At 68.0% G+C, this 56,007-nt stretch carries 52 protein-coding genes, 9 tRNA genes, 2 pseudogenes and 1 riboswitch (2 of these 64 cut by a window edge); of the genes and pseudogenes, 30 read left to right on the top strand and 33 right to left on the bottom strand.

Annotated features, from left to right (window positions below; genetic code table 11):
* Both OC550_RS05970 and OC550_RS05965 read left to right on the top strand, forming a co-directional pair.
* Positions 1–810 carry the 3' portion of a ketopantoate reductase family protein gene (locus OC550_RS05970; RefSeq protein ID WP_262104357.1) on the top strand. 114 nt of this gene lie to the left of the window's left edge, so 810 of the gene's 924 nt are visible here — the last part of the coding sequence; the start codon falls outside the window, past its left edge; the stop codon is at positions 808–810.
* Positions 811–989: 179 nt separating this feature from the next.
* A complete protein-coding gene (locus tag OC550_RS05965) occupies positions 990–1,442 on the top strand; it encodes a DUF4189 domain-containing protein (RefSeq protein WP_262104356.1) in 453 nt (150 codons plus the stop codon).
* Between the two features lie 92 nt (positions 1,443–1,534).
* On the opposite strand, the gene OC550_RS05960 is transcribed toward OC550_RS05965, so the two are convergent.
* A complete protein-coding gene (locus tag OC550_RS05960; RefSeq protein ID WP_262104355.1) occupies positions 1,535–1,891 on the bottom strand; it encodes a hypothetical protein in 357 nt (118 codons plus the stop codon).
* A gap of 563 nt (positions 1,892–2,454) precedes the next feature.
* Between OC550_RS05960 and OC550_RS05955 the strand changes: the two genes are divergently transcribed.
* Positions 2,455–4,710 (top strand): chloride channel protein, encoded by a 2,256-nt coding sequence (locus tag OC550_RS05955; protein ID WP_262104354.1) that lies wholly within the window; start codon positions 2,455–2,457, stop codon positions 4,708–4,710.
* A gap of 32 nt (positions 4,711–4,742) precedes the next feature.
* The gene (locus OC550_RS05950) at positions 4,743–6,122 is read left to right on the top strand and encodes a glutamate decarboxylase (RefSeq protein ID WP_262104353.1); all 1,380 of its coding nucleotides are present in this window, start codon (positions 4,743–4,745) and stop codon (positions 6,120–6,122) included.
* A gap of 99 nt (positions 6,123–6,221) precedes the next feature.
* Here the strand turns inward: OC550_RS05950 and OC550_RS05945 are convergent.
* Positions 6,222–6,303, bottom strand: a tRNA-Leu gene (locus tag OC550_RS05945).
* Positions 6,304–6,465: 162 nt separating this feature from the next.
* Here OC550_RS05945 and OC550_RS05940 point away from each other — a divergent pair.
* Positions 6,466–7,059 carry an ANTAR domain-containing response regulator gene (locus OC550_RS05940; RefSeq protein WP_262104352.1) on the top strand — a complete coding sequence of 198 codons (594 nt, stop codon included), beginning with the start codon at positions 6,466–6,468 and terminating at the stop codon, positions 7,057–7,059.
* Between the two features lie 107 nt (positions 7,060–7,166).
* Here the strand turns inward: OC550_RS05940 and pyk are convergent, their stop codons facing one another.
* The 11 genes from pyk to hisI all read right to left on the bottom strand — a co-directional run bounded on the left by pyk (position 7,167) and on the right by hisI (position 22,283).
* Positions 7,167–8,693: a pyruvate kinase gene (gene pyk / locus OC550_RS05935; protein WP_262104351.1), complete on the bottom strand. Its 1,527-nt coding sequence runs from the start codon at positions 8,691–8,693 to the stop codon at positions 7,167–7,169.
* Between the two features lie 15 nt (positions 8,694–8,708).
* Positions 8,709–10,178: a glutamate synthase subunit beta gene (locus OC550_RS05930; RefSeq protein ID WP_262104350.1), complete on the bottom strand. Its 1,470-nt coding sequence runs from the start codon at positions 10,176–10,178 to the stop codon at positions 8,709–8,711.
* Positions 10,171–14,799, bottom strand: coding sequence for a glutamate synthase large subunit (gene gltB / locus OC550_RS05925; protein WP_262104349.1), 4,629 nt, complete (start codon positions 14,797–14,799; stop codon positions 10,171–10,173). Before gltB ends, OC550_RS05930 begins: the two co-directional genes overlap by 8 nt.
* Before the next feature lie 280 nt (positions 14,800–15,079).
* A complete protein-coding gene (gene lgt / locus OC550_RS05920; RefSeq protein WP_262104348.1) occupies positions 15,080–16,207 on the bottom strand; it encodes a prolipoprotein diacylglyceryl transferase in 1,128 nt (375 codons plus the stop codon).
* 36 nt (positions 16,208–16,243) lie between these two features.
* Complete coding sequence (gene trpA, locus OC550_RS05915) at positions 16,244–17,044, bottom strand: tryptophan synthase subunit alpha (protein ID WP_262104347.1); 801 nt, start codon at positions 17,042–17,044, stop codon at positions 16,244–16,246.
* Positions 17,041–18,366 carry a tryptophan synthase subunit beta gene (gene trpB, locus OC550_RS05910; RefSeq protein WP_262104346.1) on the bottom strand — a complete coding sequence of 442 codons (1,326 nt, stop codon included), beginning with the start codon at positions 18,364–18,366 and terminating at the stop codon, positions 17,041–17,043. The genes trpA and trpB overlap by 4 nt, the downstream gene beginning before the upstream one ends.
* Before the next feature lie 89 nt (positions 18,367–18,455).
* On the bottom strand, positions 18,456–19,280 hold the full coding sequence (gene trpC, locus OC550_RS05905; RefSeq protein WP_262104345.1) for an indole-3-glycerol phosphate synthase TrpC: 825 nt from the start codon (positions 19,278–19,280) through the stop codon (positions 18,456–18,458).
* Positions 19,281–19,282: 2 nt separating this feature from the next.
* Positions 19,283–19,564, bottom strand: a complete 282-nt coding sequence (locus OC550_RS05900) for an HGxxPAAW family protein (RefSeq protein ID WP_262104344.1) — start codon at positions 19,562–19,564, stop codon at positions 19,283–19,285.
* 99 nt (positions 19,565–19,663) lie between these two features.
* Complete coding sequence (locus OC550_RS05895; RefSeq protein WP_262104343.1) at positions 19,664–20,281, bottom strand: Trp biosynthesis-associated membrane protein; 618 nt, start codon at positions 20,279–20,281, stop codon at positions 19,664–19,666.
* Positions 20,278–21,849, bottom strand: coding sequence for an anthranilate synthase component I (locus OC550_RS05890; RefSeq protein ID WP_262104342.1), 1,572 nt, complete (start codon positions 21,847–21,849; stop codon positions 20,278–20,280). The genes OC550_RS05895 and OC550_RS05890 overlap by 4 nt, the downstream gene beginning before the upstream one ends.
* Positions 21,849–22,283 (bottom strand): phosphoribosyl-AMP cyclohydrolase, encoded by a 435-nt coding sequence (gene hisI, locus OC550_RS05885; protein WP_262104341.1) that lies wholly within the window; start codon positions 22,281–22,283, stop codon positions 21,849–21,851. The genes OC550_RS05890 and hisI overlap by 1 nt, the downstream gene beginning before the upstream one ends.
* Before the next feature lie 110 nt (positions 22,284–22,393).
* Here hisI and OC550_RS05880 point away from each other — a divergent pair, with 110 nt between their 5' ends.
* Positions 22,394–23,038 carry a TIGR03085 family metal-binding protein gene (locus tag OC550_RS05880; protein WP_262104340.1) on the top strand — a complete coding sequence of 215 codons (645 nt, stop codon included), beginning with the start codon at positions 22,394–22,396 and terminating at the stop codon, positions 23,036–23,038.
* Between the two features lie 48 nt (positions 23,039–23,086).
* Here OC550_RS05880 and hisF read toward each other — a convergent pair whose 3' ends face one another.
* The 15 genes from hisF to OC550_RS05805 all read right to left on the bottom strand — a co-directional run bounded on the left by hisF (position 23,087) and on the right by OC550_RS05805 (position 34,724).
* A complete protein-coding gene (gene hisF, locus OC550_RS05875; RefSeq protein ID WP_262104339.1) occupies positions 23,087–23,857 on the bottom strand; it encodes an imidazole glycerol phosphate synthase subunit HisF in 771 nt (256 codons plus the stop codon).
* A gap of 14 nt (positions 23,858–23,871) precedes the next feature.
* On the bottom strand, positions 23,872–24,717 hold the full coding sequence (hisG, locus tag OC550_RS05870; RefSeq protein WP_262104338.1) for an ATP phosphoribosyltransferase: 846 nt from the start codon (positions 24,715–24,717) through the stop codon (positions 23,872–23,874).
* Between the two features lie 99 nt (positions 24,718–24,816).
* Positions 24,817–25,080 carry a phosphoribosyl-ATP diphosphatase gene (locus OC550_RS05865; protein WP_262104337.1) on the bottom strand — a complete coding sequence of 88 codons (264 nt, stop codon included), beginning with the start codon at positions 25,078–25,080 and terminating at the stop codon, positions 24,817–24,819.
* Between the two features lie 98 nt (positions 25,081–25,178).
* Entirely contained in the window at positions 25,179–25,664 is a 486-nt protein-coding gene (gene ribH / locus OC550_RS05860; RefSeq protein ID WP_262104336.1) for a 6,7-dimethyl-8-ribityllumazine synthase, read from the bottom strand.
* 75 nt (positions 25,665–25,739) lie between these two features.
* Complete coding sequence (ribA, locus tag OC550_RS05855; protein ID WP_262104335.1) at positions 25,740–26,408, bottom strand: GTP cyclohydrolase II; 669 nt, start codon at positions 26,406–26,408, stop codon at positions 25,740–25,742.
* Complete coding sequence (gene ribB, locus OC550_RS05850; RefSeq protein WP_262104334.1) at positions 26,405–27,067, bottom strand: 3,4-dihydroxy-2-butanone-4-phosphate synthase; 663 nt, start codon at positions 27,065–27,067, stop codon at positions 26,405–26,407. Before ribB ends, ribA begins: the two co-directional genes overlap by 4 nt.
* Positions 27,064–27,720: a riboflavin synthase gene (locus OC550_RS05845; protein ID WP_262104333.1), complete on the bottom strand. Its 657-nt coding sequence runs from the start codon at positions 27,718–27,720 to the stop codon at positions 27,064–27,066. The genes ribB and OC550_RS05845 overlap by 4 nt, the downstream gene beginning before the upstream one ends.
* Entirely contained in the window at positions 27,720–28,802 is a 1,083-nt protein-coding gene (gene ribD / locus OC550_RS05840) for a bifunctional diaminohydroxyphosphoribosylaminopyrimidine deaminase/5-amino-6-(5-phosphoribosylamino)uracil reductase RibD (RefSeq protein WP_262104332.1), read from the bottom strand. Before ribD ends, OC550_RS05845 begins: the two co-directional genes overlap by 1 nt.
* The gene (gene pnuC, locus OC550_RS05835; protein WP_262104331.1) at positions 28,802–29,509 is read right to left on the bottom strand and encodes a nicotinamide riboside transporter PnuC; all 708 of its coding nucleotides are present in this window, start codon (positions 29,507–29,509) and stop codon (positions 28,802–28,804) included. Before pnuC ends, ribD begins: the two co-directional genes overlap by 1 nt.
* Positions 29,510–29,621: 112 nt before the next feature.
* Positions 29,622–29,768: riboswitch (FMN riboswitch) on the bottom strand.
* Positions 29,769–29,852: 84 nt separating this feature from the next.
* A complete protein-coding gene (gene rpe, locus OC550_RS05830) occupies positions 29,853–30,524 on the bottom strand; it encodes a ribulose-phosphate 3-epimerase (RefSeq protein WP_262104330.1) in 672 nt (223 codons plus the stop codon).
* A 9-nt stretch (positions 30,525–30,533) separates the two neighbouring features.
* On the bottom strand, positions 30,534–32,078 hold the full coding sequence (locus OC550_RS05825; RefSeq protein ID WP_262104329.1) for an RsmB/NOP family class I SAM-dependent RNA methyltransferase: 1,545 nt from the start codon (positions 32,076–32,078) through the stop codon (positions 30,534–30,536).
* Positions 32,075–33,025: a methionyl-tRNA formyltransferase gene (gene fmt / locus OC550_RS05820; protein WP_262104328.1), complete on the bottom strand. Its 951-nt coding sequence runs from the start codon at positions 33,023–33,025 to the stop codon at positions 32,075–32,077. Before fmt ends, OC550_RS05825 begins: the two co-directional genes overlap by 4 nt.
* Positions 33,022–33,597: a peptide deformylase gene (def, locus tag OC550_RS05815; protein ID WP_262104327.1), complete on the bottom strand. Its 576-nt coding sequence runs from the start codon at positions 33,595–33,597 to the stop codon at positions 33,022–33,024. The genes fmt and def overlap by 4 nt, the downstream gene beginning before the upstream one ends.
* A gap of 55 nt (positions 33,598–33,652) precedes the next feature.
* The gene (locus tag OC550_RS05810) at positions 33,653–34,525 is read right to left on the bottom strand and encodes a cytochrome (RefSeq protein WP_262104326.1); all 873 of its coding nucleotides are present in this window, start codon (positions 34,523–34,525) and stop codon (positions 33,653–33,655) included.
* Positions 34,526–34,649: 124 nt separating this feature from the next.
* Positions 34,650–34,724, bottom strand: a tRNA-Val gene (locus OC550_RS05805).
* A gap of 228 nt (positions 34,725–34,952) precedes the next feature.
* Between OC550_RS05805 and OC550_RS05800 the strand changes: the two genes are divergently transcribed.
* The 9 genes and pseudogenes from OC550_RS05800 (at position 34,953) to OC550_RS05760 (ending at position 36,451) form a co-directional block, all read left to right on the top strand.
* Positions 34,953–35,026 (top strand) — tRNA-Gly (locus tag OC550_RS05800).
* Between the two features lie 54 nt (positions 35,027–35,080).
* Positions 35,081–35,151: transfer RNA gene (locus OC550_RS05795), tRNA-Cys, on the top strand.
* 33 nt (positions 35,152–35,184) lie between these two features.
* Positions 35,185–35,256, top strand: a tRNA-Val gene (locus OC550_RS05790).
* 31 nt (positions 35,257–35,287) lie between these two features.
* Positions 35,288–35,364: transfer RNA gene (locus OC550_RS05785), tRNA-Gly, on the top strand.
* Positions 35,365–35,410: 46 nt separating this feature from the next.
* A tRNA-Val gene (locus OC550_RS05780) sits at positions 35,411–35,482 on the top strand.
* A 31-nt stretch (positions 35,483–35,513) separates the two neighbouring features.
* Positions 35,514–35,590, top strand: a tRNA-Gly gene (locus tag OC550_RS05775).
* 47 nt (positions 35,591–35,637) lie between these two features.
* A tRNA-Val gene (locus tag OC550_RS05770) sits at positions 35,638–35,712 on the top strand.
* 158 nt (positions 35,713–35,870) lie between these two features.
* Positions 35,871–36,104 (top strand): annotated as a pseudogene (locus OC550_RS05765) (DUF664 domain-containing protein); the annotation flags it as partial.
* Between the two features lie 98 nt (positions 36,105–36,202).
* A complete protein-coding gene (locus tag OC550_RS05760; protein ID WP_262104325.1) occupies positions 36,203–36,451 on the top strand; it encodes an antitoxin in 249 nt (82 codons plus the stop codon).
* 69 nt (positions 36,452–36,520) lie between these two features.
* Here OC550_RS05760 and zapE read toward each other — a convergent pair whose 3' ends face one another.
* Entirely contained in the window at positions 36,521–37,558 is a 1,038-nt protein-coding gene (zapE, locus tag OC550_RS05755) for a cell division protein ZapE (protein WP_262104324.1), read from the bottom strand.
* 195 nt (positions 37,559–37,753) lie between these two features.
* On the opposite strand from zapE, the gene OC550_RS05750 reads away from it, so the two are divergent.
* Genes OC550_RS05750 through ybaK form a run of 3 tightly spaced genes read left to right on the top strand, consistent with a single transcriptional unit; the run spans position 37,754 to position 39,637 of the window.
* On the top strand, positions 37,754–38,659 hold the full coding sequence (locus tag OC550_RS05750; protein WP_262104323.1) for a sulfurtransferase: 906 nt from the start codon (positions 37,754–37,756) through the stop codon (positions 38,657–38,659).
* Positions 38,660–38,680: 21 nt separating this feature from the next.
* Positions 38,681–39,130 (top strand): SufE family protein, encoded by a 450-nt coding sequence (locus OC550_RS05745; RefSeq protein WP_262104322.1) that lies wholly within the window; start codon positions 38,681–38,683, stop codon positions 39,128–39,130.
* 15 nt (positions 39,131–39,145) lie between these two features.
* On the top strand, positions 39,146–39,637 hold the full coding sequence (gene ybaK / locus OC550_RS05740) for a Cys-tRNA(Pro) deacylase (RefSeq protein WP_262104321.1): 492 nt from the start codon (positions 39,146–39,148) through the stop codon (positions 39,635–39,637).
* Here ybaK and OC550_RS05735 read toward each other — a convergent pair.
* Positions 39,634–40,917, bottom strand: a complete 1,284-nt coding sequence (locus OC550_RS05735) for a S9 family peptidase (protein WP_262104320.1) — start codon at positions 40,915–40,917, stop codon at positions 39,634–39,636. The two genes, ybaK and OC550_RS05735, sit on opposite strands and share 4 nt — an antisense overlap.
* Positions 40,918–41,042: 125 nt before the next feature.
* Here OC550_RS05735 and OC550_RS05730 point away from each other — a divergent pair, with 125 nt between their 5' ends.
* The 10 genes and pseudogenes from OC550_RS05730 (at position 41,043) to OC550_RS05685 (ending at position 51,459) form a co-directional block, all read left to right on the top strand.
* On the top strand, positions 41,043–41,531 hold the full coding sequence (locus OC550_RS05730; RefSeq protein WP_262104319.1) for a hypothetical protein: 489 nt from the start codon (positions 41,043–41,045) through the stop codon (positions 41,529–41,531).
* Between the two features lie 13 nt (positions 41,532–41,544).
* Positions 41,545–41,982, top strand: a complete 438-nt coding sequence (gene msrB, locus OC550_RS05725; protein ID WP_262104318.1) for a peptide-methionine (R)-S-oxide reductase MsrB — start codon at positions 41,545–41,547, stop codon at positions 41,980–41,982.
* 198 nt (positions 41,983–42,180) lie between these two features.
* Positions 42,181–43,560, top strand: coding sequence for a DUF6421 family protein (locus tag OC550_RS05720; protein ID WP_262104317.1), 1,380 nt, complete (start codon positions 42,181–42,183; stop codon positions 43,558–43,560).
* Entirely contained in the window at positions 43,557–44,324 is a 768-nt protein-coding gene (locus tag OC550_RS05715) for an SDR family NAD(P)-dependent oxidoreductase (protein WP_262104316.1), read from the top strand. Before OC550_RS05720 ends, OC550_RS05715 begins: the two co-directional genes overlap by 4 nt.
* A gap of 42 nt (positions 44,325–44,366) precedes the next feature.
* Complete coding sequence (locus tag OC550_RS05710) at positions 44,367–45,449, top strand: low specificity L-threonine aldolase (protein WP_262104315.1); 1,083 nt, start codon at positions 44,367–44,369, stop codon at positions 45,447–45,449.
* Between the two features lie 103 nt (positions 45,450–45,552).
* Entirely contained in the window at positions 45,553–46,149 is a 597-nt protein-coding gene (locus OC550_RS05705; protein ID WP_262106267.1) for a DUF3000 domain-containing protein, read from the top strand.
* 71 nt (positions 46,150–46,220) lie between these two features.
* A complete protein-coding gene (locus OC550_RS05700; protein WP_262106266.1) occupies positions 46,221–47,501 on the top strand; it encodes an HRDC domain-containing protein in 1,281 nt (426 codons plus the stop codon).
* 53 nt (positions 47,502–47,554) lie between these two features.
* Positions 47,555–48,778, top strand: a pseudogene (locus tag OC550_RS05695) (acetyl-CoA C-acyltransferase); the annotation flags it as partial.
* Between the two features lie 66 nt (positions 48,779–48,844).
* On the top strand, positions 48,845–50,968 hold the full coding sequence (locus OC550_RS05690; RefSeq protein ID WP_262106265.1) for a 3-hydroxyacyl-CoA dehydrogenase NAD-binding domain-containing protein: 2,124 nt from the start codon (positions 48,845–48,847) through the stop codon (positions 50,966–50,968).
* A gap of 59 nt (positions 50,969–51,027) precedes the next feature.
* Positions 51,028–51,459, top strand: a complete 432-nt coding sequence (locus OC550_RS05685) for a ubiquinol-cytochrome c reductase iron-sulfur subunit (RefSeq protein WP_262104314.1) — start codon at positions 51,028–51,030, stop codon at positions 51,457–51,459.
* A gap of 51 nt (positions 51,460–51,510) precedes the next feature.
* On the opposite strand, the gene OC550_RS05680 is transcribed toward OC550_RS05685, so the two are convergent.
* Positions 51,511–52,695 (bottom strand): MFS transporter, encoded by a 1,185-nt coding sequence (locus tag OC550_RS05680; RefSeq protein ID WP_262104313.1) that lies wholly within the window; start codon positions 52,693–52,695, stop codon positions 51,511–51,513.
* 22 nt (positions 52,696–52,717) lie between these two features.
* Complete coding sequence (locus tag OC550_RS05675) at positions 52,718–54,412, bottom strand: amidohydrolase (protein ID WP_262104312.1); 1,695 nt, start codon at positions 54,410–54,412, stop codon at positions 52,718–52,720.
* Positions 54,413–54,605: 193 nt separating this feature from the next.
* On the opposite strand from OC550_RS05675, the gene OC550_RS05670 reads away from it, so the two are divergent.
* Entirely contained in the window at positions 54,606–55,073 is a 468-nt protein-coding gene (locus OC550_RS05670; protein ID WP_262104311.1) for an ATPase, read from the top strand.
* A gap of 2 nt (positions 55,074–55,075) precedes the next feature.
* Positions 55,076–55,396 carry a helix-turn-helix transcriptional regulator gene (locus OC550_RS05665; RefSeq protein WP_262104310.1) on the top strand — a complete coding sequence of 107 codons (321 nt, stop codon included), beginning with the start codon at positions 55,076–55,078 and terminating at the stop codon, positions 55,394–55,396.
* Between the two features lie 60 nt (positions 55,397–55,456).
* Here OC550_RS05665 and OC550_RS05660 read toward each other — a convergent pair whose 3' ends face one another.
* Positions 55,457–56,007, bottom strand: partial view of an ABC transporter ATP-binding protein gene (locus tag OC550_RS05660; RefSeq protein WP_262104309.1) — the 3' portion only. 1,102 nt of this gene lie beyond the right edge of the window; 551 of the gene's 1,653 nt are visible here — the last part of the coding sequence; its start codon lies beyond the right edge, outside the window — the gene reads right to left on this strand; the stop codon is at positions 55,457–55,459.

Here is a 56,007-nt window from a genome sequence, read left to right as displayed (position 1 = left end):
CGGAACGGCCTGCGGGTTTATGGCCCGGGCTTTGACGAGACGGTGCCGATTCGAACCATTACGGCGTCCGGGATCCGGCACCCGTACGACCTGGTCCTCCTGATGACGAAGGCCTGGTCCCTGGAAGCCGCTGTCCGGGACATAGCTCCGGCTGTCGGCCCGGACACAACGCTCCTTCCCCTGCTCAACGGCTTCGCCCACCTGCACCAACTCAACGCCCGCTTTGGTGCGGAGACGGTCCTGGGCGGAATTGTCCGCGTTGTTTGTACCGTGACGCCTGACGGTGCGGTCTTCCAAATGAAGCCGCACGCTTCGATGACCTTCGGCACGCAGGACGGCCGACCAACCGGACGGTTGCAGGAGATCGGCCGGGAACTGGTGGCGCCGGGGTTCGGCAGTGTCATCTCATCCGACGTCCTCGCGTCCATGTGGCACAAGTGGGCCTTCATCACTGCCGGCGGTGTCATCACGTGCCTCATGCGCGGTTCCATCGGCCACGTCATGGCGGTCGCATCCGGGAAGGAGTTCATTCTGGATGTCATCGAGGAAACCGAGAGAGTGGCCGCAGCCGCCGGCTACCCCGTGCCGCCTGAGGCACACGCAGCGAGCCTTGAGATGTTCACCGAGCAGGGGTCGGTGTTCACATCGTCCTTGTACCGGGACGTCCTGGCAGGAAACCGGCACGAAGGCGAACACCTGCTCGGCGAGTACTCGGCTATCGCTGAACGCCTGCAGGTCGACGTACCCCTCACCCGCCTTGCGCTGACCCAGCTGCGCGTACATGACCAGGTCAGGATATCTGCAGGTTGAGCTGAGCCGCGCCCGTGTTCCTAGGGACGTCATCCTCCCGATTGATGCTGAAGCCCACTCTGGGGATGGACGCCCGAGGGCCGGGAGCCAACCGACACTAAGTGATGTCGGCAACATCGGTCGACGCAGACCGACTCCCCCGAAGCAGACGAGTCCCATCAACCGTAAGGAGCACTTCCATGAACACAACCGCCGGGCGCCGTCGCCCTCTGGCAATGATTTCAGTCCTGCTGGCCGCCCTCTTCGCCGCAACGGGTCTCACAGCCTTGGCTTCGCCGGCCGACGCAGCCCAGGCCGCGGCTCCCCAAGCCGCCGACCGCTACTTGGCTATTGCGTTCTCCCCTTCCACCCTGGGATGGTACGCAGTCTGGCGCTCCAACGGCGATCAGGCCTACAACGACAGCCTGGACCTTTGCAACCTCTACCAATCTGCCAGTACATATGACTGTGTCCAAGCCGGTGTTGCGAAGAACCAGTACCTAGCCCTCGCACTCTCCACGAAGAACGGGCCCTGGGGTTCCTGGGCGGCCACGACCGCGACCACCGCAGGCAAGAACGCACTGGCCTGGTGCAAGTACTACGGCGGCGGGAACGACTGCACGGTCGAGTTCAACGACAGCGCCAACTCCTAGCTCCGAGGACTGCGGTCCTCCTACAAAATCCGAAGGCAGATGGCTGCCGGCACTATATGCCGGCAGCCATCTGCTGTTCGCAGCTTCCTGTGCTAGCCGGGGAACTCCTGGTCCATGTACGAGCGCGCGGCCCTCCTGACCTCCTCGAACCGGCCCTCACGGATCGCGGTGACCGGAGATTCATCCTGCAGCATGGGATTCGCGCCGACAAACCATGCCCTGGCAGTATCGGGATTTTCGGCCTGAGCCAGCAGGTTCCACTGCTCGAGGGCGCACCGGAGACGCTCGGCCTCGTTCTCGTCAGGCTCCGGGCCGTCCTCCATCACCCAGTCGTCGGCGCTGAGCCGTACCCGGTTTCCCGTCAGCGCGGCGACCAGCGTCGGCCCCAGCGAATCAGCCAGCTCGCGGACAACGTCAAGCATTCCCGGATCTACCGGCTTACCGTTCATCTACCGGCTCCTCTTCTCGTTTGCTCCTGGAGTCCACTCTAAGCCGCTGGTCCGGCTGCCGGCCGCACACAACATGGCCTGACTACGATTTCCTCCTGTGCCGCCGGCGCACAATGCAAAGGTGCAGGAAATCCTTGGCAGCCCGACGACCGGTACCACCGCCGCGTCGGTGTCGCCCATGCCGGAGCCGTTGATCCGAAGGCGGCTACACGCTCTTCGGTTATCGATGGCATATCGCTCGGCCCCGCCGACCTGGATCGGCAGGGCCGGGTTTCCGATCAACGCCCGCGAAGGTCGTCGGTGTTCTTAAGTTCCCCTTCACCCTCATTGGGTGAAGACTGCCCCCACTGGAAGCGTTAGCTTGGACAACACGTTATTGACGCGCCCTCTATTGCTTGTGAGACCTCGCTAAAGCTCCCGCCGCCCAGCGGAAGGAGAAGGGATGCTCAGCTGTTACGACGGTCATACCGGGCCCATTCCCCCGGCCATCCCGGCGCCTCCGTTTCCTGAGCCGTCTTTCGGGCGGACGAGGGCTGAGTCCTCGCGGGATCGGGAAGCTATCGGTGGCATCGGGAAGCTATCGGTGCCATGGAGCCGGAGGACAACGTGATGTTCTGCCGGGAGATCATCGGCGACTCACGGTGTGGCCGGCCGGGCAAGCCGGCGTGTCCTGGAGGAGAGACATTCGGGGTGACCCTAGTCATCACAAGGGCGCCAGTCATCACAAGCGCGCCGGGTTGCCGGGGATGAGCGAGCCTGCCGCGTCGGCGCCCAGTGTCGATCCGGTCGCCGTGATTCGTTCCAAGACATACATCGCTGCGCTCGTGCTGGCAGCGGTCCTGGGCGTTCCCATCTCGATCATCGCCTACGGATTTCTCGCGTTGGTCGCGGCGGTCCAGCGGTTCGTCTTCATCGGGCTGCCGAATCAAGTCCTCGCCGGTCCTGCTCCTGCGTGGTGGCCGGTTCCGTGGCTGGTGCTGTGCGGGCTGTTGACGGCGTTGACCATCCGGTATCTGCCGGGAACCGGGGGCCACTCGCCCGCTTTCGGATTCAAGGCGGGCGGCGGTGCGCCCAGCGGCCGGAATCTCGTGGGCATCGTCCTCGCGGCGCTGACCACGCTCAGCCTGGGTGCGGTGCTCGGGCCCGAGGGGCCGCTGATCGCGGTCGGTGGCGGTCTCGGGGCGTTGACGGTGCACCTGGTGAAGAAGGACGCTCCGCCGATGGCGTCGACGATCATGGCGTCGGCCGGCAGCTTCGCAGCGGTCAGTACCCTGCTCGGGTCTCCCGTGCTGGGCGCATTCCTGATCATGGAGGCCGCCGGAATCGGGGGAATGACACTGAGCCTGGTGGCCCTGCCCGGACTGCTCGCTTCCGGCGTCGGGGCCCTGGTGTTCGTCGGCATGGACGACTGGACCGGGCTGGGCAGCTTCTCGCTGGCGCTGCCCGTGGTGCCGCCGACGGTGCCGCCGACGCTAGCGTCGTTGGGCTGGGCGGTGGTCATGGGCGCGATAGGCGCGCTGTTGGGATGGCTGATCCGCGGGGTCTCGCTGTCGCTTCGTCCGGTCGTGCATCTGAACCGGGTGCTGGTGACGTCTGTGCTGGGCCTGCTGATCGGTGTTACCGCGATGACGTACCAATTGATCTCCGGGCGAAGCTTCACACAGGTGTTGTTCTCCGGGCAGGACGCACTTCCGGAGCTAGTCGAACACGCCGCGGACTACTCGCTTGCCGTGCTGGTCCTGCTGATCGCCTGTAAGACCTTGGTCTACGGGCTCTCGCTGAGCGCATTTCGCGGAGGGCCGGTGTTCCCTTCGATGTTCATCGGCGCGGCGCTCGGTATTGCTGCCAGCGGGTTGCCCGGAATGGATCCCGCGGCAGGAATCGGCATGGGCATGGGAGCCATGTGCGCAGCCATGCTGCGGCTGCCGTTGACGTCGACGCTGCTGGCCACGCTGCTGATGGGAGTGGACGGTGTGGCCGTAACACCCCAGGTGGTGGTGGCTGTGGCGGTGGCCTTCGTGATCACCAGCGTGCTCCCGGCCCCGGACCCGAGGGCATCGGTGGCTCCTGACGACGTCGGCGGCGTCCTGCATCGGGCTCCCTCGAGAGCCGACCATGCAACCGGAACCTCGAGCGCGGACCCTTCGACCGTACGGGACCGGTGGATCGCCTGGTTGTTCATCATTGGCTCGAGCTTGTTCGCCTTGGGGGCGGTGCCGTTATACGCCGAGGCCGTGGGACTGCGCTTGTGTGCAGTCACATTCTTCGTCGGTTCGCTGTGCTTTACCAGTGCAGCGTTTCTGCAGTACCGCGAAGCCGTTGACTCGCTCCCGGCCGCCGGTTCCACTCGGCGCCATTCGGTTTGGGTCTGGGCGCCGCGGAATCTACCTTGGCTCGCCGGCGCCATTCAGCTTGCCGGCACGCTCTGGTTCAACTGGAGCACGGGAAACGCCATGGCGATCAACCTCAGCGCTGAACTAGCCGACCAGCGGGTGTGGCGACCTGACGCCTTGGGTTCAGTCGCCTTCCTCCTTGCCAGCGGTCTGGCGTTGCGGGATGCCAGTCGCGGCACCATTGCGGGCCGACCCAGGCCTAGGACATGGAAGATCGGCGTGATCAATATGGCCGGCTCAGTTGCGTTCGGCATCTCCGCTGTCGCGGCCTTCGTCATACCGTCAAGCGGCGATGTCTGGAACGCCGAGCTGGCCAATCTCGGCACATTCGCCGGAGCGCTGTGCTTCCTCAGCGGCGCCATTCTCATGCTGAGTCCGGAATCCGCCGACGCCTCGGTTCCTCTGGACCGGGGAACTCATCCGTAACGCCCTTTTCAACTGTGTATGAAGGAGAAATGATGTCAGCAAAATTCCAGCCGACAGACGCCGACGCGGCGCTGTTCGGCAACCGATTCGTCACCGAAGAGGTACCGACCCGCGAGTTCCCGGATACCGGCATTCCGGCTCTGGACGCTTTCCGGCTGGTGGCGGAGGACCTGGCGCTGGAGGGTGATCCGGCCCGGAACCTGGCGACCTTCGTGACGACGTGGATGGAGCCGCAGGCGCAGCAGATCATCGCCGCGAACCTGCACCGCAACTTCATCGATCACGCCGAATATCCGCGCACGGCCGAGATCGAGCAGCGCTGCATCCGGATGCTCGCCGACCTCTTCCACGCGCCCGGCGAGACGACCGGAGCCCGAACCCAGGGATCGTCCGAGGCCATCATGCTCGGCGGTCTGTCCCTAAAGTGGAACTGGCGCAAGCGCCGGGAGGCCGCCGGAGCGCCGACGTCGACTCCGAATCTGGTATTTGGCGGCGACGTGCATGTGGTCTGGGAGAAGTTCTGCCGCTACTTCGACGTCGAGCCGCGGATCGTGCCGCTGCAGCCGGGGAAGTACACGGTCGGCCCGGACGACGTTCACCCCCACATCGACGAGAACACCATCGGCGTCGCAGCCGTGCTCGGTACGACGTTCACCGGACACAAGGACGACATCGTCGGCATCAACGACCTGCTGCTGCGGATCAAGCATGAGCGGGGCCTTGATGTGCCGCTGCACGTGGACGGGGCCAGCGGGGGATTCGTTTGGCCCTTCCTCTACCCGGACTCCAAGTGGGACTTCCGGCTCGAACAGGTCCGCTCAATCAATGTCTCCGGGCACAAGTTCGGACTGGTCTATCCCGGCATCGGTTGGCTGATCTTCCGCGAGAAGGCCGACCTGGCCAAGGACCTCGTCTTCGAGGAGAACTACCTCGGCAAGACCGACTCGACCTTCACCCTGAACTTCTCCACCGGCTCGTCGATGGTTCTCGCCCAGTACTACAACTTCGTGCGCTACGGCCGCGCCGGATACACCTACATCATGCACAACATGCAGGCCAACGCCCGCGTCCTCGCCGAGAAACTGGACGCCATGGGCCGGTTCGAGATCATCGGCGCCGCCGAGGAGCAGCTCCCGCTGGTCGCGTTCCGGCTCGCCGAGGACACCGGGTACGACGAGTTCGACATTGCCTGGCAACTGGCGGCCGAACGCGGCTGGATGGTCCCGGCCTACACCATGCCGCCAAACGCCCACGACGTCACGATCATGCGGGCCCTGGTCAAGCAAACCCTGAGCCGCGAACACGTCGACACCCTCGCCCGAGACATCGAAGAGGCGTGCTCCACGCTGGAGAAGAAGGGCGGCGCACACGCAGCCGAACGAAACAAGATCATCACCGGACCCGGCCATTGACCCAGCGCGCCGTGCGGGCCCGGGGACACTCTCCAAACGACGCCGCACAAAGTACACGCACACAAGGAGGAAAATTCCCCTGACTTGGGGAAAACACTGTGCCCGAGGTGGGACTCGAACCCACACACCTTTCGGCGCCGCATTTTGAGTGCGGTGCGTCTGCCAATTCCGCCACTCGGGCCCGGCCGTTGAGGCCGATGATCGCAGAAGCAAGCCTCCGGATCGATGTTTCACGCATGTGAATACTGTCATGCATCGCAGTGCGCGAATCTACTCTACATGCCGATAGGCTGTTTTCGTGAACCGCCACAGCGGGTCACCCGTACGTCGTCAAGGAGCACCTGTGTCCGAGCAAACTGAGACCACCCCCGCACGCCGCGTCGTCGTCGCCGAGGACGAAACGCTGATCCGTCTGGATATTGTCGAGATCCTTCGCGGCGAGGGATACGACGTCGTCGCTGAGGCGGACAACGGCGAGAAGGCGGTCGAGCTGGCCACCGAGCTGAAGCCGGACCTGGTGCTGATGGACGTCAAGATGCCCGTCATGGACGGCATCACCGCCGCCGAGCAGATCGTGAAGGCCCGGATCGCTCCGGTCGTCCTGCTGACGGCCTTCAGCCAGAAGGAGCTGGTGGAGCGGGCGCGCGACGCCGGCGCCATGGCCTACGTGGTCAAGCCGTTCACGCCGGCCGACCTGGTTCCGGCGATCGAGATTGCGCTCTCGCGCCACCAGGAGATCAAGGCGCTGGAGTCCGAGGTCAGCGACCTGCAGGAACAGTTCGCCACCCGCAAGCTGGTGGAACGCGCGAAGAGCCTGCTGATCACCAAGATGGGCCTGACGGAGCCGGAGGCTTTCCGCTGGATCCAGAAGACCTCCATGGACCGCCGCCTGAGCATGCGCGAGGTAGCCGACACCATCATCAACCAGGTCAACTAGCGGCCGGTTGACTAAGTAGCAGCGAAAGCGGGGCCGGTCCAAAGGGACCGGCCCCGCTTCGTCGTATTAGCCGGCTGGCATGTCAGCCAGAACCGGCCTGCGCCGGATCAGCTGGTCGGCCAGGGCCCGACTCGTTCGCGCCGGGACGCCTGCTGGCTGTCCAACTGCTCGCCGGCGTCGGCCAGGTCGCCGACACGGTGGACCTTGAGCGAGTTGGTGGAGCCGGCCTTCCCGGGGGGCGAGCCGGCGGCGATGACCACCAGATCATCGATGTCCACCAGGCCCTTCTCGAACAGTACCCGGTCCACCTGCGCCGTCATCTTGTCCGTGTGTTCGACGAAGTCCACGAGCAGCGGCTGGATGCCCCAGATCAACGACATGACGTTCAGCGTGGCCTGGTCCGGCGTGAAGGCGAAGATCGGCCGTCCCGGGCGAAGCCGCGAGAGCCGGCGGGCGGAATCGCCGGACTGCGTGAAGGTGCAGATGTACTTCGCGTCCAGCTGGTTGGCAATCTCGACGGCGGCGCGGGTGATCGCTCCGCCGCGCGTGCGGGGGCGGCTGCCCAGCGGCGGCACCCGGTCCAGGCCGTGCTGCTCGGTGGATTCGATGATCCGGGCCATGGTCTTGACGGTTTCCAGCGGGTAGGCACCCACGCTCGTCTCTCCGGAAAGCATTACCGCGTCCGCCCCGTCCAGCACCGCGTTGGCACAGTCCGAGGCCTCGGCACGGGTGGGCCGGGGGTTGTCGATCATCGATTCGAGCACCTGGGTGGCCACGATGACCGGCTTCGCCCAGCGGCGGGCCAACTCGATGGCGTGCTTCTGCACCACCGGCACGTCTTCCAAGGGAAGTTCGACGCCGAGATCGCCTCGCGCGACCATGATCGCGTCGAACGCGTCGATGATCTCCTCCAGCGCATCTACCGCCTGCGGCTTCTCGATTTTCGCGATCACCGGAGCCCGGCGGCCCTCTTCGTCCATGATTTCGTGCACCCGCCGCACATCGGCGGCATTGCGGACGAAGGACAGCGCAACCATGTCCACGCCAGCGCGGATGGCCCAGCGCAGGTCGTCTTCATCCTTATCACTCAGCGCCGGCACGTTGACGGCGACGCCGGGCAGGTTGATGCCCTTGTTGTTGGAGACCGCGCCGGCCACGGTCACCTCGGTGACCACGTTCTCGTCGTCGACCTCCACGGCCCGCAGCGCGACCTTGCCGTCGTCGATCAGCAGCGGATCGCCGACGTTCACGTCCTGCGGGAGGCCCTTGAACGTGGTCGAGCAGATTTCCGCCGTGCCGTCGATGTCCCGGGTGGTAATGGTGAACCTGTCCCCCACGGCCAGCTCGTGCGGGCCGTCGGCGAAGCGGCCGAGCCGGATCTTCGGCCCCTGGAGATCCGCGAAGATCCCCACGGGCTTGCCCAGCTCGGCCGCCGCGCGGCGAACGTTCTCGTACGTGGCCTGGTGCACGTCATGGTCGCCATGGCTCATATTCATGCGCGCAACATCCACACCGGCCTTCAGGACGGCAAGGGTGCTCTCATAGCTGGCGATGGCTGGACCGAAGGTGGCAACGATTTTCGCTCGTCTCATAGTCCTTAGCCTAGCCATCTCCGGACGCTCTGCGGGCCACATGAGCCGCAGGACACGTCAGGGCTGCGGAAGGGCGACAATCGCCCGGTCGGTCGGGGCCACCGGGGACGGCAGCCGGGTCTTGCCCATCAGCCACTTGTCGACGGCCGCAGCACACGCCCGGCCCTCAGCGATCGCCCACACGATGAGCGACTGGCCGCGGCCGGCGTCGCCCGCCACGAAGATGCCGTCCGTGTCTGTCATGTAGTCGGCGTCGCGTTCCACATTGCCGCGGCGGTCGAAGGAGGCGTTGACCTGCTCCGCGATGCCGGCCGGTTCCGGACCGGTGAAGCCCAGCGACAGGAACACCAGGTCCGCCGGGATCTCCCGCTCGGTGCCGGCCTTCGGCAGCCGCTTGCCGTCGACGAACTCAGTCTCCGCGACCTTGAGGGCGCGCAGCTTGCCGTTCTCGTCGCCGACATATTCGACGGTCGACGCCAGGTAGGTGCGTTCGCCGCCCTCCTCATGGGCGCTGGCCACCTCGAAGAGTGTCGGGAAGGTCGGCCACGGCTGGTGCGGTGCCCGCTCCGACGGCGGCTGCTTGCCGATGGCCAGTGTCGTCACCGACGCGGCCTGCTGCCGGTGCGCGGTGCCGAGGCAGTCCGCTCCGGTGTCGCCGCCGCCCAGGATCACCACGTGCTTGCCGCGGGCGTCGATCTGGTTCGGCACGCTTTCGCCGGCCACCACGCGGTTCGCCTGCACCAGGTACTCCATGGCGTAGTGGACCCCGTCCAGCTCCCGGCCCGGCAGCGGCAGGTCGCGCGGCACGGTGGCGCCGGTCGCGATCACCACGGCATCGTAGCGGCGGCGCAGCTGCTCCCAGCTGACGTCCTTGCCGACCTCGATACCAGTGCGGAACCGGGTGCCTTCCGCCTGCATCTGCTCCAGGCGGCGCTCCAGGACTTCCTTCTCCATCTTGAAGTCGGGGATGCCGTAGCGCAGCAGTCCGCCGACCTTGTCGTCCCGTTCGTAGACCGCCACCGTGTGGCCGGCGCGGGTCAGCTGCTGGGCAGCGGCGAGGCCCGCAGGGCCGGAACCGACGACGGCGATCGTCTGTCCCGTGAGCCGTTCCGGTGCCAGCGGGGTGATCCAGCCGCTGTCGAACGCCTCGTCCGCGATGGAGACCTCGATCTGCTTGATCGTCACCGCGGGCTGGTTGATCCCCAGCACGCAGGACGCCTCGCAGGGCGCCGGGCAGAGCCGGCCGGTGAATTCCGGGAAGTTGTTCGTGGCGTGCAGCCGCTCGCTGGCTTCCTGCGGCTTGCCGCGCCAGGTCAGGTCGTTCCACTCCGGAATCAGGTTGCCCAGCGGGCAGCCCTGGTGGCAGAACGGGATGCCACAGTCCATGCAGCGGCCGGCCTGGCTCTTAAGGACGCCCTTTTCCTGCGCCTCGTACACTTCCTTCCAGTCCATGATGCGGACCGGAACCGGACGCCGGGGCTGCGTCTCGCGTTCGCGTACTTTCATGAATCCGCGTGGATCAGCCACCGGTTACCTCCAGAATTCGATGCCAGACAACGTCGCCGTCGGGGTCCAGGCCCTCGGCTTCGGCGGATGCCCGGGTTGCCAGCACTGCGGCGAAGTTCCGCGGCAGCACCTTGGTCATGCGTGCAATGGTTCCGTTCAGGTCCTGCAAGAGGCGCTCGGCCAGGTCGGACCCGGTCTCCTCCGCGTGCCGTTTGAGCAGCCCGGCAACCGTGTCGCGGTCCTCGGAATCAAGGGCCTGCAGCAGCAGCTCCTTGTTCTCCAGGCTCTGCCGGTTCACGCGGGCCTCGTCCAGGTCGAGCACGTACGCGACGCCGCCGGACATGCCCGCGCCGAAGTTCCGGCCGGTGCGTCCCAGGATCAGGGCCAGGCCGCCGGTCATGTACTCGCAGCCGTGGTCGCCGATACCCTCGACCACCGCGGTCGCTCCGGAGTTCCGGACCAGGAAGCGTTCGCCCACCTGGCCGCGCAGGAACATCTCGCCGCTGGTGGCGCCGTAGCCGATCACGTTGCCCGCAATGACGTTCCGGTCGGACTGGAAGACGTTGGACCGGTCGGGGCGGACGATGATCCGGCCGCCGGAGAGGCCCTTGCCGACGTAGTCGTTCGAGTCGCCCAGCAGCCGCAGGGTGATGCCGGCGGGCAGGAACGCGCCAAGCGACTGGCCCGCCTGGCCGCTGAGGGTGACGTCGATCGTGTCGTCGGCGAGCGTGTCAATGCCGAACCGCTTGGTCACCTCGTGGCCCAGCATCGTCCCGACGGAGCGGTCCGTGTTGACCACGTCCAGGCTGATGCGCACCGGCGCCCGGCCGCTCAGCGCCTCGGCGCTCATCGCGATGAGCCGGTTGTCGAAGTGCTTGTCCAGCTCGTGGTTCTGGCCGGTCATGTTGCGCAGCGGCGACTGTGCATCGAAGCCGTAGCCGTTGAGGATCGGCGCCAGGTCCAGCCCGGAGGCCTTCCAGTGGTCGATCGCCTCGCGGGAATCGAGCAGCTCGGAGTGGCCGATCGCCTCATCCAGGCTGCGGAAGCCCAGCTCGGCGAGGATCTCGCGGACCTCTTCGGCGATGAACTCGAAGAAGTTCACCACAAACTCCGGCTTGCCGGTGAACCGCTTCCGCAGCTCCGGGTTCTGCGTGGCAACGCCAACCGGGCAGGTATCCAGGTGGCAGACGCGCATCATGACGCAGCCGGAGACCACCAGCGGAGCCGTGGCGAAGCCGAATTCCTCGCCGCCCAGCAGCGCGGCGATCACGACGTCGCGGCCGGTCTTCAGCTGTCCGTCCACCTGCACCACAACCCGGTCGCGCAGGCCGTTGAGCATCAGCGTCTGCTGCGCCTCGGCCAGGCCCAGCTCCCACGGAGCCCCGGCATGCTTAAGCGAATTCAACGGACTCGCGCCCGTGCCGCCGTCGTGCCCTGAAATCAGTACGACGTCGGCCTTCGCCTTGGTCACGCCGGCCGCCACCGTGCCGATCCCGACTTCCGAGACCAGCTTCACATGGACCCGCGCCTGGGGATTCGAGCGCTTGAGGTCGTAGATCAGCTGGGCCAGGTCTTCGATCGAGTAGATGTCGTGGTGCGGCGGCGGGGAGATCAGTCCCACGCCGGGCGTCGAATGCCGGGTCCGGGCCACCCACGGGTAGACCTTCTGGCTCATCAGCTGGCCGCCCTCGCCGGGCTTGGCACCCTGGGCCATCTTGATCTGGATGTCGTCCGCGTTGGTCAGGTACAGGCTGGTCACGCCGAAGCGGCCGGAGGCAACCTGCTTGATGGCCGAGCGGCGCTCGGGATCGAGCAGCCGTTCGACGTCCTCGCCGCCCTCGCCCGTGTTGGACTTGGCGCCGAGGCGGTTCATCGCGATGGCGAGGGTCTCGTGCGCCTCCTGGGAGATCGAGCCGTAGCTCATGGCACCGGTGGAGAAGCGCTTGACGATGCTGGCGACCGACTCGACTTCCTCGAGCGGCACTGCCGGACGGTCGCCGGTCTTGAACCGAAGCAGGCCGCGCAGCGTCATCAGGTCGCGGGACTGGTCGTCCACGCCCTTGGTGTAGGCCTTGAAAATGTCGTAGCGGCGTTCGCGGGTGGAGTGCTGCAGCCGGAAGACGGTCTCCGGGTTGAACAGGTGCGGCGGTCCCTCGCGGCGCCACTGGTACTCGCCGCCGGTGTCGAGTTCGCGGTGCGGTTCCTCGATGCCGTCGCTCGGGTAGGCCGCGGCGTGCCGGGCGGCGGATTCGGCCGCGATGACCTCGAGGCCGACGCCGCCGAGTTGTGACTGGGTGCCGGCAAAGTACTGGTCAACCAGGGCCTGGGACAGGCCGAGGGCCTCGAAGGTCTGGGCGCCGCAGTACGACGCCACGGTGGAGATGCCCATCTTGGACATGATCTTCAGGACACCCTTGCCGAGGCCCTTGATCAGGTTGTAGACGGCCTCCTGCTCGGTCACGCCCTGGATATCGCCGCGGCGGACCAGGTCCTCGCAGCTTTCCATCGCCAGGTACGGGTTCACGGCGGACGCGCCGTAGCCGATCAGCACGGCCACGTGGTGGACCTCGCGGACGTCGCCGGCCTCGACCAGCAGCGAAATCTTGGTCCGGTTGGCGCTCTTGAGCAGGTGGTGGTGGACCGCGCTGGTGAGCAGCAGCGAGGGAATAGGAGCCCACTGCGCGTTCGAATCGCGGTCGGAGAGAATGATGAACTTCACGCCGCGGTTCACGGCAGCGGAAACCTTCTCGCAGATTTCCTGCAGCCGGGCGCGCAGCTCCGCTTCCCCGCCGTCGGGCCGGTAGAGCCCGCGAACCTTCAGCGTCTCCTTGACGCCTTCCTCCGACTCCAGCGCGGCGATCTTCGCCAATTCGTCGTTGTTGATGACCGGGAACTTCAGCGCCACCTGCTTGGCACGGACCTGGCCGTTGGCGAGCAGGTTGCCGTCCGGTCCAATGGACCCGCGCAGCGAGGTGACGAGCTCTTCGCGGATTGCATCCAGCGGCGGGTTCGTGACCTGCGCGAAGGACTGCACGAAATAGTCGAACAGCAGCCGGGGACGCTTGGACAGCACCGCGATCGGGGTGTCCGTGCCCATGGCGCCCAGCGGCTCGGCACCGGTGCGGGCCATCGGCCCGAGCAGGATGCGCAGCTCCTCCTGGGTGTAACCGAAGGTGCGCTGCCGGCGGTTGATCGAGGCCGGGGTATGCACCACGTGCTCGCGCTCGGGCAGGTCCTCGAGGCGGATCATGTTTTCCTTCAGCCACTCCCCCCAGGGGTTGGCGGAGGCGATCTCGGCCTTGATCTCCTGGTCCTCGATCAGCCGGCCGGCTTCGGTATCGACCAGGAACATCTTGCCTGGCGAGACGCGGCCCTTCTTGACCACGCGCGAGGGCTCGAGGTTGAGCACGCCGACCTCGGAGGCCAGCACGACGAGGCCATCTTCGGTGACCCAGTACCGGGCCGGGCGGAGGCCGTTGCGGTCCAGGACGGCGCCGACGAGCTGGCCGTCGGTGAAGGACACGGCCGCGGGGCCGTCCCACGGCTCCATCAGCGCGGAGTGGTACTGGTAGAAGGCCCGGCGGGCCGGGTCCATCGAAGTGTGGTTCTCCCATGCCTCGGGGATCATCATCATGATCGCCTGCGTGATGGGCTTGCCGGAGAGCATGAGCAGCTCGGCGACCTCGTCGAAGGATGCGGAGTCGGATGCACCCGGGGTGCAGATCGGGAACAGCTCCTCCGGGGTGTCCCCCAGGATGGGATTGCTCAGCTGGGACTGGCGGGCGCGCATCCAGTTGCGGTTGCCCTTGACCGTGTTGATCTCGCCGTTGTGGGCGATCGTGCGGAACGGCTGGGCCAGCGGCCAGGACGGGAAGGTGTTCGTGGAGAACCGGGAGTGGACGATACCCAGCTTGGTTTTGAAGCGGGTGTCCGACAGGTCGGGGTAGAACGGCTCGAGCTGGGCCGTGGTCAGCATGCCCTTGTAGACGATCGTCTTGGACGACAGCGACGGGAAGTAGACGCCGAACTTGTTCTGGGCGCGCTTGCGGAGCCGGAAGACCCGCGCGTCGATAGTGGCTACGTCGGCTCCGGCATCGGAATCGATGCCCAGGAAGACCTGGACGAAATGCGGCATGCAGGCCCGCGCCATCGCGCCGACGAGCTCGGCCACGACGGGGACTTCGCGCCAGCCAAGGATCTTCAGTCCTTCATCGGCGGCCAGCGACTCGATCCCGGCCTGGGTGACCTCGGCTTCGGCTTCGTCGCTGGGCAGGAAAGCGGTGCCTACCGCGTACTCCCCGGGGGCCGGCAGCGTGAAGCCGGTGACGGCGCGGAAAAATTCATCGGGAATCTGGGTGAGGAGGCCGGCACCGTCTCCGGTGCCCTCGTCTGCGCCGACGGCACCGCGGTGTTCGAGGTTCCGCAGGGCGGTCAGGGCCGCATCGACGATGTCGTGCCCCGGTTCGCCGCGGAGGGTGGCGATGACGGCGAGGCCGCAGGCGTCTTTTTCGTTGGCAGGATCGTAAAGTCCTGCGGCTTCGGGGTAGGCGGCAAATCGCTTGAACGGCGAAACTGCATCAGCAGCGGCGATCGGACCGCCTACTGTGCGTGGCGTACTGGATCCGTTGAACGGAGGAGTCATCTTGATTTTCTCCTTCTCCTGTATGTGATCTCGAGAAGGGGACTCCGTTGGCCCCACAACACGGCGAGGCGACGCTCCACGCCGTACATAAGTACTGGAATTGTATGGCCTGGCCCATGCCATGCAGCAGTGCTGGTGCATAACGATTTTTACCGGCCGGGGAAAGGACCGGGGGCGTCAGCCATATCCGACGGCGGCCGCTCGGGTAACTGGATTACCGCCGGAATCCACGTCGGCGTGGGTGGCACGGGTGCAGATAGTCCGGGCGGTAGCCCGGGCGCTATTTCCCTTCGCCCTCTGCGGGGCCAGCCGTGCCGCTGGCGTCGGATGCAGGTGAGCCTTCCGGCTCTGTCGAAGTACCAGTGAGATTACCACGATGTGAGCGCACGGAAACATTCTTCCCGGCTTTTTTCGCGTTCGTTTCCTGCTCGTTAACTTCGGTCTGCTTAGCGGCGACGCCGTTCGCCTCGGCCGCAGGGGACGCCTTCCCGGCCTCGGCAGCGCCCAACGTGGCACCGTCGTCGGTCTCCGGCCCGTGCCCGGGCAGGTAGACAGTCTCATCCTCCGCGGTACGCGGCCTGCGGGCAAGCACTGCAAATATTACGAGTGCGGCCACCAGCAGCAGCACCGAGGTCCAGACGTTGAGGCGCTGGGTCAGGCCAAAGAGCGTGATCATCTCGGCGTCGTCGATCCGCAGCATCTCGATCCAGACCCGGCCGAGCGTGTAGTAGGCGACGTAGAGCCAGAACAGCATGCCCCGGCGGAACCGGAACTTCCGGTCCAGAACCAGCAGCAGGGCCACGCCGGCCAGGTTCCAGAGAGACTCGTACAGGAAGGTCGGATGGAACAGCGTGCCCGGTTCCGCCCCGGTCGGAAAATTCGGGTTGTCCGCGTCGATTTCCAGGCCCCATGGCAGGTCCGTCGGGGCGCCGAAGAGCTCCTGGTTGAACCAGTTGCCCCAGCGTCCGATCGCCTGCGCCAGCAGCACGCCCGGCGCCGCGGCATCCATGAAGGCGGTCAGCTTGACCCCGGCCCGCCGGCACCCGATCCAGGCGCCGACAAGCCCCAGCGCCACGGCCCCCCAGATCCCGAGGCCGCCCAGCCAGATCTGCGGAATCAGGGCCAGGTTTCCGTTCGGACCGAAGTAGGCGTCCGGCGAGGAGAAGACGTGGTAGAGCCGGCCGCCGATGATGCCGAACGGAATGGCCCAGATGGCAACGTCCCACACCGTCCCCTCGGGGCCCCCGCGGGCCTGCCACCGCCGGTTCGTCAGCCACAGGGCTGCGACGATCCCGGCCAGGATGCACAGCGCGTAGGCGTGGACCGTGACCGGGCCGATCGTGAAGCCGGACCAGCCCGGGCTCGGTATGGACGCGGGGATCACTAGGGCGGAAGACATGGATTGCACCGGGGCGGTCCTTAGGATCGGCGGAAGGAGCGAGGATCAGTTCTGGGGAGTACCGCTGCGCAGCTCAGCTGCCAGTTTGGCGACGCCGTCCACGCCATCCTTGCCCAGCGCCGCAACGAGGGCGGTGCCAACGATAGCGCCCTCGGCGTACGCGGCAATCTCCCGCACGTGCTCGGCCCGCGACACGCCCAGTCCGACGCAGACGCGTTCCGCGCCGGCCGCATGGGCGGCCTCGACAACACGGTGGGCCGCATCGCTGACCGATTCCCTCGCGCCCGTGACACCCATAATCGAGACGGCGTAGACGAAGCCGCGGCTGGCCTTGACCGTCATGGCCATCCGTTCCGGCGACGACGACGGCGCGACCAGGAACACCCGGTCCAGCCCGTACTTGTCCGAGGCTTCGAACCATTCGGCGGCCTCGTCAGGGATCAGGTCCGGGGTGATGAGCCCTGCTCCCCCGGCTTCCGCCAGGCGGCGGCTGAACTCATCCACGCCCATCCGCATGACCGGGTTCCAGTAGGTCATCACCAGTACGGCCGCATCGCAGCGGGCGGTGATGGCGGCGACAATGTCGAAGATCTGCGCCACGCGGAAGCCGTTCGCCAGCGACTGGACGGTTGCAGCCTGGATGACCTGGCCGTCCATGACGGGATCCGAATACGGCACGCCGATCTCAATGACGTCCGCACCGTTCTCCGCCAGCGCGACGGCCGCGTCGATGGTGGCCTGCGCATCCGGGAAGCCCGCAGGCAGGTAGCCCACCAGCGCGGTGCGGCCGGCCGCCCGGGCCCTGTCGATGGCGGCGGCGGATTTGCTCTGTATGTCCGAATTCACAGCTGTTCTCCTTCGGCGCCGATCTCTGCTTCCGGCCCCTTCTCGTCCAGCAGCCCGAACCATTCGGCTGCGGTGGCGACGTCCTTGTCCCCGCGCCCGGAGAGGTTGACGATAATGATGACGTCCTTCGGGCCGGCCTTGCCCTCGGTGAGCAACTTGCCCACCTTGAGCGCACCGGCCAGCGCGTGGGAGGACTCGATGGCCGGGATGATGCCCTCGGACCGGCAGAGCAGGCGGAAGGCCTCCATGGCCTCGGCATCGGTGATCGGCTGGTACTTGGCCCGCCCGATGTCCGCCAGGTAGGAGTGCTCGGGACCGACACCCGGGTAGTCCAGGCCGGCCGAAATGGAGTGCGATTCGATGGTCTGGCCGTCTTCGTCCTGCATCAGGTAGGAGCGTGCCCCATGGAGCACGCCGGGCCGGCCGAGCGTGATGGTCGCGGCGTGGCGCCCGGTTTCGACACCCTCGCCGCCGGCCTCGAACCCGTAGAGTTCCACCGACGGATCGTCGAGGAAGCCGTGGAAGATCCCGATCGCGTTGGAACCGCCGCCGATGCAGGCGCAGACCGCGTCCGGAAGCCGTCCGGCCTGGCTGAGGATCTGTTCACGCGCCTCCTCGCCGATGACTTCGTGGAAGTAGCGCACGAGTGCCGGGAAGGGGTGGGCCCCCGCGGCGGTGCCCAGCAGGTAGTGGGTGTTCTGCACGTTCGTTACCCAGTCGCGGAGCGCTTCGTTGATGGCGTCCTTCAGCGTCTGCGATCCCGCCGTCACCGGAACGACGGTAGCCCCGAGGAGCTCCATCCGCGCGACGTTGAGCGCCTGGCGGCGGGTGTCCTCCGCGCCCATGTAGACGACGCACTCAAGCCCCAGCAGGGCCGCCGCTGTCGCGCTCGCCACGCCGTGCTGTCCGGCGCCGGTTTCGGCGATAATGCGGGTCTTGCCCATCCGCTTGGCGAGCAGGGCCTGGCCGAGCACGTTGTTGATCTTGTGCGAACCGGTGTGGTTCAGGTCCTCGCGCTTGAGGAAGATCCGCGCCCCGCCGGCGTGCTCGGAGAAGCGCTTGGCCTCGGTCAGCAGCGAAGGACGGCCCGAGTAGTTGCGGTTCAGCTCGGCGACCTGCGCGATGAATTCGGGGTCCGACTTGGCCTTCTCGAAGGTGTCCTCGAGTTCGTCCAGCGCTGCGATCAGCGATTCGGGCATCCAGCGGCCGCCGAACTTGCCGAAGTAGGGACCGGCGGCGTGTCGGAGGCTCGCTCCGGCAAGGAAGGCGTCCGCCGTGTCGCTGGCTGCGCCGGTCTCGGGCGTCTGGGGGCTCTGTGTCATGGCCGTCCTCATCTGTTCTCTCTGGCGGCCGGCCGGGCCGGCATCGGAATGCCGGCCCGTCCGGGCCGTCCTCATGCTGAAGCTGTCTGCTAGGCCGACCGGCGTTCGGCGATGGCAGCGGCGCCGGCGGCGGAGAAGTCCGCGATCGCCTGCTCCGGCTGGTTGCCGATCACCAGTGCCTCGCCCACCAGCACGGCGTTGGCGCCGTGCGCCGCGTAATGGGCCACGTCCTCCGCAGTGCGGACGCCGGATTCGGCGACGATCACGGTCTCGGGCGGGATACCGCCGGCCAGCGCGGCGAAGACCGAACGGTCCACGTCCAGGGTCTTCAGGTTGCGCACGTTGACGCCGATGATCCGGCTGCCCACCGCAACCGCACGCTGGATCTCTTCGGCCGTGTGGGTTTCGACCAGCGCGTTCATGCCAAGGCTGTGGGTGAGCTCCAGGAAGCCGCGGAGCTGCGCGTCGTCCAAGGCTGCGACGATGAGCAGGACCAGGTCGGCGCCGTGGGCCCGGGCTTCCCAAATCTGGTATTCGTCCACCGTGAAGTCCTTGCGCAGCAGCGGGATTTCGACGGCGGCGCGGACTGCGTCGAAATCCGCCAGCGACCCGTTGAAGCGGCGCTGCTCGGTCAGCACGCTGATCACGGCCGCTCCGCCGCGCTCGTAGCGGCTGGCGAGCCCGGCCGGATCCTCGATCGAGGCGAGGTCCCCCTTGGAGGGGCTCTTGCGCTTGACCTCGGAAATTACCCGAAGCTCGGTCCGCGGCTCCGCGTTTCCGCCCAAGGCCGCATAGGCGTCCCGCGCGGCCGGGGCCGCCGTGGCGCGGGCCTTCAGTTCGTCCAACGAAACCGCGGCGCGCCGGGCCTCAAGATCCTCCCTGACACCGGCGATGATGTCGTCGAGAACCGTCACTACTAGTGACCGCTGCTCTGGAGCTTGGAACCGTCGACGCCGTAGCCTGCCTTCTTCATGATCCAGCCGACGATGAGGCCGACAACGACGATGCCGATGCCGCCGCCCCAGAAGACCAGGTTGGAGGCCATGATGAACCCGACGCAGGCGATAATGCAGCCCACGGTCATGATGAGGACGCAGGTCCATGCCGCCGGGCTGTTGCCGTGGCCGATGACCTCGTCATGGATGCTCGGAGCGGTTTCTGCAGTCTCCTGCTCGGTGGCGGTGGCGTGATGAGCCATGATCTAACTCCCTCGAAAACGATTCTGATTCTTATTCTGCCATTGTTTGCATGGGGTCCCGGCCACTGTGACGAGCCCGCGCGTGCCGGGGCGGCGGGTTCAGTCCGTAGGATCCGTTCCGCGGCTGAGCTGGTCCCAGCTGTCGATTTCGTCCGCGGCGCCGCGGTCCGACGGGGAGCCGTCCGCCTGCCGCGGGCCGGTCGCCGCGGAGTACTTGCGGGTGGTGGTCCAGTGCCGGCCGGCAACGACGAGCCAGGCGGCCACGACGACCATCAGGAGCCCGCAGGCCAGGCCCAGCGCGGGGAAAGCGGTGGTGCTGACGACGGCGTCCTGGCCGACCTGTCCGGTCGCCTCGCCGATCTTCGACGATGCGGCGGCGTACGGATCGGCGAGCACCCGCGCGCAGGCGGCGGCGATCCCGGCGCCGGCCAGGCCTAGCAGCACCGCGGTGATGATGCGGGCGACCCGTCCGGCGATCGTCGCGGCCAGCGCGGCCGCGAGCCCGACCAGTGCCAGCGCGGTCACGGCGACGGCCGCGTCGCTCCCCGCCACGGCCAGGTCAGGCGTCTCCACGTCGCCTTGCGGGAGGCGGACGTTCACCCAGGTCTGCGTGGTGGTGCCGAAGGCCGCCAGGGAGGCGGCGATGGCGGCCAGTACGACGATGGCCTTCCGACGCCACCAGGCTGAGGGACGGGAGGGGCGCTCCGCCGTCGTCATTTGCGCTCCCCCGTGACAATCCGTTCCGGGTCCGCCGCATGCAGGCGCGACGCCAGCGTGACGGCGCGCAGCGGCGCGGCCGCCTTGTTCACCGTCTCCAGCGCCTCGGCGGCGAGCACGGAGTCCGCGACAATGCCGCCGCCGGACTGTACGTAGGCCCGTCCGTCGCGCAGCAGCGCCGAGCGGATGGCGATGGCCATGTCCATGTCGCCGGCGAAGTCCAGGTAGCCGACGACTCCCCCGTAGACTCCGCGGCGGTGCGGTTCCAGCTCGTCCAGCAACCGCAGGGCGCGCGGCTTCGGCGCGCCGGAGAGCGTGCCTGCGGGGAAGGTCGCGGACAGCACGTCGTAGGCCGTCTTGTCCTTGGCGAGGCGTCCGACGACGGTGGAGACCAGGTGCATGATGTGGCTGAACTTCTCCACTTCCATGAACTGGCTGACATCGACGGTGCCGGGATCGCAGACCTTGGAAATGTCGTTGCGGGCCAGGTCCACCAGCATCAGGTGCTCGGCGCGTTCCTTCTGGTCCGCCAGCAGTTCCTCGGCCAGCTCGCGGTCCTGCTCCACGGTCCTGCCGCGCGGCCGGGAGCCGGCGATCGGATGGGTGACGACCTCGTCCCCGGTGACTGTCACGAGCGCCTCGGGCGAGGAACCGACGATCGAGTAGGCGTTGCCGTCAACATCCTCGAGGCAGAACAGGTACATGTACGGGCTCGGGTTGAGATTGCGCAGCACCCGGTAGACGTCCAGCGGCGTGGCGCGGCATTCGGCTTCGAAACGCCGCGAGATCACCACCTGGAACACCTCGCCGTCCACAATGGCTTCCTTGCCGCGCTCCACCGCGGCCAGGTACTTCTCCTCGGCCCAGCTGTGCCGGACGCCGGCCATGATGTCCTCAGTACTCAGTGCGCTGTTCTCCAGGACGGAGACCTGCTGGGCCAGCGGTTCGTTCAACTGCGCGAGCATCCCGCGCAGGCGCTCGACGGCGTCCTGCCAGGCCTCGTCCACCCGTTCGTCGCTGCCGTCGAAGTTGATCGCGTTGGCGATCAGCGTCACGGTGCCCTCGGCGTTGTCGTGCACCGCCAGGTCGGTCACCAGGCACATCGCCAGTTCCGGCAGGGGCAGGTCTTCCTCGGGCGGGCTGGTCAGCTTCTCCCAGTGCCGCACGGCTTCCCAGCCGACGAAGCCGACCAGGCCGGAGGTCAGCGGCGGCAGGTCGTCGAAACGCTCGGTGCGCAGAGCCTCCACCGTTGCCCGCATGGCCTCGACCGGATTGCCGTCCAGCGGCACCCCGGCAGGCGGCTGCCCCAGCCAGTGGGCCTGGCCGTCCTTGCTGGTCAGGACCGCGCGCGAGTGCGTTCCGATGAACGAGTAGCGCGACCATACCCCGCCGACCGCGGCCGATTCCAACAGGAACGTGCCCGGCTGTCCGTCGCCCAGCCTGCGGTAGAGGGAGATCGGCGTCTGGTCATCGGCCAGCACCTTCAGCGTCACCGGAACGACGCGCCGGTCGCGGGCCAGTTCCCGGAACTCCTCGAGGGTGGGGCTGACGACTCCAAGGTCCTGCATTACTTGCTTTCTTTCGCGGTCGGGTTCTCTTCTGCTGCGGGGCCGACGACGGCGTCGATGGCGCGCCCGTCGAAGCAGGTGCGGGTGCCGGTATGGCATGCGGCGCCCACCTGGTCCACCCGCACGAGGAGGGCATCGCCGTCGCAATCCAGGGCCACGGACTTGACCCACTGGACGTGGCCGGAGGTGTCCCCCTTGCGCCAGTACTCCTGCCGGGAGCGTGAATAGAAAGTCACGCGGCCGGTGCTGAGCGTGCGGCGCAGCGCCTCATCGTCCATCCAGCCGAGCATCAGGACCTCGTTGGTGTCATGCTGCTGGATGACGGCCGCCACCAGTCCGGCTGCATCGCGCTTCAGCAGGCGGGCGACGGCGGCCGGCAGCTGGTCTTCTTCGGTGCCGGCAGCGGACGGCACGGGGTGTGAAAGGGAGGACATCCCCTCAAGTCTAGTGGTTTGCAGAGAGCGGGTTTCGACGGCGTTAACATCGGTGCCTCAAAGTTGCGGCCCGAGCCCAATATGGCGGCTTCGTGCTAGGTTCAGGACTGATGCATTTCGTTCAACCGTCCCGAGAAGTCCTGGCCGAGACACTGCTAGCCGCCGGCCCGGACTCCCCCACGCTGTGCGCGGGCTGGCGGACGGCCGACCTTGCCGCGCACCTGTACCTTCGCGAGCACCGCCCGCTGGCCCAGCTCGGCATGGCCTTCAAGCCGCTGTCCAAGGTATCGGAGGAGGCCACCCGCAAGCTGGCGGACACTTCGCGCGGTGCGGCCGGGTACGCCAAGCTGGTTCAGTCCTTCCGCTCCGGTCCCCCGCGGCTCTCGCCACTGCGGCTGAAGCCGGTGGACGAGGCCGCGAACCTGATCGAGTACTTCGTGCACACCGAAGACATCCGCCGCGCCCCGCACCGCTGGGCGCCGCGGGCGCTGGACGAGGCGTACTCCAACGCGCTATGGGACGAACTCATCAAGCGGGCAGCTATCCTCTACCGCGGCGTGGACCTGGGCATCATCCTGGTCAGGCCGGACGGACCGAGGCACGTGGCCAAGCGCGCGGCAGTGTCCGTCGCCATTACCGGGGAACCGGGCGAACTGCTGATGCACGCGCACGGACGGACCAAGCACGCGCTCGTGACGTTCGAAGGCCAGGAGGATGCGGTCGCGCTCCTGGAAAGCGCCGACATCGGGCTGTAGTCCCCGACCCGCCGGCTCACGCCGTCGCCCGCCCGCCCGCAGGAACGGTCAGCGGACCGGGTAGCCGGCTTCGCGGATCGCCTTCTTGACCTGCGCGATCGCGTCGTCCGGTCCGAAGTGGAACACCGAGGCCGCCAGCACGGCGTCCGCGCCCGCCGCCACGGCCGGGGGGAAGTGCTCGGGCTTGCCGGCACCGCCGGAGGCAATCAGCGGCACCTTGACCGCGGCGCGGACCGCGCGGATCATCTCCAGGTCGAAGCCTTCCTTGGTGCCGTCCGCATCAATCGAGTTCAGCAGGATTTCGCCGACACCGCGGTCCGCCGACTCCCGCGCCCACGCGATGGCGTCAATGCCGGTGCCCTTGCGGCCGCCGTGCGTCGTGACCTCGAAGCCGGAGGGAACGGACGCGTCCGCGGTGCGGCGGGCGTCGAGGGAGAGCACCAGGACCTGGGAACCGAAGTGGTGGGCAATCTCGTCGATCACGTCGGGGCGCACCACGGCGGCGGTATTGATCGAGGCCTTGTCCGCGCCGTAGCGCAGCAGCTTGTCGACGTCGGCCACGCCGCGCACGCCGCCGCCGACCGTCAGCGGGATGAAGACCTCCTCGGCGGTGCGGGCGACGACGTCGAACGTCGTTTCCCGGTTGCCGGAGGAGGCGGTCACATCAAGGAAGGTGAGCTCGTCCGCGCCGGCACGGTCGTACCGGTGGGCGAGTTCGACCGGATCGCCGGCGTCCCGCAGGCCCTCGAAATTGACCCCCTTGACCACGCGTCCGGCGTCGACGTCGAGGCAAGGAATGACACGGATGGCAACTGACATGCTGTCCTCCCGGTTCAGATGCGGCAGGCGTGGATGGTGCTGACCAGGATGGCGCGGGCGCCCAGGTCGTAGAGCTCGTCCATCACCCGGTTGGTCTGGCTGCGGCGGACCATGGACCGCACGGCCACCCAGTCGGTGTCGCGCAGCGGCGAGACGGTGGGCGATTCCAGCCCCGGCGTCAGCGCCGCGGCCTGCTCGACCAGGTTCTTGCGGATGTCGTAGTCCATCATCACGTATTCGCGGGCGACGATGACGCCCCGCAGCCGGCGGATCAGCACGTCGAGGCCCGCGGGGGCCGCGTGGCCCTTGCGGCCGATGAGGACGGCCTCGGACTTCAGGATCGGGTCGCCGAAGATCTCCATGCCGGCCGCCTTGAGCGTGTTGCCGGTCTCGACGACGTCGGCGATGGCGTCCGCGACACCGAGCCGGACCGAGGACTCCACCGCGCCGTCAAGCCGGACCACCTTGGCATCGATGTCGCGCTCCGCCAGGTAGTCGCGCAGGAGCCCGTCGTAGCTGGTGGCCAGCCGCTTGCCTTCCAGCTGGTCGGCCCGGGAGAACTCCCCGACGGGTCCGGCGAAGCGGAAGGTGGAGGTGCCGAAGCCCAGGGCCAGCAGTTCCTCGGCCTCGACCTGGGCGTCGAGGAACAGGTCGCGGCCGGTGATGCCGACGTCCAGGGTGCCCTTGCCGACGTAGACGGCGATGTCGCGTGGACGGAGGAAGAAGAATTCGATGTCGTTGTCCGGATCGACCATGACGAGTTCACGGTTGTCACGGCGCTGCCGGTAGCCGGCCTCCGTGAGCATGCCGGAAGCGGCCTCGGACAAGGAACCTTTATTGGGAACAGCTACACGCAGCATGGACTGACTTTCTGCAAGGATGTGGCCGGCTCCAGGGCCGGCGGGGTCGGAAGAACGTTGCCGGTGGTCGGGCGGAACACCTCCTGAGGCGGTGTCCCGCTACAGATGCTTGTACACGTCCTCCAGCGACAGGCCCTTGGCGAGCATCAGCACCTGCAGGTGGTAGAGCAGCTGGGAAATCTCCTCGGCGGCCGCCTCATCCGACTCGTACTCCGCGGCCATCCAGACCTCCGCGGCTTCCTCGACGACCTTCTTGCCGATGCCATGCACGCCGGAGTCCAGTTCGGCGACGGTGCCGGAGCCTTCCGGGCGGTTCCGGGCTTTCTCGCTGAGCTCGGCGAAGAGGGATTCGAAGGATTTCACGCTCTTTAGAGTACGTCAGGGTTCCGCGTGCGCCGCAAAAGGCCCCGGCCTATGTGACAAAGCCCACCGGCCCGGCGACGCACCGGGCCGGCGCCGCGTCACACTCCCAGCTTGCGCAGCGTCGCCGCAGTAGCCAAGGCGGCCGTGACTGCCTCGTGGCCCTTGTCCTCGTTGGAGCCCTCCAGCCCGGCCCGGTCGAGCCCCTGCTGCTCCGTGTCGCAGGTCAGCACGCCGAAGCCGACCGGCGTGCCCGTGCTGACGCTGACGTTCGTCAGGCCTTCCGTGGCAGCCTGGCAGACGTACTCGAAGTGCGGCGTCCCGCCGCGGATAACGACGCCGAGGGCCACAACCGCGTCGAAGTGCGGTGCCAGCCGGGCAGCGGCTACCGGCAGCTCGAACGCGCCCGGGACCCGCACGAGTTCCGGCTCGGCGATGCCGGCCTCGGCGGCGGCGCGTCGTGCCCCGTCGACCAGGCCGTCCATGATCTTCGTGTGCCAGCTGGCCGCCACGATGGCCAGCTTGAAGCCGTTGCCGTCCGTGTTGAGGCCGCCGAGGTCGATGACGGGCGCTCCGTGTCCGCTCATGAGTGCTTCTTCCTTCCGGTGCCGCTGATGCCGCGGCACGTGGTTCAAGTGGGTGTTTCCGGCTGCGCGGCTGCGTCAGCTCTGGTGGATCGGCTGGTCTTCCAGCAGGGCCAGGCGGTGGTCCATGCGGTCCCGCTTGGTCTGCAGGTAGCGCCGGTTCTGTTCGCGGGAGGGCACTTCCGAGGAGACCATCTCCTCGACGGTGATTCCGAAGGCTGCGAGCTTGGAACCCTTGATCGGGTTGTTGCTCAGCAGCCGGATGTGGTCCAGCCCCATGGTGTGCAGGATCGCGGCGGCGGCCGAGTAGTCCCTGCCGTCGACCGGCAGGCCGAGCTGCTCGTTGGCTTCCACCGTGTCGGCGCCGCCTTCCTGCAGCGCATACGCGCGGATCTTGTTGGCCAGGCCGATGCCGCGTCCCTCCTGGCCCCGCAGGTACAGCACCGTGCCGCCATGTTCGGCGATCAGGGTCAGCGCCTGCTCCAGCTGCTCACCGCAGTCGCAGCGGTAGGAGGCGAAGACGTCGCCCGTGAGGCATTCCGAATGCAGCCGAACCAGCGGGGCGGATTCCGGCCGGACCGGCGATGTGACGCTCAGGTGCTCCACGCCGGTGCCTTCGTCGGTCCACGCGCGCGCCGTGAAAAAGCCGAAGGCCGTCGGCAGCTGGACGGAGGGTCCCCCGGTGACGTTGGCCAGCGGCACCGCCGGCGCGGTTCCCGCCGCCGCCGTCTCGCCGACGCCGCTCATCGCCCGGCCTCCCCCGCCACAGGCCGTGCGATGGCGGACAGATGGTTCACCAGGTCCTCGATCGAGACCAACGGGCAGCCGTGCTCATTGGCGAACTCGCGGAGCGCGGGCAGCCGCATCATTTCGCCGTCGTCGTGGACCAGTTCGGCGATGACCCCGACCGGTTCCCGGCCACCCAGCCTGCACAGGTCCACCGCCGCTTCGGTGTGGCCCCGACGGACCAGGACACCGCCGTCGACCGCCCGCAGCGGGAAGATGTGGCCCGGCCGGCTCAGCTGGGCCGCGGTGCTCTGCGGCGACGCCAGGACCAGCGCAGTGCGCGCGCGGTCCGAGGAACTGATCCCGGTGGAAACGCCCGACGCGGCATCGCACGAGACGGTGTACGCGGTGCCCTTGGCATCCTGGTTGTCCTCCACCATCGGCGGGAGGTCCAGGCGGTCCGCCCGCGCGCCGGTCAGGGGCACGCAGATCACACCGGAGGTATGCCGGACGGTCCAGCCCATCAGGGCAGGCGTGGAGGCGTCGGCGGCGAAGATAATGTCACCTTCGTTCTCGCGGTCTTCGTCATCGACGACGACGACCGGCTGGCCGGCCGCGATGGCGGCAATGGCCAGTTCGATTGCGTCCAACCTGATCGGGGATTCGACGGCCGCGCTCATGCCGGTTCTCCTGCCGCGTGGCGGGCCGGCTGGCTGCCCGCGGCGGTGTAGGCCAGCAGCCGCTCCGCGTACTTGGCCAGCACGTCCACCTCGAGGTTGACCTTGTCGCCGATGGCCTTGTCACCCAGGGAGGTCTCGGCCAGCGTGGTGGGGATCAGCCCGACCTCGAACCACGGCTCCTCGGCGCCGGGTTCGCTGACCGCCGTCACGGTGAGGGACACGCCGTCGACCGCAATTGAGCCCTTCTCCGCGATGTACCGGGCCTGCCGGGCCGGAACGGAGAAGCGCAGCCGGTCCCAGTCGCCGACGTTCTCCCGCTCCAGCAGCGCGCCCACGGCATCGACGTGGCCTTGGACCACGTGCCCGTCCAGCCGCCCGCCGGCTGGAACGCAACGTTCCAGGTTGACGCTCCTGCCTTCCTTCAGCTCGCCGGTGGTGGTCCGGCGCAGGGTCTCCCCCATGACGTCGACGGCGATGCGGCCGTCCGCAATGCTCACGGCCGTCAGGCAGACGCCGTTGACCGCGATGGACCCGCCGAGTCCGAGGTCCTCGGCGGACGCGCCAGCCGAGAACGTCAGCACGGCGCTGTCCGTCTCGGGATGGAGGACAAGCGACTCCACGCCGCCTCGCTCCGTGACAATTCCGGTAAACATCAGAGTCCTTTCCGTACCGCAGGCGTGGTGCCAGCCGGTGCTGGTTCAAGATGCAGGCGCAGGTCAGCGCCGAGATTGGTGGTGTGGCCGCCGCCGGAGCTATCCCAGCGCCAGTGCGCCGCGTCCGCCAGGGTGCCGATACCCAGCGGCGCCGTCGAACGCGTGCCGGCGCCGAGCAGCAGCGGCGCAAGATAGAGGACCAGCTCGTCCACGAGGTCCGCCTTCAGGAAGGCGGCCGCCACCGTGGCGCCGCCCTCGATCATGGCGTGGGCTATGCCGCGGCGGGCCAGCGACTCCAGCACTTCGGCGGGATCGTGGGTGTGCAGCTGAAGGAACTTCCCGTCGCTGCCGCGCACCGCCGCGTCGTCGGGAACGTCGCGGGCGCCCATGACCACACGCAGCGGCTGGCTGGCGGCGGGCTCCCCGTTCCCGGTCCGGGCGGTCAGTCGGGGGTTGTCGGCGAAGACGGTCCCGGTACCGGCGATGATCGCGTCCACCCGAGCCCGGATGCCGTGGCTGTCCTGCCGGGCCGCCTCGCAGGTGATCCACTGGCTGCTGCCGTCGGCGGCCGCGATCAGGCCGTCAAGGGTCTGCGCGATGTGCATGGTGGTGAACGGCCGTTGGGCCGACTTGGCCTTGAACCACCGCTGGTTCAGGTCCAGTGCCTCGTCGCGGCAGAGGCCGGAGCCCACATCCACCCCGCGGCTGCGCAGGTAGTCGGCTCCCCCGGCGGCCGACGTCTGGTCGTCCGAGGCATGAATCAGGCGGCCGATCCCGGCCTCGGCCACGGCAACCGCACAGGGGCCGGTCCGCCCATGATGGTTGCATGGCTCCAGCGTCACCACCATGGTGCAGTCGGCCAGGGCGGTCCGGTCGAGCCCGTCCGGCAGGCAGGCCAGCGCCTCGACCTCCGCGTGCGGAAAGCCGGCGCCGCGGTGGTAGCCGCTCGCCAGGATCGCTCCGTCGGCATCGAGGACGGCCGCACCGACCAGCGGATTGGCCCCGCGCACGCCGCGACGTGCCTCCCCGAGGGCCAGCTGCATCGCCCGCTCCTCGACAGCCGTGAACTCCTGAGCCGCCATCAGCGGGCCGCCCGTTCCAGTGCCGGCTCCGCGACAGCCGCCCCGGCCCCGGCCTTGATGCGGTCATGGGCCCGCCACCAGACGAAGAAGCCGATCAGGGTGAATGCCCCATAGAACAGGTACATGACGGCCGACGCGTAGTAGCCGGCGCTGAAGAGCAGCGGGACGCCCACGATGTCCACGGCAACCCAGACCAGCCAGAACTCCACCCAGCCGCGGGCCATCCCGTAGGTCGCCAGCAGGGAACCGACGAAGGTCCAGGCATCCGCCCACACGGGCTCGTAGGAGCCGAGCGCGGCGAACAGCGGGGTGAGGGCCACGGTGCCCAGCACCATACCGGCGGCCAGGCCGATCCGTTCCCGGCCGGAGGCGAATCGCGGAGCCAGCGCATGTCCGGCTCCGTCGGCGCCGTCCCGGCGGCTCTGGCTCCAGCGGCGCCAGCCGTAGACCGCTACGGCGATGAACATGACCTGCCGGCCGGCCTGCCCGAGCAGCGTCGCCGTGCTGGCGGCACCGAACAGGGAACCGAGGAAGACGGTGAGGAGGATGAGGTTGCCGGCAATGCCGACCGGCCAGGCCCAGACCTTCCGGCGCATGCCCCCGAGGGCGCTCAACAGGCCGAAGATATTGCCCAGCACCTCGCGCAGCAGCAACACGCTGCCGGCGACGGGTATCTGGGCTTCAAAGAGCCACCGCAGGAGATCCATGCCGTTCCTTTCCGAAAGCCGCGGCGGCTCCGGGGTAACGACAGTGCGGTAGCTGCAGGCAACGGTCGCCGGGTCCATGCGGACCGTGCGCACCGTCGGCTGGCTGCCAACTGTACGTGCTTCTCCCATCCAGACTTTGACTGTCGGTACCGGAATTCCACCGGTTCAGCCGCTGCCTGCGGAACATTGCTGTTCCGTCGACCGCGGGTCGCGGACTATAACCGCCGGTTCGGACTTACACCGACCCCGGAGCACGTTGTTTTGTGATTGCTATTGTGCCATAACTGCCGCGGGCCCCACGGCTATTCCCGTCACGGCCTGTAACACACGGCACATTGACGCATCAGCCCCGTGAAAGCGCCCTTTGAGCGGCGTTCCTCAGCGACGTGATGGCGGCATCCGGGTCCTCGGCGCCGTACACCGCCGAGCCGGCGACGAAGACATTGGCCCCGGCCGCGGCTGCCCGGTGGATGGTCTCCTCCGTGACACCGCCGTCCACCTGGATTGCCACCGGGAGGCCCGACCCGGCGACGGCGTCAGCGGCACGGCGGATCTTCGGCAGCGTGACGTCCAGGAAGGACTGGCCCCCGAAGCCGGGTTCCACCGTCATGATCAGCAGCATGTCCATCTCAGGCAGTAGGTCCAGATAGGGTTCGACGGCGGTGGCAGGCCTGAGCGCCATGCCCGCCTTCGCGCCGCGGTCCCGAAGATCGCGGGCCAGCTTGACCGGCGCCGCCGACGCTTCGACGTGGAAAGTCACCGAGTCCACGCCGGCCTCGGCATAGCCCGGCGCCCAGCGGTCAGGATCCTCGATCATCAGGTGTACATCCAGCGGGAGCCTGCTGACCGCCTGGATCCGTTCCACCACGGGCAGCCCGATGGTCAGGTTGGGCACGAAATGGTTGTCCATCACGTCCACGTGGACGGCGTCGGCCGACGCGATTCGGGCAAGTTCGGACTCAAGATTGACGAAGTCGGCGGAGAGAATGCTCGGGTTGATGCAGCACTGGTGCATGGCTGGTGGTCAGTCCTTTCCCGCCGGCGCGCCGGCGGATGTCTTCTTGCGCAGCAGGGACAGGAACATCGCATCCGTCCCGTGGATGTGCGGCCACAGCTGGGCCGTGCTGCCCGCGCCCTCGGGCCTGCCGGCCTGCAGGTCCCCGGTGAGGCTTGCGGCATCCAGCGCCGCGGCCGAATCCCCCGGTTCCATCTCCGGGTGGCGCCGGAGCGCATCGGTGACGACCGCCGTCGTCTCCGCAATATGCGGGGAGCAGGTGACGTAGGCGACCAGGCCTCCCGGCTTCACAGCGGCGATGGCGGAATCGAGCAGCTCCCGCTGGAGCGGGGCCAGCTGGGCGACGTCCGCGGGACGGCGGCGCCAGCGGGATTCAGGCCGGCGCCGCAGCGCTCCAAGGCCGGTGCACGGCGCGTCTACGAGCACCCGGTCGAAGCTATCGGGCTCAAGCCGGCCGAGGTCCCGCCCGTCCCCGGTCCGCACTTCCCAGACCCGGTGGTCCACCGGGCGCAGGGCCTGCCGGACCAGTTCGGCACGGTGGGCCGCCGGCTCGTTCGCCAGCAGCGTCGCCCCCTGTTCTGCCGCCAGCGCCGCGAGCAAGGCGGCCTTTCCGCCGGGGCCGGCGCACAAATCGAGCCACCGTTCCGGGCCTTCGGTCCGCAGCGCCGCGCCCGCCAGTGCGCGTGCCACCAGCTGGGATCCGGCGTCCTGGACGCGCGTTGTGCCCTTCCGGACCGAGTCGAGCCTGCCCACGTCACCGCCCGAGTAGAGCGCGGAATCCCTCACCAGCCCGCCCGGCTGGGCGCCGGCTTCGAAGGCCTCCTCCAGGTCTCCCAGTCCAGGCAAGGCGACGAGGTTGACCACGGGTGCCGCATTGTCCGCGTCCAGCAGCTGCCCGATCTCTTCCACGCTCCGGCCGTGGCCCGCCAGCGCCTGGCGCAGGGCGCGCACGATCCACTCGGGATGGCTCTGGGCGATGGCAGCGGCCGCTACCGGATCGCTGCCGGCCGTCAGCTCCGTCGTCCAGTCCGCAAGGTCACGCGAGCTCACCCTGCGGAGGACGGCATTGATCAGGGAAGCCGGGCCCGCACCGATCACTGCACGAGCCAGCCCCACGGTCTGGTCCAGCGCGGCGTGGGCCGGCACGCGCATGGCCAGCAGTTGGTGCGCGCCCAGCCGCAGCGCGTCGAGGATCGCGGGATCAAGCTGGTCCAGCGGGCGGTCCACGCACCTGGCCAGGATCGCGTCGTAGGTACCTTGGGCGCGCAGCGCACCGTAAGCCAGTTCGGTGGCGAAGCCGGCGTCACGCTTGTCCAGGCGGTGCTGGCGGATCCGGGCCGGCAGCACCAGGTTCGCATACGCGTCTTCGCTGCTCACCGCGCGGAGCACTTCGAAGGCCACCAGCCGTGCCGGGTCCGCCCGCCGGGTGCGCTCGGACGGAGCCGCGCTCGTATGGCTGCGGTTAACGGGGCGGTTTCGCTCCCGTCCGGCAGCGTTGCGCCGTCCGGCCCCCGGCCTGTGCCTGCCGCGCTGGCCGTCCTCGTTTCCGCTCATTCGAACCGCACATCCTCACGTTGTCCCAGGCCGCGCGCCCAGTCGGCCGCCGCCATCATCTTCTTGCCTGCCGGCTGCACCTGGCCCAATTGGACAGCGCAGGAGCCGGTTCCCACCAGGGCAGAGGCGGATCCGCCGGAGGTCGGCAGCACCTGGCCGGGAGCCAGGTCCCTGCGGTCCTGCCGGAGCGTGACCGGTCCGAGCTTGAACCGCTGGTCCCGGAGCGTGGTCCATGCCCCGGGCTCCGGCGTCACGCCGTTGATCCTGCGCCGGATGGCCAGCGCCGGCTGGTTCCAGTCGATGTGGCCGTCCTCGAGTCCCAGCTTCGGGGCCGCCGTAGGCCGGCCGGCCTGCGGAACGGCGACGGCTTTTCCTGCCAGTACGGCCGACAGCGTCTGGGCCAGCAGTGTCGCCCCGCTGAGCGACAGCCGCTCGAGCAGCTCGCCGCTGGTGTCCTCCGGCCGAATCGACTCGGTGAGGGTGCCGTAGACGGGACCGGTGTCCAGTCCCTTTTCGAGCAGGAAGGTCGAAGCGCCGGTCATGTCGTCACCGTTGATCACCGCGTGCTGGACGGGGGCGGCGCCGCGCCACTGGGGCAGCAGGGAAAAGTGCAGGTTGATCCAGCCGTGGGCCGGCAGCGCCAACGCCTCCTCCGGCACCAGTCCGCCGTAAGCCACGATCGCCGCCACGTCCGGGGCGGCTTCTGCGATGGCGGAAACGGCAGGATCATCGAGGCGGTTCGCCTTGATGACGTGCAGCCCAAGCTCGGCCGCCCGCCGGGCCACCGGTGACGCGGTCATGATCTTCTTGCGTCCGACCGGCGCGTCCTCGCGTGTCAGGACGGCCACGATGTCGAAACCGGCTGCCGACAGCGCGTCCAGGGACGGGACGGCCACGCCGGGCGTGCCGGCGAAAAGGACCCGCGGCCGGGCATCAGGGACGGTCATGCCTGGGGCTGCCCGAAGGCACCGGCACCGAAACCCGACCCGACGCTGGCCGACCGCTTGGCCGTGGTGTCCCGGGCCACGGTGTTGTAGGTGGCGTTCCGGATCGCCCGCAGAGCGCTCTTGCGCTCCTCGCCGGACAAGTGGTCAATGTAGAGCACCCCATCCAGGTGGTCCGTCTCATGCTGGAAGCAACGTGCCAGCATTCCTTCGCCCTCGACAACCACGGGGTTGCCTTTCATGTCGACGCCGGTCACGCGGCTCCAGCGCCGACGCCGTACCGGGTAGCCGAGCCCCGGAATGGAGAGGCATCCCTCCACCTGGTCCTCCTGGAAATCATCACTGTTTTCCAGCACCGGGTTGACCACATGGCCGCGCCGTCCGTCGATCTGGTATGTGAACACCCGCAGGCTGACCCCTACCTGCGGTGCGGCCAAGCCGGCTCCCTCGACGTTCTCCATCGTCTCGTCCATGTCGGCAACGAGCTTTTCCAGTTCGGGGCCGAACTCGGTCACCGGCTCGGCCTTGGTGCGAAGCACCGGATCTCCGATGATCCGAATACCTAGGACGGTCATCTGCTCTTCTACCTCACTTTTGCCGTGGAAAACGTCGCTTCAAGTCTAAGTGCCTTCAGCTGGCAGCCGGCTCGACAGCGCGGACTGCCGGCACCGGAGGGCCGACGGGCAGCAATGCGCGGCCGGCGTCCGCCACCTGCAGCTGAAGGTCCCACACCCGGCGCAGCGCGCAGAACTTATACCAGTGGTACTTCAGGACCTCGGGATTAGCGCGCATCGGGCGGACTTCCGTTTCGCCGATGGCCACCCCCAGGAGGACCGGGTCATCACCGTACGCCCACGGCTCCCAGCTGCCCGCCGCCGCGTCGACCAGGCTTTCCTGTGCCTTCATCCCGGCCACCAACTGCATGACGACCTTCTCGTCCATGGCCTTGACCTGCCCGTTGCGGTCCGTGCCCTTGGTCTTGAAGTCGATCAGGCACAGCCGTCCGCCGATCCTGGCCACCAGGTCCATCGTTCCGGCATAACCGAGCTCGGCGTTCCACACGGTGATCTCGGGCTCGATCGGCTCGACCGCATACAGCTCCCACCACTCGTCGAAGCGCGCCGCGAAGGCCTCTTCACCGTTCGCCTTCAGGGCCTCGCGTGCCTCTGCCATTCGGTGCGGACGCCCCAGGGCGCGCAGCGACACCTGCTCGCAATAGGAATGCACCCGGTCCCCGCGCAGCGCCGCCGCATCCCTGTAGCGCTCCGCAGCGGATGAGGCTTCCTTTGCCAAGGCCCGCAGCTTGGCGGGATTTCCGGCGGCCTCGGCCAGCCTGTGGTCCTGCGCCATGGCCGTGGCCGCCATGTGGGAGAACCACCCGCCCAGGTCCGTGGGTGCTTGGGATATCACGGTCGTAATGGAGGGAACACTCGGAAGTTCCGTGGTGGAGCGGGAGTACATCCGTCCGAAATCGGTCTTGTGGGCCAGCGCCGGATCTGTCATACCAAGCATCATCTCAGAGACCACCGACGGTTTCGGGCCGCGAAGCCGGAGGGGACGCACCCTAGGCAATGGCAACGAAAGAGGCCCCCGCCCAGGCTGATTGCCTGGGCGGGGGCCTCCCATATGGTGGGCGATACTGGGTTCGAACCAGTGACCTCTTCGGTGTGAACGAAGCGCGCTACCACTGCGCCAATCGCCCGAGGTGGATCCGTTATGCGGATCAACGTCGCTTATGAATGGTAGCCGACAGATGGCCATGTGCAAAAACCGGACCTCGGTCCCGCCCGTCGGGCGCCGGCGGCGACGCCCCCGGCGGGCTGCCGCACGCCCGATTGGACGAAGCACGATTCGTCCTATAGAGTTCTTACTCGTTGGAAATCGCCGAGGCGCTCCGGAAAGACAGCCGGACCGGGCGATATCACGACATGCGGACGTAGCTCAGCTGGCTAGAGCACCACCTTGCCAAGGTGGATGTCGCGGGTTCGAATCCCGTCGTCCGCTCGCAAGTCACTGTTGGTGCCAGCTTTGCTGGCCGGTCCTGAATCTGCAGGCCACGGTGGGGTGGCCGAGAGGCGAGGCAGCGGCCTGCAAAGCCGTATACGCGGGTTCGAATCCCGTCCCCACCTCGTTTGCAGATGGTACTTGCAGCAACCCTTTACGGGCGATTGGCGCAGCGGTAGCGCGCTTCCCTGACACGGAAGAGGTCACTGGTTCGATCCCAGTATCGCCCACGGATGGAGCCCGTTCACGGATCCTCTCCATGCGGACGTAGCTCAGCTGGCTAGAGCACCACCTTGCCAAGGTGGATGTCGCGGGTTCGAATCCCGTCGTCCGCTCCACTCCCCCAATACCGGAGCGTTCAAAGCTGCTCCGGTTTTGGATCCGGGGCGATTGGCGCAGCGGTAGCGCGCTTCCCTGACACGGAAGAGGTCACTGGTTCGATCCCAGTATCGCCCACGGATGGAATCCGATGTCGGATCCTCTCCATGCGGACGTAGCTCAGCTGGCTAGAGCACCACCTTGCCAAGGTGGATGTCGCGGGTTCGAATCCCGTCGTCCGCTCCATACCCCCCGATACCAAGCACGTCTGAGGTGCCCCGGTATCGGCCCCCGGGCGATTGGCGCAGCGGTAGCGCGCTTCCCTGACACGGAAGAGGTCACTGGTTCGATCCCAGTATCGCCCACCACTTTGAACGGCTCCGACGCGGAGCCGGCTTTTGTTTAACCGCCCCTCCTGTTCCGGGACCCGGCCATACGCCGTCGAGGACTGCGGCCGACGAACTGCGGCTGAGGCCCGCCGCGAGCGAGCAGGGAATCCTGCAAAGCTACAGGGAGCCGTACGGAGCGGGTCTGCCCGGCCCTCCGAGCACTCGACGCTTCGGTCCTGATGCCCGATGCCCCCCGGTTCTCCGGTCGGCGCGAGGGCTATAGCCTGCGCTCGATCCTGGCGCATCTGACCGCGGAGACCGCGCGGCACGCCGGCCACGAGGACATCATCAGGGGGTCCATCGACGGCGCCACGGCCTTCCCGCTCATGGCAGCGGCCGAGCAGCGGCCGGCATCGGACTGGATGACATAGTGGACTCCGCCCGAGCGCAGTCGTTGACGCCGTGGATGCCGCGCCTAGGATGGAACCTGAAGGGAACAGACGGTTCCCGCGGGAGAAAGGAGGTGGCTGTGTCTATATTTGACGAGCTCAAGGGCAAGGCCGGAGGGCTGAAGGACAAGGCAGCTGAGCTGGTCGGCAGCAACGCCGACAGCATCAAGGGCGGCATCGGCAAAGTCGGTGACTTCATCGACACCAAGACCGGAGGCAAGTACTCCGGACAGGTCGATGGCCTCCAAGCCAAGGCCTCCGAACTCATCGACAGGGCGCCGGGGAACAACAATCCCGGACGCGCCGGAGGGGCGAACCCTCCGGCCTAATAGCTCTCTGGGAACGGCAAAGGGTGGCGCCGGTCCTGCCGCGAGGCAGCACCGGCGCCTCTTGCGTGCCTAGGAGGATTCCCCGGTCATGCCCTCGCGCGCCAGGGCCGTCAGGCGCGAGACCGCACGGTAATACTTCTTCATGTAGCCCCCGGACATCATCTCCGGGGTGAACAGCTCGTCAAAGGGGGCGCCGCTGGCGATGATGGGAACATCCTTGTCGTAAAGCCGGTCCGCCAGGACCACGAACCGCAGCGCGACCGACTGCTCCGTGATTGTGGCCACGTTGTGCCAGGCCACCGCGTCAATACCGTCGATGAACTGCCGGTAGCGGCTCGGGTGGACGCCCTCCAGATGGCTGACTAGGTCGCTGAACTCGTCGGCGGCGACCACCTGCCCGTCGAAGTCGCTGTACACCCGCCGTTTGAGTTCCTGGTCGCTCAAGGGCGCGGGAGCGGCCGGCAGCCCGCGGTGGCGGTAGTCCTCGCCGTCGATCCTGATGACATCGAACTGGTCCGCCAGGACCTGGATCTCGCGCTGGAAGTCGACCGCGGCGAAGCGGCCCTCTCCCAAGGAACCCGGCAGGGTGTTGGAGGTCGCGGCCAGCCTGACGCCGGCGTCGGCGAGTTCCCGCATAAGCCGCGACATCAGGACGGTGTCGCCCGGATCGTCGAGTTCGAATTCGTCGATGCAGACGAGCTTGTAGCTGCTGAGAGCGTCAACAGTCTTGCGGAAGGACAGGGCGCCGACGAGGTTGGTGTACTCGACGAAGGTGCCGAACGCCTTCGGTCCCTCGACGGCGTGCCACAGGGACGCCAGCAGGTGCGTCTTGCCGACGCCGAAACCGCCGTCGAGGTAGATGCCCGCCCGGCTGGGTGCCTTCTTGGCTCCGAAGAGCCGCTTGAGTCCGGTCGGCGCGCGATGGTCCGTGGATGCGGCGAAGTCCTGCAGCGCTTTGACCGCGGTGGCCTGGGACGGCTGCGACGGGTCGGGGCGGTAGCTGGCGAAGGAGACCTCGCCGAAACGCGGCGACGGATGGAACCCCTTCAGGAGTTCATCGACGGAAGCCTTCGGGGTCCGGCGGGTTAGCTGTTCGATCTGGGGCACGTTGGGCCGACCAATGCCTTCCTGAAATCTGCTCGGCGGTGATTTGCCGCCAGAGAAACGATACGCTACGCCAGCTGTATTGTCGGATTCCTGTCGGATTTGCCGCTTCCCCCGGATAGGGCGGCGGAAGCTTTTGCCGCGGGCTGTGGTTAGGCTAGGCGGGAGCCCAAATCCCCGTTTACCGAAAGGACAGCCGTGCCCGTTGCCGCTGAATCGAACGAGAAGTTTGCCGCCTACGCCGATCCGGAGCGGCTCGTGTCCACCGAATGGCTCGCCGCCAATCTGGACAACGAATCGCTGGTCGTCGTGGAGTCCGACGAGGACATCCTGCTCTACGACACCGGCCATATCCCCGGTGCAGTGAAGATCGACTGGCACACCGACCTCAACGACCCGGTGGCCAGGGACTACGTGGACGGCGCCGGCTTCGCCAAGCTCATGAGCACCAAGGGCATCTCGCGCGATAGCACCGTGGTGATCTACGGCGACAAGAGCAACTGGTGGGCCGCCTACGCCCTCTGGGTCTTCACACTGTTCGGCCACGAGGACGTCCGCCTGCTGGACGGTGGCCGCGACAAGTGGATTGCGGAAGGCCGGGAACTGACCACCGAGGCGCCCCAGCCGGTCTCCACCGATTACCCGGTCATCGAGCGCAACGACGAGCCCATCCGTGCCTACCTGTCCGACGTCCTGGCGCATTTCGGCAAGCCGCTGATCGACGTCCGCTCTCCCGAGGAGTACTCGGGCCTGCGCACAACCATGCCGGCCTACCCGGAGGAAGGCGCCCTGCGCGGCGGCCACATCCCGAGCGCCGCCTCCGTCCCCTGGGCCAGGGCTGCGGCCGAGGACGGGACCTTCAGGAGCCGCGAAGAGCTGGAAGCCATCTATAAGGGCGAGGCCGGCCTCAAGGAAGGGGACGACGTCGTCGCCTACTGCCGGATCGGGGAAAGGTCGAGCCACACCTGGTTTGTCCTCAAGCACCTGCTGGGCTTCGGGAACGTACGCAACTACGACGGCTCCTGGACCGAATGGGGAAATGCCGTACGCGTCCCCATCGTCAGGGGCTCGGAGCCGGGCGAAGCTCCGGCCCCGCGACGCTGACCCGGCGTAGGATAGATGACTGTGACTGAACAACAGATCCCGGCGCCGCTGGCGGAAATCATCGACGACTTCCAGGCCATGGAGGAACCCGACCGGCTGCAGCTTCTGCTGGAATTCTCCCGCTCGCTGCCGGAACTGCCCGAGCACCTCGCCGGGCATCCGGAACTGCTCGAGCAGGTTGTTGAGTGCCAGTCACCGTTGTTCCTGACCCTGGAACTCGGGGACGCTCCGGAGCAGCCCGTGGAGATCTTCTTCTCGGCTCCCCCGGAGGCCCCGACGACCCGGGGCTTTGCTGCCGTCCTGCACGAGGGGCTCAACGGCCTGCCCGCGGACGAAATCCTCGCGGTGCCGGACGACATGCCGGACCAGCTCGGGCTGACCCGCGCGATTACGCCGCTGCGGATGCGCGGCATGGCCGCGATGCTCGCCCGGATCAAGCGGCAGATCACCGACGCGCGCTCCGCAGCCTGAGCGGGCCGCGTCCCAGTGGCCAAGCGCGCTGCCTCGTCCGGGACCCCGGCGACGCTGTTGCTGGATCAAGCGGGCGTCCCCTATACGCTGCACGGCTACGAGCACGATCCGCGCACGGCCAGCTACGGGCAGGAGGCGGCGGAGGCGCTGGGCTTCCCTCCCGCCCGGGTTTTCAAGACGCTGATGGTGAGCACGGGCCCGTCCCTCGCCGTCGCGATTATTCCGGTGGCCACCAGCCTCGACCTCAAGGCCTGCGGTGCCGCCCTGGGTGTGAAGCGGGCCGCTATGGCCGACCCCGCGCTGGCGCAGCGCCGGACGGGATACGTTCTCGGCGGCATCTCGCCGCTCGGCCAGCGGCAGGCTAGCCCCACCGTCCTGGACGGTTCCGCCCTCGGCTTTCCCACCATCCTCGTATCGGCCGGCCGCCGCGGCCTCGACGTCGAGCTGGCCGCCCGGGACCTTCTCCGGCTGACCGGTGCCAGCGTGGCGGACCTGGGAGCGGACTAGGTTTCCGCCGGCCGCTCTCCGCCGATGCGGCCGGTCCGGGCCGGTCCGAGAACCTCGGCCAGCCACTGGGCCACCGTGGACTCCCAGCGTTCCGGGTCGACGTTCCATTCCCTCGTGTGGCCCGCCCCTGAGAACCGCTCGAAGGTCACCAGCCGCGGATTCTGCTCCGCGAGCTCGGCCGAGGGCCCGTACGGCACAAAGTCGTCATCCTGGCTGTGCAGGATCAGCGTGGGCACGCTGAGCTGGTCCGCCCTGTCCACCCAGTTCATCTTGCGCAGGTCCAGCGGCGACGCCAGCCCCGTCAGCAGCCGGCCGGCCTTGTTGGAGATCAGCCACTGCGTGAACCGGCCGATGGCTGCCGGAATCCTGTTCAGCCGCGCCTGGTAGGCCAGCACATCGATCCAGTTGATGACCGGCGCGTCCAGCACCAGGGCACGGATCCGGTTCCGGTGGATGGACTGGTCCGCCGCCTGGAGGCTGATCGCGCCGCCCATGGACCAGCCGAAGAGGACCACGTTGTGGGCACCGTGGTCCAGGGCATAGCCGATCGCGGCTTCCACATCGAGCCATTCGGTGAGGCCGAGCCCGTACCTGCCGTCCGGCGCCGCCGGTGCCTCACCGTCGTTGCGGTAGGACATCAGCAGCGAGGTCATGCCCAGTTCCTTGGCGGTCCGCACGGCGCGGATGCCTTCCTGCCGGGTAGCACCCCGGCCGTGCACCATGATGGCCCAGGTGCGGCTGGTCGCGTCTCCGCGGATCAGCCAGGCCGGTGCGTGGCCGCCGTCGACATCGATCCTGACCTCTTCGTTGGCCAGCCCCGCCGCGGCCGGATCCGGGTAGACCGCGCCGCCCCACCAGCCCCGGCGCGCCGAGCCCAGCTCTCCGCTGTAGACCCGCTCCACCCGGCGCTGCACGGTGCCGTCCTTCGGCGAGTACGACGTGATTCCGCCGATCCTCGCGTGGCCGCGTCCGCCGTCGAAATAGATGCTGTAGATCCCCGGGGAAATGGTGTCCAGGGTGGCCGGCAGGATGATTTCCTGCTCCTCGCCGTTGCCGACGACGGCGAAGATTTCCAGGTTGTGCTCGTGCTCGCGCACGGGTGTCAGCAGTTGCCGCGCGAAATAGGACGCGAGCCCGGAGCTGGCCGCGGCCAGCACCGATCCCGTCCCGGCACCGATCATGGCGCCCAGGCTGATCCAGCGGACCCACGGCAGGGTCCTGGCCGCGGCCTCCCCCGCCGCTGACGCCGTCGGTGACTTCCGGGAAACAAACAGGGCCATGGTTCCATTTTTACCCCACGCACGATCGGGTGCCGCCATCCCCCGCCGAAGGGCATCGTCCCGGCAGGAGGACGGAATGTGCCGCCGTATTGTTGACGGTCGCCGATGCTGGCTACGCTGGGCGCATGACGGAAACGATCGTGGTACTCGCCGAGGAACCGCTCAACGGCGCGGACCTGAGGAATCTTGAACTGCTGGCCTCGGAGGGCACCACGTTCAACGTGCTGATCCCGGAGGACACCAAGCGCAATCTGGTGCTGGACTTCCTGGACAACCTGAGCCTGCTCGACGTCGCCGCCGCCTTCCGGGAGCTGCTCCACGGGCAGCCGTCGGCGGACGAGGCGAAGACAGAGGCCGAAGAGGCCAAACGGCTGTCCATCGAAGCGCTCGCCGCCAGCAGGCTCGCCGGCACGGTGGAGATCGTCGGGGACGACGCGGTGTCCGCCCTCGTGGACCATGTCCGCCAGCACGCCGTGGACCGGGCCGTGGTCATCACCACCCCGCATGCCGTCGAGGACACCTTCCACACCGATTGGGCCAACCGGGCCCAGGACAAGCTGGGGATCCCGGTGCTCCATCTCTACTCCGGATCGGGATACATCGGCGATTCGTAGGCGTTGAAAGGATATGACCAACGTGGACAACACTGAAAAGGCCTTCCCCGTCACCAAGTCCGAGGACGAGTGGCGCCGCGAATTGACGCCGGAGGAATACCACGTGCTGCGCCAGGCCGGCACTGAGCGGCCCTACACCGGCGAATACTGGGACACCCATACCAACGGCGTCTACAAGTGCCGGGCCTGCGGCGCGGAACTGTTCACCAGCAAGGAAAAGTTCGACTCGCACTGCGGCTGGCCGTCCTTCTGGGCGCCGCTGGCGGAGGGCAAGGTCCGTTACCTGCACGATTCGACCCTGGGAATGGAGCGGATCGAGGTCCGCTGCGCCAACTGCAACTCGCACCTGGGCCACGTCTTCGAGGGCGAGGGCTACCAGACACCGACCGACCAGCGCTTCTGCATCAATTCCGTCTCGCTGACGCTGGAGGAAAACACCGCCGCCGGCTAGCGGCGGACCGGAACCCGCGCCCGTCGCCGCCAGAGCGAGCCGCGCTGGGCCTGCCGCCCGGCGCGGCCATCGTGAGCGTGAGAAATGCTAATCAGTCGCCCGCTTTCTGATTAGCTGAGCTTTTTCGTTGCTACGCTCGAGCCATAGTGCAGATCCGTCCGCACGGCCCGGCCGTGCCGCAGAACAGGGGGCTCCATCATGACTCTGGCCATCACGCCGTCCGGCGCCGAACAGCGCAGCAACTCCGGTCTGTCCGAGCATCCGGCCTGGCTCCGGCTCAAGGCGGCTGCCTCCGCGCTGCGCCCGCGCCAGCTGCGCGATGGGTCCATCCCTGATCCTGCCCATCACGCCGAGGCCGGCCGGCAAGTGGACACGATTGTCGCCGCCATCGCCGAGCTCGCGCCGTTCCTGGAGTACGACGGCGACTACCTCCGCCTGCTGCAGCAGGACTTCCGGAGGTGGGCCGGCGAGGGCTTCGGTGTTCCGGATTTCCTGGATTCCCTCATGGCGTTCCAGCCGCAGCAGCAGCGCCGCGACGGCCTGGTCCATCTGGTGGTCTTCCCGATGTACACGCAGAACGGCAGCCCGGACCGGCTGGTCGAGGCCGTGCTGATCGAAGTCATCTGGCCGGATTTCATCGACGACCTCGAGGCCGGGGACTACTCCAACAAGCTCTTCGTCCCGATCCGCTTCCTCGACTTCACGGCCGGCTACGACACGAACTCCGCCGTGCTCTTCCCGGAAACCGTGGCCGTCCGCGAGACCCCTGCCTTCACGTGGGGCGCCATCTTCGCCGACCGCGAGGCCGCCCGGTTCCGCCGCGTTGTCAGCTCCGCCGCCCGGACCACTTCGCTCGAGCTGCCCGAGGAGGCGGCCGCGCTCCTCCAGGACCAGCAGCTCGCCGAGGAAACCTTCGTCATGTGGGACCTCATCCACGACCGCACCCACATGCGCGGCGACCTGCCGTTCGACCCGTTCATGATCAAGCAGCGGATGCCCTACTTCCTCTACTCGCTAGAGGAACTGCGCTGCGACCTGACGGCCTTCCGCGAATCGGTGCGGCTCGAGCACGACGTCCAGGCGTCGCCGGACATCCGTGTCCACGCCCGGCTTGTCCAGTACGCGGTGATCTTCGACCGGATCTTCCGCTTCGCCATCACCGGAAGCCGGGTCCGCAACTACGACGGCCTCGGCGGCCAGCTGCTGTTCGCCTGGCTGCACCAGCACCATGTGCTGCACTGGACCGATTCCAAGCTGAGCATCGACTGGGCGCACGTCGCGGACGCCGTCGTCGCCCTTGGTCAGCTGATCGACGACCTGTACTGGCGATCGATCGACCGCCCGAAGCTGGCGCACTGGCTGGCCGCCTACGAAATGCTGACGGGCACGCTGACGCCGAATCCGGCCTCCGTCTGGGCCAAGGGGCCCGCCGCGCTGCCGCTGACGTCGCCTCTGCGTGAAATTACCGACCAGGTCATGGATGATGAGTTCCCACTGTCCATGTTCTACGAGGCACTGGGGAAGAAGATGAAATCCGTCATTGAATCGACCTCCGGCATCACCGGAGCCGCCGCGTGAGCGGCAACCAGCCGGAGGAACCAGAAGGCGCGGACATCCCGACGGGCCTGCGCGTGGTGGTCGCAGGCGCCTCGGGCGCCTCGGGCAAGGCCGTCACCGCGGCGCTGCGCCGGGCCGGGGCGGGGGTCATCGCCGTGGGCAGCAATGCGGAGCGCCTTCGGCAGGCGTACGGCGACGACGACGGCGTGGCCACGTTCGTCTGCGACCTCGCCGACCGCGTGGCCGTCGAGGGGCTGGCCGCGGATGTCCTGGCCCGCGGCGGCGCCGACGGCCTCATCCATCTGGTCGGCGGCTGGCGCGGCGGCAAAGGCATCACGGGCCAGAGCGACGAGGACTGGGACTTCCTCCACCGCAACCTGGTCACGACCCTGCGCAACACGACCCGCGCCTTCTACCCGCAGCTGGCTTCGTCGAAGTGCGGCCGGGCCGCCATCGTCTCCTCGACGGCCGTGGGCTCCGCCACCGCCGGCGGGGCGAACTACGCGGCGGCCAAGGCGGCGGCCGAGAGCTGGATGCAGTCCCTCGCGGACGGCTTCGAGCGGGAGCGGAAAGCCGCCGAAAAGGACACCGGACGCCCCGCGCCCGCCCGGGCCGCCGCCGTCGTACTGGTGGTCAAGGCGCTGGTGGATGACGGCATGCGCCGCGCGGAACCGGAGAAGGCGTTCGACGGCTTCACCGACGTTGCACAGCTGGCCGAGGCCGTGAAGAATTTGTTCGGCACGCCCGCCGCCGATCTGAACGGACACAGGATTCCGCTCGTGTGAGCGCATCCGCCCCATACCTCTTCCGAGAAGGACATTGCCATCGTGACCGATTCCTCCCTGCTCGCCGCTCCCCTGCACGACACCGCCGCACGGGGCTTCGCCTCGGACAACTATTCGGGGGTGCATCCCGAAATCCTGACGGCGCTGGCCCACGCCAACGGCGGCCACCAGGTTTCGTACGGCGAGGACGACTATACGGCGCGGCTGCAGGAACTCATCCAAACGCATTTCGGCCCGCAGTCGGTCGCGTACCCGGTGTTCAACGGCACCGGCGCGAACGTGCTGAGCCTGCAGTCGATGCTGCCGCGCTGGGGAGCCGTCATCTGCGCGGCCACCGCGCACATTAACGTGGACGAGAACGGCGCCCCCGAACGGGTCGGCGGGATGAAACTGCTGCCCGTGCCCACCAGTGACGGCAAGCTGACGCCCGAGCTGATCGACCGCGAGGCCTGGGGCTGGGGCGACGAGCACCGTGCCCAGCCGCTGGCGGTGTCCCTCACCCAGAGCACGGAGCTCGGGACGCTGTACAGCATCGAGGAGGTCAGGGCGATCGCCGACCACGCCCACGGTCACGGGATGAAGCTGCACATGGACGGGGCGCGGCTGGCCAACGCGGCCGCGGCCCTGGACGTTCCGCTGCGCGAGTTCACGACGGACGCGGGGGTGGACATCGTCTCCCTCGGCGGCACCAAGAACGGCCTGCTCTTCGGCGAATGCGTCGTGGTGCTGAACCCGGAGGCGGCAGCCGGCCTGCCGTACCTGCGCAAGATGAACATGCAGCTGGCCTCGAAGATGCGCTTCATCTCGGCGCAGTTCGTGGCGCTGCTGGAGGACGGCCTGTGGCTACGCTCGGCGGCGCATGCGAACGCGATGGCGGCCCGGCTTCGCGCGGCGGTGGCCGGGATCGACGGCGTCCGGCCCACCCAGGAGACGCAGGCCAATGCCGTGTTCGCCACGCTGCCGGCGGGCGCGGCGGACCGGATCCGCAAGAAGTTCCGGTTCTACGACTGGGACGCCGCCCGCGGCGAGGTCCGCTGGATGTGCTCGTTCGATACATCGGAAGCCGACGTGGATGCGTTCGCCGAGGCCATCCGCGCCGAGGTCCGGGACAGCACAGGAGCATAACGATTCATGGCTCCGGCGCGTCCCGTTCCCGGCTGTCAGTGCCGCGAATTAGCCTGTGGGTGTGAGTGCGATTGGTGATCTGTCCGCGGTACCTGCGGACTTCATGACCGCCCTGGCCGCGTTGCGCCGGGCACAGTGCCGCAGCGAGCTCCGCCTCGAAGAGCTGCCCGCTCCCTCGCGCCTCGCCCCGTTCGCCGTGGCCATTGGCGCCGAAGTCGTCCAGCCCGCGGCTCCCGCCGGCCGGCCGCTGCACGGCCCGGCCCTCGCCGCCGTCGGCAATTCCGGCGAGACGGAACTGGCCACCGGCCGGTTCGTCCTGCTCTACGATGCCGAGGGATCTGAACTCTGGGACGGCACCTTCCGCATCGTGACCTACATCCGTGCCCAGCTCGATGCCGAGATGGGTAATGACTCGCTGCTGGGTTCGGTCGCCTGGACCTGGCTGGTGGAGGCGCTGGACGTCCACCACGCCGGATACCGCAACGCCGGCGGAACGGCGACGCGGATCCTCTCGGAGAGCTTCGGAACCCTCGCGGGCCAGCAGGACGCCATCGACATCGAGCTGCGCGCCTCCTGGACGCCCGACTCGGCCCAGGTCCAGGCCCACCTCGAGGCCTGGTCCGACATGGTCTGCACCTTCGCCGGCCTGCCCCCGCTGCCGGACGGCGTGGCCCCGCTGCCGAATCGCCGCCGCAATTAACTGCGCAGTAGACTGAAAGGACCATGACTTTCTTGACTTCGGACTCTTCCGCCGGACCGTCGCGCCCCGCTATGGGTGCACCACCCGCGGAAGCGGCCCCGGAGCAGGCCCCCGAACTGGTCGAGCTGACCGCGCCCCGAGAGGGCGTGCCCCCCGTCATCACCACCGCCAACGGGCTGGCGCGTGCCGCGGCCGCGCTGGCCGGCGGACGGGGACCGGTGGCCGTGGACGCCGAGCGCGCGTCCGGCTTCCGCTACGGCCAGCGCGCCTTCCTCGTGCAGCTCCGCCGCGAAGGATCGGGCACCTGGCTGATCGACCCCGAGCCCTTCGACGACCTGGTGGTCATCAACGATGCGATCCGCGGCGCCGAGTGGATCCTGCACGCGGCCACCCAGGACCTGCCCTGCCTCTCCGAGCTTGGCATGTGGCCGGACCGGCTCTTCGACACGGAGCTCGCCGCCCGACTGGCCGGGCTCCCGCGCGTCGGCCTGGCCGCCGTCATCGAGAACCTGCTGGGCTTCACGCTGGCCAAGGAGCATTCCGCGGCGGACTGGTCCACCCGCCCGCTGCCCGAACCCTGGCTCCGCTACGCCGCCCTGGACGTCGAGGTGCTGATCGAACTCCGCGAGGCCATGGTCGAGCTGCTCACGCAGCAGGACAAGCTGCGCTTTGCCGAGCAGGAGTTCGAGGCCCTGCGCAAGACGCCGCCGGCCCCGCCGCGCCCGGACCCGTGGCGGAAGACCTCGGGACTCCACCAGATCCGCGACCGGCGGCAGCTGGCTGCGGTCCGGGAGCTGTGGCAGGAACGCGAGCAGCTGGCCGAGAAGCGGGACATCGCCCCCGGCCGCCTCATCCCGGACTCCGCCATCGTGGCCGCGGCCCGGGCGATGCCCACGACCGTGCCGCAGCTGCTGGAGGTCAACGGCTTCCACGGGCGGGCCGCCCAGCGGGAGGCCCCGCGCTGGCTCCGCTGCATCAGCGCCGCCCGCCAGTTGAAGGAGCTGCCCGAACTGCAGCTGCCGACCAACGCTCCCCCGCCGCCCCGGGTCTGGGCGGAAAAGGACCCGGCGGCGGCAGCGCGCCTGCAGACCGCCCGGCCCCGGCTCGCCGCCTTAGCGGAGAAGCTGGACATGCCGGTGGAGAACCTGCTCACCCCGGACTTCCTGCGCCGCGTGGCGTGGCGTCCGCCGGCCGCCGTCACCGAGGAATCCATCGCCGCGGCCCTGCGCGGACTGGGCGCCCGCCCCTGGCAGCTGGAGCTCGCCGTTCCTGTCATCACCAAGGCCTTCCTCGATCCGGACCCGCTGCCGGAGCCGAAGGGCAAGGGGAACCACCGGGGAAGCGCCGCCTAGCATCTCCGACCGCCGGGCCGCCGCTCGTATGAGGCTTGCCGCCTAAGTTACCCATGGGTAACATGAGGGGCGTCACGCTGCCGTCCCGAGGAGCCCCGGTGAATCCTGCCCTGCCTGCCCGCGCCCTGCGCGACGTCGTCTTCGTCGACGGCGTCCGCACCCCGTTCGGCAAGGCGGGTGACAAGGGCATCCACGCCGGCAGCCGGGCCGACGACCTGGTGGTAAAGTGCATCCGCGAACTGCTGCGCCGCAATCCGTCCCTCCCGCCCGAGCGCATCGATGAGGTCGCCGTTGCCGCCACCACCCAAACCGGAGACCAGGGCCTGACCATCGGCCGGAGCGCCGCCCTGCTTGCCGGCCTCCCCCGCTCCGTTCCCGGCTTTGCCGTGGACCGCATGTGCGCCGGGGCCATGACGGCGGTAACAACGACGGCGGGCGGCATCGCCTTTGGTGCCTACGACGTCGTCATCGCCGGCGGCGTGGAGCACATGGGCAACCACCCGATGGGCCAGGGTGCGGAGCCGAATCCGCGCTTCGCCGCCGAGAGGCTCGTTCACCCGGACGCCCTGAACATGGGCAGCACTGCCGAGACCCTCCACGACCGCTCGCCCGGCATCACCAAGGAGCGCGCCGACGCCTACGCGGCGGCCAGCCAGGCCAGGCTGGCGGCGGCCTACGAGGCGGGCGCGATACAGCAGGATCTTGTCCCGGTGGCGGGCCGGAAGCCGGGCGAAGGCTGGGCGCTGCACCGCGCCGACGAGCCTCCGCGTCCCGGCACCACGGTGGCAGACCTGGCCGGGCTGCGCACGCCGTTCCGTCCCCACGGGCGGGTCACCGCGGGCAATGCCGCCGGGCTCACCGACGGCGCCACCGCGGCCGTCCTGGCGTCGGGCGACACAGCGGCCGAGCTGGGCCTGCCGGCCAGGATGCGCCTGGTTTCCTACGCGTTCGCCGGTGTCGATCCAGAGGTCATGGGCATCGGCCCGATCCCTGCGACCGCGAAAGCGCTCAAGCTGGCCGGGCTGGACATAGCGGACATCGGCCTGTTCGAGATCAACGAGGCGTTCGCCGTGCAGGTGCTCTCTTTCCTGGACCACTTCGGACTGGCCGACGACGACCCGCGCGTGAACCGCTACGGCGGGGCGATCGCCGTCGGACATCCGCTGGCTGCATCCGGGGTGCGGCTGATGACGCAGCTAGCCCGGCAGTTCGAGGAGGACCCGGACGTCCGGTACGGGCTGACCACCATGTGCGTCGGCCTGGGTATGGGCGGCACTGTGATCTGGGAGAACCCGCACCGAGTATGCCCGCTCGACCCCGTCCGCCCCCAAGAAGGAGCAAGCATGATCCCGGCAGACTACGCAGACCTGGCCGCCAAGTTCCCGGACGAGACGGTGACCCATGCCTACGTCCGCGACGTCGAATTGCCAGGGGCCGGGACGCTCGCCCTGGTGACCCTGGACAATGACCTCGACCACCGCAGGCCGACAACCCTCGGCCCGAACTCGCTGGTGGAGCTTGGCGCCCTCTTCGAGCAGCTGAAGGCCCGCACGGCAGCGGGCTCGCTGGCGGCTGTCGCCGTCACCGGCAAGCCCTACTACCTTGCGGCCGGCGCGGACCTGTCAGCGGTGGGAAGGCTGGCCACCGAGGAGGACGGCCGGCAGATGGCCCGGCTCGGCCACGACGTTTACGGCACATTGTCCGGCCTGGGTGTGCCGACGTTCGCCTTCATCAACGGTGCCGCGATGGGCGGCGGACTGGAGATCGCGCTGGCCGCCGACTACCGCACCGTATCGGTGGCCGCCAACGGGATCTCGCTGCCCGAGGCCTTCCTCGGCCTGATCCCCGGCTGGGGCGGCGTCTACCGGCTGCCGCGGCTCATCGGTCCGCGGAACGCGCTGAAGGTCATGATCGAGAACGCCTTGGGCAACAACAGGGCGCTCAGGGGCCCGGAGGCGTACGAGCTGGGCATCGCCGATGCATGCTTCGAGCCGGCGGACTTCCTCGAGCAGTCCCTCGCCTGGGCCGGCCGCATTCTGGCCGAGGACGCCGAGCGCGCCACAGTCGCGGAGCGCCGCGCGCAGAAGGCCGCAGCCTCCGAGGACGACTGGGAGCAGGCCATTTCCGCGGCCCGCTCCTTCGTTGGTGCCCGGACGGGCGGTGCCGCGCCCGCCCCCGCCAAGCTGCTCGAGGTGATGGCGGCGGGCCGCGGAAAGACGCAGGCCGAATCCGCGGCATTGGAAATCGATGCCCTGGCCGCGCTGATGCAGACCCCGCAGTTCCGCGACACCGTCCACGCATTCCTGGAACTCGTGCAGAAGCGCGCCAAGCGGCCGGCCGGCGCCCCGGACAAGGCCCTGGCACGGCCGGTGGCCAAGGTCGGGATCGTGGGAGCCGGGCTGATGGCGAGCCAGCTCGCACTGCTCTTCGCCCGCCAGCTCAAAGTGCCCGTGGTCATGACGGATGTGGACCAGGCCAAAGTGGACAAGGGCGTGGCGTATGTGCGGGCCGAAGTGGACAAACTGCTCGCGAAGAACCGCCTGGCGCCGGATGCGGCCAACCGCACCAGGTCCCTGGTCACCGGCTCGGTCTCCAAGGAGGCCTTCGCCGATGCGGACTTTGTGATCGAGGCGGTGTTCGAGGACCTCGCCGTCAAGAAGCAGGTCTTCGCCGAAGTCGAGGCCGTGGTCTCCGACGACTGCGTCCTTGCCACCAACACCTCGTCGCTGTCGGTGGGCGCCATGGCCGCAGACCTGCTGCACCCCGAGCGTGTGGTGGGCTTCCACTTCTTCAACCCGGTCGCCGCGATGCCGCTGCTGGAGATCGTCCGTGCTCCGAAAACCAGCGACGAGGTCCTCGCGACGGCCTTCTCCCTGGGCCAGGCCCTGAAGAAGACCACGGTGCTGGTCCAGGACTCCGCCGCCTTCGTGGTCAACCGCGTCCTGCTGCGCCTGCTCGGCGAGATCACCGCGGCGTTCGATGAAGGCACTCCCGCCGAGGTCGCCGACAACGCATTGAAGCCGATGGGCCTCCCCATGACCCCGTTCAACCTGCTGGCCATGGTCGGCCTGCCCGTCGCGCAGCACGTCACGGAGTCGCTCCGCGCGGCCTTCGGCGACCGGTTCCGGGTCTCCGCCAACCTGCAGCGGCTCATCGACGCCGGCGTCACGTCTTTGTGGTCCACGGACGAGGGCGGACGGCAGGTGGTTCCCGCCTCCACGCTGGCGCTGCTCGAGTTCGGCGGGACACCCAGCACGGTCGAGGAACTGCTTCGCCGCACCCAGGACGCCCTCGCCGAGGAAGTGGGCCTGATGCTGGAGGAAGGCGTCGTCCAGGCGCCCGAGGACATCGACCTCTGCATGATCATGGGAGCCGGGTGGCCGCTGCACCTGGGCGGCATCACGCCCTATCTGGACCGGGTAGGAGCCGCCGAACGGACCACTGGCAGGAAATTTAACCAGAAATGATAACCAAGTTGGCCCGTGCCTCTGGAAAAATCCAAGATTCCACGGCAAGAATGGCAGGCATGGAAACCTCACGCCGCTCCCTCCTGACCGTCACCGCCGCCGCAGGAACGGCCGGCGTCCTTGCCGGCTGCTCTCCGTTCCAGGACCTGGTCGGGGATACAAGCGGAAAACCCTCCACCGTCGAAACCAACGGCGCAGCCGTTCGGGTGGGCAAGCTCAGCGAGGTACCGGTCGGCGGCTCCGCCAGCCGGGACGTCGACGGCAAGCCAATCCTGATCCACCGCCCGGACGAGGAGACGGTCCTGGCCTTCAGCGCCAAGTGCACCCACCAAGGCTGCAAGGTCGCGGCGACGGAAAGCGAGATCGCCTGCCCCTGCCACGGCTCGACGTTCGCGCTGGAGGACGGCGCCGTGACGGGCGGCCCGGCCCCCGCGCCGCTCCCCCGCTACGCCGCCGCCATCGACGGCGAGTGGATCACCGTCGTCGTTTAGTACTGTCCTCGGTACGGCGGGACCGGTCAGCCGGTCCCGCCACTTCCGCGACTACCGCCGGACGGGCCGCTGGATTGCCATCGCGCAGGCGAGCGACAGCAGGACCCCGGCTGCCGAAAACGCCAGCATGGCGCCGAAGCCACCGCCGGATGATTCAATCAGCATGCCGCTGGCCATCGGCCCCACGGCGAAGCCGGAACCGATCATCAGGTTGGTCGAGTTCATCACGTGCCGGCCACCGATATCCGTCAAGGAGGAGAGCAGGTACGGCAGGATGAACGTCCAGGCGAACTTGAAAATCATCGCAGCCATGGCGAACCGGATGACGCCGGGAGCACCGAAGAGCAGTGCCACGCCCGTCCCCAGCCCGGCGTAGCCCGCCAGAAGGAACCACCTGCGCTTCGGGCTGTCGCCAAGGAACGTGGCGATCAACGGGGCCGCGATGCCGGGGAGGGTGGCGATGGCCAGGATCAGGCTCGATGTCGGGAGGTCGATTCCGGCGGCCCCCGAGAGCTGGGCCATGAAAGACCACACTCCGCTCAGGGAGACATAAAAGAGCAGCACCGCGGCTAGTCCCACGGCGAACCGGGCCTTCGGTGCGGGACGATCAACCCGCGCGGACCGGAGTGCGGCGGCATCGTCGTCGCCGGGCCGGCGGAGGACCTCGCCGTCGATCATCCGAACGACGGGCAGGCAGCAGAGTGCCAGCGCCGCCATGGTCCAGTAGATGGCCGCGACGGTAGAATCCGCGTACAGCAGCGGGAAACCAAACAGGATGATGGCGCCCATGAGCAACTGGAACACCACGAACACTCCGAAGGCGCGGCTCGGGTTGGCGGTCTTGCCGCTCAGCGTCAGGATGATCACGGTGATCGAGCCCGCTGCGAGCGAAGTCACCACCCGCGCCAGCACCAGCAAGGCGAAACTGTCCAGGAAGCCCGAGACGATGTTGCCGGCAATAACGACGGCGGTGCACACGTAGGTGACCGTCCGCAGGTTCGTCCGGTTCAGCCAGAGGTAGGCGGGGACTGTGGCCAGGCTGAAGGCACCCAGTTCCAGCGAGAACAGCATGCCGAGCTCGGTCGGCGCCAGGTCAAACTGGGCCGCCAGCTTGCCGGCTATGACGGGGGCGATCAGGAGCACCATGTAGAGCACGGCGCTGAAGACAGCGATATACGTATAGATTCCGCGATCCGCTCCTGTTTTTGGGCGCGCGGAAGTCAGCAGTGTAGTCATGGGGCACCTTTCGAAGTTTGGGTCAGGCCGACGCGGACTGTCCAGCCACCGGCATGCCCGCCCGGGCCTCGTCGGCGTCGTACACTTTGCGCCCCGCGAACCAGGTCTGGCGGGCGCTGATGTGGCGAACGGCATCCAGTGGAATGTCGTGCGGATCATCCGGAAGGACGATAAAGTCCGCTGATTTACCTGGAACCAGGGAGCCCGTGACGTCATCGACTCCCATGGCCTCGGCACTGGCCGTGGTGTAGATACGGATTGCTTCCTCCAGCGTGACCGCCTGCTCCGGCCACAAGCTACCGGGGAACTGACCCGTCGGGTCCTCTCGTGTCACGAGGCCGTAGATCCCTTCCCAGGCGTTCGGCGATACCGAGACCGGCCAGTCGGAGCCGCCGGCGACTCTGGCACCGGCGTCGAGCAGGGCCCGGTTGGGCTGCATCCTGGCGGCGCGCTCAGGCGGAAGCACGGTGGCAATGGCCTCGGAAATGACACCCGGGAACCACAGCGACGGCGAGATGTCTGCCGTCACGTCCAGCTCAGCGAACCTCGCGATGTCGTCCGGATGCACGAACTGGCCGTGCGCGACGTGGTACTTGGGCGTAGAGAAGCCCGCCGCCCGGACGTTCTGCACCGTGTCGAGAACGAGCCGCACCGACGCGTCCCCCGTGCAATGGATCTTCGCCGAGATTCCGCGGGCCGCTGTGCCCATGAGCCAATCCTCGAGCTCGGCCGGGTCCATGGTGGTGCTGCCGCAGTGGCACTTGGGAAAGCCGGCATCCGGCAGGTAGGGCTCGATGAAGGCCGCTGTTCCTGCAGGCGGCACGCCGTCCAGGAAGATCTTGATGAAGTCCGGCCGGTGGTGGCGCGAACGGGTTTCCTCCCGGTGCTCGATGATGCCCTCGCCCAGCGGGGTGGTTCCCAGGATGAAATCGTTCGCTTGCATGGACGTGACAACCCAGGCATCCAGGGCGCCCTCGTCGTCCAGCCGCTTGAGGGCCCTCATCAGCTGAAGCGAAGCGGCCGCATCCTGGAACGCAGTCACCCCGAAGGAGTGCAGAATCTCGATGCCTCGCCTGGCGGCCCGGGCCAGCTGCTCCGTGCTCACCGGCTGCAGCCTCGAAAGAGTGTGCTCGACCAGGACGCCACCCGCCTCAATGAGGACGCCGGTCGCCCTGCCGGAGGGGTCGCGCAGGATTTGGCCGCCTTCGGGGTCCGGGGTGCCGTCGCCGATTTCCGCGAGTTCAAGCGCCCGGGAGTTGGCCCAGCGGTTGTGCTTGGAGTCGTCCTTGAGCAGCGCAGGCCGGCCGCCGGTCGCGGCATCAAGGCGGGCCAGCGCCTCCGCCGAGTTCATCTGGTTCATCAGGCCCGATCCCCAGCTGCCGCCGACTACCCATTCATCCCGCCCAAGCGTGGCCGCATAGTCATCGATGGCGGCGAGGAAACCCTCAAGATCCAACGTGGGCGGGGCGTCGAGTTCGAACAAGTCCATCTGTCCGGCGATCATGTGGTGGTTATGGACGTCCAGCAGGCCCGGCATCACATAGGCGCCGGCGAGGTCGAGCACCCGCGTGCCCGGTCCCTGCAGCTCCAAGGCGCTGCTGCCGAAAGCCAGCACAAGTCCGTCCTTGACCGCCATCGCGTTGCTGCGCGGAAGATCCCGATCCAACGTGTCGATAGTGCCGTTGAGCAGCAGTAAATCCGCTGATTCCGTTGCCATGCAGTTCCCCTTCAGGTGCAGTCATCCTACGAATTGAAGTCAGACTAGCCAGCCGACGACGGCGGAACTTGGTTTCCAGCGCACGTCACTTGATTTCTACGGCAGTAGGATCACATCGATCTGCAACTTTTGGGTTGCAGCTAGCATTTCCGTTGTGCAACCATGGAGTTGCATAACAACGGAAGGAACGGCCATGGACGGAACACTGGACCGGATCGAGCGGCAGATCGACATCGAGGCCAGCGCCGAGCGCGTGTGGGAGCTTGTGTCGGAGCCTGGCTGGTACATCAACAACGGAACCATCATCGAGCACCGGATCGAACGGTCCGGGGACGTGGACATCGTGCATGATCCCGTTCACGGAACGTTTCCGATCCGAACAGAGAAGCTTGATGCGCCACGCTATGCCGCCTTCCGCTGGCTCGCAGGCTCCTCCCGCGAGGGGTTCCGGGAGGACGAGTCGACGCTCGTGGAGTTTTGGATCGACGAACGGCCGGAGGGAGGCGTGACCCTCCGTGTGGCAGAGAGCGGCTTCTCCACGCTGCCCGGCGGTGAGGAGAAGCGGCGCAAGGCCCTGGAGGAGAACACCGAGGGCTGGAACATCGAGTTGGCCGCCGCCCGGGCCTTCCTGATGGATGCGGCCACGGAAAGCGCCGGCTAGCGGTGCCGGCACCGCAGCTGGCGCCGGTCTTCGCGGCGCTGGGCGACGAGACCCGTTGGCAGATCCTGACCAGGCTGGGCACGGGGCCGGCCTCCGCCTCGGCCTTGGCAGCCGAGTTCCCGATCAGCCGGCAGGCCATCGTCAAGCATCTCGACGTGCTCCAGGCGGCAGGCCTCGTGGAAACGGCCCGGCGCGGACGCGAAGTCCGGTACAGCGTCCTCGGCGCCCGCCTGAGTTCGCTCGGCCGCGACCTGGAACGTATCGGCTCCGCCTGGGACCGCCGGCTCTCGAGCATCAAGGAGCTCGCAGAGTCGGGACGGTGAACCGCGGCGCGCCCCGGCCGGCTTTTGCAAGTCATGGCGGCGCGGAAGCGGCGGTCCGGACTAGCGCCGCGCTGCTACGCTACGGCCCAATTCCACGGTCCGGTGGCAGTTCTCCCGGGCAAAGGGCAGGTCATGCGTCGACAGCAGGACGCCCGCCCCGCGCCCGGTGGCCGCAGTGAGGATGCGGGCCAGGATCTCGCGGCCGTGCCCGTCCAGCGAGACCGTGGGCTCGTCGAGGATGAGCACCCGGGGACGCCTGGCCAGCACCGTGCCGAGCGCGACCAGCCGGCGCTGCGAAGCGGGCAGTTCGTAGGGGTGCTCGTCGGCCAGGTCCGTCAGGCCGCAATCCGCCAGGGCGGCCTCGACTGCGTCCTGCCCGGGCCGCACCCCTTTCGGGCCGAAGCCAACCTCGCGCCGGACTGTCCGCTCGAAGAGCTGGTCGGCCGGGTTCTGGAAGAGCAGGCCGGCCGAGGCTGCCAGCCGGGTGACGGCAGCGTCCGCGGCGTCGCGGCCGTCCAGGATGACGGCGCCCGTGTCCGGACGCACCAGCCCGAGCCCCATCTTGAGCAGCGTGGTCTTGCCGGCCCCGTTGGGCCCGGTCAGTGCCACGC

This window comes from Arthrobacter sp. Marseille-P9274 (genome assembly GCF_946892675.1).
Lineage (GTDB): Bacteria > Actinomycetota > Actinomycetes > Actinomycetales > Micrococcaceae > Crystallibacter.
This window is presented reverse-complemented; position numbering and strand designations above follow the sequence as displayed.

Excerpts from the sequence above, each read along its gene's own strand:
- OC550_RS05890 (WP_262104342.1), bottom strand. The coding sequence starts at position 21,849 with ATGCAGGACCTTGGAGTCGTCAGCCCCACCCTCGAGGAGTTCCGGGAA.
- pyk (WP_262104351.1), bottom strand. The coding sequence starts at position 8,693 with ATGTGGCCCGCAGAGCGTCCGGAGATGGCTAGGCTAAGGACTATGAGA.
- ribD (WP_262104332.1), bottom strand. The coding sequence starts at position 28,802 with ATGGCGGCTCAGGAGTTCACGGCTGTCGAGGAGCGGGCGATGCAGCTG.
- def (WP_262104327.1), bottom strand. The coding sequence starts at position 33,597 with ATGACCGTCCTAGGTATTCGGATCATCGGAGATCCGGTGCTTCGCACC.
- OC550_RS05965 (WP_262104356.1), top strand. The coding sequence starts at position 990 with ATGAACACAACCGCCGGGCGCCGTCGCCCTCTGGCAATGATTTCAGTC.
- gltB (WP_262104349.1), bottom strand. The coding sequence starts at position 14,799 with ATGACTCCTCCGTTCAACGGATCCAGTACGCCACGCACAGTAGGCGGT.
- OC550_RS05680 (WP_262104313.1), bottom strand. The coding sequence starts at position 52,695 with ATGACTACACTGCTGACTTCCGCGCGCCCAAAAACAGGAGCGGATCGC.
- ribB (WP_262104334.1), bottom strand. The coding sequence starts at position 27,067 with ATGAGCGCGGCCGTCGAATCCCCGATCAGGTTGGACGCAATCGAACTG.
- OC550_RS05960 (WP_262104355.1), bottom strand. The coding sequence starts at position 1,891 with ATGAACGGTAAGCCGGTAGATCCGGGAATGCTTGACGTTGTCCGCGAG.
- OC550_RS05700 (WP_262106266.1), top strand. The coding sequence starts at position 46,221 with ATGGGTGCACCACCCGCGGAAGCGGCCCCGGAGCAGGCCCCCGAACTG.
- OC550_RS05880 (WP_262104340.1), top strand. The coding sequence starts at position 22,394 with ATGCATTTCGTTCAACCGTCCCGAGAAGTCCTGGCCGAGACACTGCTA.
- OC550_RS05705 (WP_262106267.1), top strand. The coding sequence starts at position 45,553 with ATGACCGCCCTGGCCGCGTTGCGCCGGGCACAGTGCCGCAGCGAGCTC.
- msrB (WP_262104318.1), top strand. The coding sequence starts at position 41,545 with ATGACCAACGTGGACAACACTGAAAAGGCCTTCCCCGTCACCAAGTCC.
- OC550_RS05685 (WP_262104314.1), top strand. The coding sequence starts at position 51,028 with ATGGAAACCTCACGCCGCTCCCTCCTGACCGTCACCGCCGCCGCAGGA.
- OC550_RS05810 (WP_262104326.1), bottom strand. The coding sequence starts at position 34,525 with ATGACAGATCCGGCGCTGGCCCACAAGACCGATTTCGGACGGATGTAC.
- OC550_RS05670 (WP_262104311.1), top strand. The coding sequence starts at position 54,606 with ATGGACGGAACACTGGACCGGATCGAGCGGCAGATCGACATCGAGGCC.
- hisF (WP_262104339.1), bottom strand. The coding sequence starts at position 23,857 with ATGTCAGTTGCCATCCGTGTCATTCCTTGCCTCGACGTCGACGCCGGA.
- trpB (WP_262104346.1), bottom strand. The coding sequence starts at position 18,366 with ATGACACAGAGCCCCCAGACGCCCGAGACCGGCGCAGCCAGCGACACG.
- hisG (WP_262104338.1), bottom strand. The coding sequence starts at position 24,717 with ATGCTGCGTGTAGCTGTTCCCAATAAAGGTTCCTTGTCCGAGGCCGCT.
- hisI (WP_262104341.1), bottom strand. The coding sequence starts at position 22,283 with ATGTCCTCCCTTTCACACCCCGTGCCGTCCGCTGCCGGCACCGAAGAA.
- OC550_RS05825 (WP_262104329.1), bottom strand. The coding sequence starts at position 32,078 with ATGAGCGGAAACGAGGACGGCCAGCGCGGCAGGCACAGGCCGGGGGCC.
- pnuC (WP_262104331.1), bottom strand. The coding sequence starts at position 29,509 with ATGGATCTCCTGCGGTGGCTCTTTGAAGCCCAGATACCCGTCGCCGGC.
- OC550_RS05730 (WP_262104319.1), top strand. The coding sequence starts at position 41,043 with ATGACGGAAACGATCGTGGTACTCGCCGAGGAACCGCTCAACGGCGCG.
- OC550_RS05720 (WP_262104317.1), top strand. The coding sequence starts at position 42,181 with ATGACTCTGGCCATCACGCCGTCCGGCGCCGAACAGCGCAGCAACTCC.
- OC550_RS05900 (WP_262104344.1), bottom strand. The coding sequence starts at position 19,564 with ATGGCTCATCACGCCACCGCCACCGAGCAGGAGACTGCAGAAACCGCT.
- OC550_RS05690 (WP_262106265.1), top strand. The coding sequence starts at position 48,845 with ATGATCCCGGCAGACTACGCAGACCTGGCCGCCAAGTTCCCGGACGAG.
- OC550_RS05735 (WP_262104320.1), bottom strand. The coding sequence starts at position 40,917 with ATGGCCCTGTTTGTTTCCCGGAAGTCACCGACGGCGTCAGCGGCGGGG.
- fmt (WP_262104328.1), bottom strand. The coding sequence starts at position 33,025 with ATGACCGTCCCTGATGCCCGGCCGCGGGTCCTTTTCGCCGGCACGCCC.
- rpe (WP_262104330.1), bottom strand. The coding sequence starts at position 30,524 with ATGCACCAGTGCTGCATCAACCCGAGCATTCTCTCCGCCGACTTCGTC.
- OC550_RS05675 (WP_262104312.1), bottom strand. The coding sequence starts at position 54,412 with ATGGCAACGGAATCAGCGGATTTACTGCTGCTCAACGGCACTATCGAC.
- OC550_RS05845 (WP_262104333.1), bottom strand. The coding sequence starts at position 27,720 with ATGTTTACCGGAATTGTCACGGAGCGAGGCGGCGTGGAGTCGCTTGTC.
- OC550_RS05950 (WP_262104353.1), top strand. The coding sequence starts at position 4,743 with ATGTCAGCAAAATTCCAGCCGACAGACGCCGACGCGGCGCTGTTCGGC.
- OC550_RS05895 (WP_262104343.1), bottom strand. The coding sequence starts at position 20,281 with ATGACGACGGCGGAGCGCCCCTCCCGTCCCTCAGCCTGGTGGCGTCGG.
- ribH (WP_262104336.1), bottom strand. The coding sequence starts at position 25,664 with ATGAGCGGACACGGAGCGCCCGTCATCGACCTCGGCGGCCTCAACACG.
- ribA (WP_262104335.1), bottom strand. The coding sequence starts at position 26,408 with ATGAGCGGCGTCGGCGAGACGGCGGCGGCGGGAACCGCGCCGGCGGTG.